Here is a 55,672-nt window from a genome sequence, read left to right as displayed (position 1 = left end):
CGGAGCGGCGTCTGTATTGAGAAGGTGCTGCTCATCGTCGTCGTCTTCCCGACATTGGGGATGAGAGCGAAGATGAAGTTGTACCACTTCTTCGAATCCTTCGAAGACGCGTTACCGAGCTGGGCTACAGAACCTACGGACCAACCGAAAGTCGTGTTTTTGCTTTCGGACCATGTAGCCTGGCAGTTGCCTGGAGAGTCGTCTGAGCACACATACTTTTTCCCCCTCCAGATCACGTCGTACCAGACGTCCCTGGCACTCTGCCGCGTCACGGACCTGGCTTGCTGGTCCCAGTCAGCAGCTTTTGGTGCGATTTCCACCAAGTCCGTATCCGAGTTTCGGAGACAGGCACGGTCCGCCGCATGAGCAGGGCCCGCCGCGAAAAGAACCATGACAGCAAGGAACGGAGTCGTCGCCATTGAGCGACTCCACAACTTCTTGCGCATTCTCGTCCTCTCCCCACGGAAAACCTGACGTATGGCAGATAGGTACAGCTCTGGCATAACAGGAGTCACGTGGGCGTGATGGTGGGGGGATTCATCGTCGACCGCATTCGATCCCGGAAAGGATCTATACATTCGAGGGATAACGCGTCCCGACGTAGCCAATATGGGCTCCATTACTCGTGCGGTCAAGACTCCCGACAGTGCAGCGGGATGGGGACATCATGAAGGGAGTGTGATAGGGGGCCACGTCCAGGACACAATCATGCTGAGCTACCGAAAGGCGCTGCCTTCATAAAGACGCATTGTCCACGCGCCACGCGCTTTTTACTCCAGATCACCACCGTCAGAATCCGTTTCTCAACCGATCTCGGAGAGCGAGGGAGTCGTTTTCCCCTCCGGCGCGGTCTCGGCCACGCGCAGGTGCCCGGTGGCGCCCGCAAAGAGGGGAATTTCTGAAGTGACGAAAGCGTACGAGATGGCGGCCATGCGTCGCGCAATCGCAATTTCGCCCCAGGGCGGTTTCAAAGTCTTGTCGATCAACGATCCGTGCTGGTCACGGCATCGTCACGATGAAGTGGCGGGCCGCCAACGCACGCAACGAAGCTCCGGTTGATGCTGGCGACCTACCAAGTCGCCTGTACCGACCGGAGCTTCGATGTGTCGTCGGTCTGCCACCGTGTGCCTGGTCAAGTCGCCCGCGCGTCAGCATCGCGCGATCGGCGACCTGCCGTCGAGACTGGCGGCCTTGCCCGATCCACGTGACCGGCGCGGCAGGCGTCACCCGTTCGTGAGCGTGTTGCTGGTGGCCTGCTCAGCGGTCATGTGCGGGGCCCGGTCCTTCACAGCGATCGGGCAGTGGGCGCCAAACGCTCCGCAGGACACCCTGGCCCGGCTCGGCGCGCGGACTGTGTCCGCCTTCACGGTGCGCATCGCCCCGAGCACCGCGACGATCCGCAGGTTGATCAACCGAGTGTGTCCGGGTGGCCTCGCCGGACTGCTGGGATGCGATCGGTCCGGCGCCGACACCCTGGCGGTGGACGGCAAGAGCGCCCGAGGCTCGCGCCACGACGACACCCCCGCCGCGCACCTGCTCGCCGCCATGACCGGTGACGGGCTGACCGTCACGCAGTTGCGGGTACCGGACGAGACGAATGAAATCACTTGCCACGCCGGCCTGTTGGCCCCGTTCGACCTGACCGGGGTGACCGTGACGGCCGAAGTTCTACGACCGTAGCGAGGGCCACGGACGCAAGGAGACCCGCGTGGTCCAGGTCCTGACCGTCGACGGCCTCGACTTCCCGCACGCCGCCCAGGTCGCCCGGGTCGTACGCCATCGCACCTGTCTGAAGACCGGCAGGCGCTGCCGCGAGACGGTCTACGTCATCACCGACCTGACCAGCCAGGAAGCCTCCCCGCAGCGACTGGCGAAGATCATTCGTTCGCAGTGGGTCATCGAAAACCGGCTGCACTTCGTCCATGACACCGCCTTCCGCAAGGACGCGTCCCAGGTGCGCACCCAGCACGGCCCGGAGAACATGGCCACCCTCCGCAGCTTCGCGATCAACCGCCTCCGCGCCGCCGGGCACCACACCATCGCCGCAGGACTCCGCGACCTGCCCTACGAGCCGTTCACTCGTCCGCTGGCTCTCCTCGGACTCCGCTGACCAGCACGGACACATGAACAGTCAGACTTTGAAACCGCCCTGGCCCAGGCACCCACGCTGGAGCAGGCCGTTCAGCGTCGAAGGCGGCCAGTCGCAGGCACGTGATGCAGGCCGGCACCCTTATCGAGACCGACCGCTGCGGCGTGCCCGCCACGTCACCTGGTGCAGCAGGTTACCGATGCGTAAAATGCGTTCGGGTTGTCGGGCACGCCAATTGGATAAACATTGACGGCGGATACCTGCCCGTTCGCGTCGCGGCACTGTTGCTGCAGGCCAGGGATGTCTTCCTTTGCCCGATCCTCCGTGTCCCATGCATACCCTTTTATGGTCCACGCAGAGTATGCCTGCGCCGATGTGGCCATTCCTAAAGCGTGGCGGCGCAGAAGACTGACACCGCTGCCACACGGCTCATCCTCTTCTTCCTCGTTGCTCTGTTCTTCGTCGTCACTGCGGTCATGCCGTATCTCCATCTTGTGGGGGGAGAAATCCGACGGCCCGTCATGTCTGGCGGAGGCTAATGGACGACAGGGCGTCACGCCCTGGGCGGGCACTGTCATTGCCTACATCAGTGATGCTTGTGCACAGGCCGTGGCCGACGTTACGGAACAAGGGATGGAAGCGGATCCGTCACCGTATCCGTCATGGAGCTGCCCATGCGGTCGGGCTGTCTGCGTCGAGGTCCCCGTGGAGTCTGACTCGACCCCAACGCCCGCAGTCCAGGGGCGTCTTCAGCGCCAGCGGGGCGCCGTCGCCGAGGAGGCGTGGACGCCGGTGCGGCGGTCGCGGTCCTCGGTCCACTGCTCTACCCGGACCCGCATGAGGTCTGCAAGCAGCAGAACACCGTCGAGCGGTGCATCAACCGCCAAGCAGTGGCGCGGCCTGGCCACACGAACCGACCAACTCGCCATCGCCCACCAGGCCGCACTCCACCTTGCGGCCATCCTCATCTGGACCCGACGCTGACCAAAGAGACAGAGCCTAGACCTACCTCTCACTCACCCCGCAGGTACGCTCCCGCGCGCGCCGCCGCCGCCGCGGCCTCGGCGGCCCGGTCCGCGGCGGCTTCGTCGAGGCTCTGGCCGGTGGTCAGCAGGCGGTAGTAGAGGGGTGCGGAGACGGCGCGGATCACCTCGTGGACGTCCGTGCCCTCAGGCACCTCCCCCCGGTCGATGGCCTGCTGTACGCAGGGTGCCCACTCCTCGACGCGGATGTCGTAGAAGCGGTGCAGGGCCTCGGCCGTCTTCGCCTCGGACAGGGCGGCCGCGATCACCGCTTTGAAGAGCGCCCCCTGCCGCGGGTCGGCCAACGTGCGCTGCACGAGCCGGGCGTTGGCCTTGAGATCGCCGAGCAGCGAGCCGGTCTCGGTCCGTGGCAGTGACTGCTCGGCCATGTCCAGCAGCAAGTCGGCCACCAGCCCGGTCACCGTTCCCCAACGGCGGTAGACGGTGGTCTTGCCCACCTCGGCACGGCTCGCGACGGCGGCGAGGTCCAGGTGGGCAAAGCCATGCTCCGCCAAGGCGTCCCCGGCCGCTTGCAGCACCGCCGCCCGCACGCGTGCCGTGCGCCCTCCGGGACGGACGGTTCCCGGATCCGCGCCCTCAAAAGCCATAACGGGACTCCAGTTTCGTTAATCGCTCACGCCTGCTACCTTGAAGGAGGCACTCTAACGGAACCTCAGTCCCATTAGATAGATCAGCCAGGCGAGAGAGGGAACAGCCATGGAATACAGACGGCTGGGCGCATCCGGCCTCAAGGTCCCCGCACTGAGCTTCGGCACCGGCACCTTCGGCGGCCAAGGCCCGCTGTTCGGGGCCTGGGGCAACACCGACGCACAAGAGGCACGCCGTCTCGTGGACATCTGCCTGGACGCCGGGATCACGATGTTCGACACGGCCGACGTCTACTCCGGCGGCGCCTCGGAGGAGGTCCTGGGCGAAGCGATCAAAGGCCGCAGGGACCAGGTGATCCTGTCCACCAAGACCAGCCTGCCGATGGGCGACGGACCGGGCGATGCGGGCTCCTCCCGTTCACGTCTGATCACCGCGTGCGAGGACGCCCTGCGCCGGCTCGGCACCGACCACATCGACCTGTTCCAGTTGCACGCCTTCGACGCCGGCACCCCGATCGAGGAAGTCCTGTCCGCACTCGACGATCTCGTACGAGCGGGAAAGGTCCGCTACCTCGGCGTCTCCAACTTCTCCGGGTGGCAGACGATGAAGTCCCTCTCGATCGCGGAGAGATACGGCCACCCGCGCTATGTCGCCCACCAGGTCTACTACTCCCTCCTCGGCCGCGACTACGAATGGGAGCTGATGCCCCTCGGGCTGGACCAGGGCCTCGGAGCCGTCGTCTGGAGCCCCCTCGGCTGGGGACGCCTCACCGGCAAAGTCCGCCGCGACCAGCCCCTACCGGCCAACAGCCGACTGCACGACACCGCGGACTACGGCCCGCCGGTCGAGGACGACCACCTCTACCGCGTGGTCGACGCCCTCGACGAGATCGCGCAGGAGACCGGCAGAACCATCCCGCAAATCGCCATCAACTGGCTCCTGCAACGCCCGACCGTCTCCTCCGTCATCATCGGCGCCCGCAACGAGGAGCAACTCCGCCAGAACCTGGGTGCCGTCGGCTGGACTCTTACGCCCGACCAGATGACGAAACTCGACGCGGCAAGTGGCAGGACAGCGCCGTATCCGTACTTTCCCTACCAACGCCAGGAGGGCTTCGCTCGTCTCAACCCACCAGTGGCTGAGGTCGCGCCTCTTCCTGCTGCATGACATCGGTGTCGTTGAGGACGATCTGCGCGTTGCGCCCGGCCGACATCCCGACCTCGCACCACAGCAACTTCCCGCCCCGCCCGAAGAGATCGCCCCCAAGCGGATAGCCGCCCCACGCGTCCGCGTAATGACATACGAGGAACAGCCCGCGCCCGCCGTCGGCCTCGGCCGGGACGGGGCACAGGGGCCTCGTCCGCTTGTCGAAGGGCGGAGGGATGTGCGGGTTGGTGTCCCAGACGCTCACCCGTAGCCGACTGCGGTCGAGCCCGCGCAGCCGGAGGGTCGCGGAGCCGTCCGAGTAGCGGTAGGCGTTGGTGACCAGTTCCGAGGCCAACAGCTCGGCGGTGTCTTGGAGTTGATCCATCCCGTGCCCGGCGAGTACGGCCCGCAGGGTCACCCGGGCGATGCGTGCGGCCCGTGGATCGTGGGGCAGTTGGAGGGCATACGCCCAAGTTGAGGTTGCTTCGCACTCCGGCGGGACTACGGTGACCATGAACGCCTCCTGTGGTGGGGGGAGTTGTTGGTTGAGTGGTTCGGGTCTCACCGTAGACTGCCATCCCTGAAGGTTTTGCACTAGTGCGCAAAAGCTTCAGGGATTTACTTCGTGTGGGTGACCGCCACGTCAGGTGTACGGAACGGAGCGAGGGAATGGCACCAAGGAACACGCCCACGGCACGCCGCCTCCGCATCGGCGTAGAGCTGCGTCGCCTGCGGGAACGCGCCGGCATGACCGCCGCCGAGGCCGCCCGGCACCTGGGCACCACCCAGGCACAGGTCAGCAACATCGAGGCCAACCGCTTCGGCGTCAGCGCGGAGCGCGTGCACACCCTCGCCCACATCTACGGCTGCACGGACCAACCCCTGGTCGACGCCCTCGCGGGCATGGCCGCGGACCGCACGCGCGGCTGGTGGGAGGAGTACCGGGACACTCTGCCGCCCCGGCTTCTGGATCTCGCGGAACTGGAGTACAACGCCACCGCCCTGCGCGTGACCCAGGTCATCAACATCCCGGGCCTGCTCCAGACTCCGGAGCACGCCCGCGCGCTGTTTCGCCAAGCAGTTCCCGCCCTGCGCCCGCACGAGATCGAGTACCGCATCTCCCACCGCATCAAGCGCCAGGCCGTCCTCTACCGCGAGCAGCCCCCGCCGTACACGGCGATCGTCCACGAGGCCGCCCTGCGCATGCAGTTCGGCGGCCGTGATGTGGCCAAGGCCCAGCTGAAGCATCTCGCCGAGGTCAGCGAGCAGGCCAACGTCACCCTCCGCGTGATCCCCTTCGACGGCACGTCGTTCCCCACCACAGGCCACGCCGTCGACTACTTCCACGGTCCGGTGACCGCTCTCGACACCGTCGAGGTCGACACCGCACACGGCAGCGAACTCGTCTACGCCGCAGGACAATTGGAGAAGTACCGGCTAGTCCTGGACCGGATGGAGACGGTCGCGCTGAAGCCGGCCGCCTCGCTCGACCTCATCCACCGCATCGCCCAAGACATCTGAGAGACGGACCGTGACCGAACCCAACTGGCAGAAGTCGACCTACAGCGAAGAAGGCTCCGCCTGCGTCTACCTCGCCACCACCCCCACAGGAACGATCCTCCTCCGCGAGAGCGACGAACCGGAAACGATCCTGACGACCGGCCCGCACCAACTGCGCGCCCTGATAGCCGGCCTCAGACCCCATCGCCGTCGCTCTTGGCATTGAAGCGCGCTTTCTTCTGACGATTCCCGCACGTGTTCATGTCACACCATTTGCGGGTGCGGCTTTGGCTCGTGTCGAAGAAGGCGGCTTGGCAGGTTGGTGATGCGCACAAGGCCAATTTTCCGTCTCGTTCGCCTGCGATGATGCTGATCGCGTCGGCGGCGACCACGCCGAGGGCATCCTCCACGCGGGAAGCCGAGCTGAGCCGCCATCGCCGCTTCCCCTCGGGCGTCAGGATCGCCGCGGCCCGCCCCTGAGTGCTGCGTTCATTGATGACTTGGACAGCAGACGCAGGGAGAGCGTCCTGGAGCGCGGCCGCTGTCGCGGCGACGTGAATCGACTCCCTCAGTTCCCGGGCGAGTTCGAGCTGGGCAGTGGTGCAGGAGTCCACGGCGAGGCCGTTCACTGCCAGCCAGTCGACGAGTCGGTGCGGCGTGGGAATGCGCTCCACAGCGTTGCCATGACGCTCCGACAGAGTCCCCGTGAAGCTGGTCGCCAGCACCTTACCGAGGCGGAAGTCAGGAAACCCAGTACGCATGGAACCACCTTAGCCGGTTGCAGCGTGACTACGAGGCTTGGTAGAACCGTCTTAGCCGGTTCGCGATGGGTCGTAGCCGGTTCCACGACGGCCAGGAGGTCTCATGCCCCGTCCAACCAGCGACGTGCAAGCATTCGAAGCCCACGCAACCGACGCCGACCTCGACGATCTGCGCGCGCGACTGGCCGCGGCGCGTCTACCGGAGACTGAGACGGTCTATCGCGCCGCGCCCGACCCTGGCCGATGGGAACAGGGTGTTCCTCTCGCCGACCTCGTCGATGTCGTGAACTACTGGCGCACCGGGTACGACTGGCGGTCATTCGAAGAGCGCCTGAACCGTATCGGCCAGTTCCGCACGACCATTGATGATCTGGGAATCCACTTCCTGCACCGCCGATCCGCGCGCGCGGATGCCACTCCTCTGATCCTGACGCACGGCTGGCCAGACAGCATTGCCCGGTTCATCGATGTAGTGGACGAGCTGGCTGATCCGAAAGAAGCGGACGCACCGGCGTTCCACGTCGTGGTCCCGTCGCTGCCGGGCTTTGGTTACAGCGACAAGCCGGCCACCACCGGGTGGGGAACCGAAAAGATCGCGGCCGCATGGGTGGAACTGATGGGAAGGCTCGGCTACAGCAAGTTCGCAGCCCACGGCGGCGACTGGGGAGGCAATATCACCACGGTTCTCGGCGGCAGGTTCCCGGCGCACGTTCTCGGCATCCACACAACGTTCGCGGAGGGACCGCCCGGGTTGACAACGGACGGGCTGACGGCGACCGAACGCAAGTGGACCGAGGAAACCCGCGATTTCTGGCGCCACCGCGCGGCGTACGCGAAGCAGCAGGCGACCCGGCCGCAGACCATCGGCTACTCGCTCGTCGACTCACCGGTCGGGCTTCTTGCCTGGATCCTTGACAAGTTCGCCGAGTGGTCAGACACCGAAGACAGCCCGTTCGAGACGATTTCCATAGACCGCGTTCTTGACGACGTCACCCTGTATTGGCTGACGCGGACCGGCGCTTCGGCAGCCCGCATCTACTACGAAAGCCACAACTCGCTGGACCCCGAACTTCGGGTCGACGTCCCGTCAGCACTCACCATGTATCCCCGCGACGTCGAGAAGTGTCCGCGCCCCTGGGCACAGCAGCGGTACCGACAGATCGTCCGATGGAGGACGCCCGAAACCGGGGGACATTTCCCGTCGCTGGAGGTTCCCGAGTATTTCGTCAAAGACCTGCAAGAGGGCCTCGCGGCAGTGCTGGCCGCTGATCGCTTCCAGACCGAGCTCATCTTGGTGCCGCCCGATGGCACGAGCCTGCGGGCCGTCACGCTCTGACCCCGACGAGTGACTCCGTCGCGCCCCGGCGGCCGGGTCCCTCGTTCCTCGTGGCGGTCCACCTAATCTGACGACATGTCAGATGACGAGTCGTACGAACTGCTCGGTTTCGACAACGTGCTGTTGCCCGTCGGAGACCTCGGGGAGGCCGTCGGGTTCTATGAGCGTGCCGGGTTCGCGGTGGGGTTCCGGTTCGACGAGGGCGGGGTCGCCTTGTTGAGGGTCGGGGGCGAGACGCCCGGGATTTTGTTGCGGGTGGAGGACGGGCTGGGGCATCGGCCGCCGCCGTGGCCCTCGCCGCGGGTGTGGCTGGAGGTGCCGGACGCACGGGCCGCCGGCCGGGAGCTGGCCGCCGCCGGCATCGCCCCGCTCGACGAGCCCCTGTCCATGGCCACCGGCTGGACCGTCGAGATCTCCGACCCCTGGGGGAACGTCATCGGGTTCACGGACTACCGCAAGCGGCCGGAGCTGGGGCGCAGAGCGTAGGGCGTAGGGCGCGTAGGGCGTGGGCGCACGACAGCGGGGCCCGCGCCACTCGTTAGGCTCCGTCCGTGCCTGCGAACAACGACGGCCCCGACAAGGGCGATAACCCCAGCAAGTCCGAGCAGACCCGCGCGCTGATCCTGGAGACGGCGATGCGGCTGTTCCAGGAGCGGGGTTACGACAAGACGACCATGCGGGCCATCGCCCAGGAGGCCGGGGTCTCCGTCGGCAACGCGTACTACTACTTCGAGGGCAAGGAACACCTGATCCAGGGCTTCTACGACCGGATCGCCGCCGAGCACCAGGTGGCGGTCCGGGAGGTCCTGGAGCGGGAGAGCGACCTGGAGGCGCGGCTCGCGGGGGTTCTGAAGTCGTGGCTGGACATCGCCGCGCCCTACCACGAGTTCGCGGTGCAGTTCTTCAAGAACGCCGCCGACCCGGACAGCCCGCTCAGCCCCTTCTCCTCCGAGTCGGAGCACGCGCGCGTGGAGGCGATCAGCGTCCACCGGGAGGTGCTGGCGGGGGCGACGAAGACCAAGGTTCCGGAGGAACTGCGGGACATCCTCCCGGAGTTGATGTGGCTCGCGCAGATGGGGCTCGTGCTGTATTGGATCTTCGACCGGACCGAGGGGCGCGAGCGGACCTATCGGCTGGCCGAGCGGGGAGCCCGGCTCACCGCTCGGGGGGTCGCTCTGGCTCGGTTCCGGGTGCTGCGGCCGCTGGTGCGGGAGGTGCATGAGTTGTTCACGGACTTTCTGCCGGGGATGACCAAGGTGCTGCCGGATCCGGGGGCGGGGGCGAAGGGGCGGGCGGAGTGATCCACGATCGGGTGAATGGGCTCGAACGGGACACCAAGCGTGCGGCCTGCCTACGATGATTCCCTCGACACCAGCCCACAGGAGGCACGTGATGTCCGCTGCATCCGTCGAGCAGCCCTTCGAGGACGAGCCGGTCACGCTCACCGCCATCGCCGACGAGATCATGGAGCGCCATCCGGGCTACCGCGTCGAGGTCATCGGAGGCAATCTCCTCGTGACCCCAGCCCCGGATGTCCCCCACGCTCGCGCCCTGACCAAGCTCATGCGCCCGTTCATCGCGGCAGGGCTGGACGACGGCGAAACTGAGGTACTCCAAGGCATCGGCCTCTGGCTGCCCACCGACACCGAGGACTACGCCATCCCCGACCTCGCCGTGGTGGACGCCGATGTCGACGACCACCTCATCGAGAACAACGCCTACGACCCGGTCTGCTTCCGGCTCGTCCTAGAGGTCACCTCCGGGAACTGGAAGAACGACCTGAAGACCAAGGTCGCCGCCTACTCCGAGGCGAAGGTCCCCGTCTACGTCGTCGTCGACCGCAAGCACCAGCGCCTCCACGTCCTCACCGAACCGGCCGGGGACGAGTACGCGAACCACCGCGTCCACGCCCCCGGCGAGGTCATCACACTGCCGGACTCGATCGGAGCCGCAGTCACTCTCGACGTCGGCCAGATCATCAAGGCCGGTCAGCCGAAGGCTAATTGACCGCGTCCACCTCCCCCTCAGCCAGCTCCACGTCACACACCAACGGCCCGTCCCCCACCACCACCTGCCGCGCCCGCGACCCGTACGACGAAGCCTCGGTCGCCAGCAGATACGCCCCCGGACTCGGCACCGACACGATGTACGAACCGTCGGCCAGCGACACCACCCGGTCCAGTTGGCGTCCGCCCTTCGACAGCAGGGTCACGTCAGCGCCCCCCACCGGCTCCCCCTCCGCCGTACGGACGAAGCCGTGGATCACCGACGCGGGGCCGCCCTCCGCGGCAGGCGCTTCCGAAGAAGCCGCCTCCTCCTTCGGCTCCACCGCCAGATGCGGCAGCCGCTTGTCCAGCCAGACCGGCAGCCACCAGTTGGACTTGCCGAGCAGGTGCATCGCGGCCGGCACCAGGGCCGTACGCAGGATGAAGGCGTCCAGGGCGACCGCTGCCGCGAGGCCCACGCCCGCCATCGCCGCGCCGTAGTCGCCGCTCAGGACGAACGCCAGGAAGACGCAGACCATGATCAGGGCCGCCGAGTTGATGACCCTGCTCGTCTCCGCCAAGCCGACCCGGACCGCTCGCGCGTTGTCCTTCGTGTGCACCCACTCCTCGTGCATCCGGCTGACCAGGAACACCTGGTAGTCCATGGAGAGGCCGAAGAGCAGGGACAGCATGATGATCGGCAGGAAGGCGGCGATCGGGCCCTCCTGGCCGAGGCCGAGCAGGTTCAGGCCCCAGCCCCACTGGAAGATCGCCACGAGGACACCGAAGGAGGCCGCCGCCGCGACCAGGTTCATCACGGCCGCCGTCAAAGGGACGACTACCGAGCGGAACGCGATCAGCAGCAGCACGAAGCCCAGGCCGATGATCGTCGCGATGAAGTACGGCAGCCGGTCCGCCGTCACCGACGCGAAGTCCTTCGACACGGCCGTCACGCCGCCGACGTGCGCCTTGACGCCCGCCTCCGGTATCACCTCGTCGCGCAGGGTGTCGATGAGGCGGTCCGTCTCCACGGCCTGCGGTGAGGTGGTCGGGATCACCTGGATCACCGTGACGCCGTTCGCGGGAGGCGCCGAGACGGCCTGGGCGACGCCCTCCGTCTCCTTGATCGTCGCGACCAGGTTGGCCCCCGCGTCGCCGTCCACGACCACCTGGAGCGGGCCGTTGAAACCGGGGCCGAAACCGTCGGCGAGCAGGTCGTACGCCTTCTTGGTGGTCGTCGACGCCTCGTCGTTGCCCTGGTCGACGGTGCCGAGGCGCAGGGAGAGCAACGGGAGGGCGAGGACGGCCATCACGACCACCGCCAGGAGCGCGATCGAGCGCGGGCGGCGCTCGACCGCCCCGGACCACCGAGCCGCGAGGCCGCTCGTGCGCTCCGGCTCGGGGCCGGTCGCGGCCAGCTTGCGGCGCTGGCGGCGGCTGAGCACCCGGTGGCCCAGGACGCCGAGCAGCGCGGGCAGCAGGGTGACGGCCGCGAGCACGCTGAGCACGACGGTGAGCGAGGTGCCGATGACCACGCCGTCCAGGAAGCGCAGGTTCGTCACCAGCATCCCGGCGAGCGCGATGCACACCGTGCCGCCCGCGAACAGCACGGCCCGGCCGGAGGTGTTGAGGGCGGTGGCCGCCGCCTCCTCCGGGTCCAGGCCGCGCAGGATGCCCTTGCGGTGCCGGGTGACGATGAACAGGGCGTAGTCGATGCCGACGCCCAGGCCGATCAACGTCGAGAGGAGGGAGGCGAGTTCGGGCACGTTCGTGACGTGGCTGATCAGCTGCGTCCCGAACATTCCGGTGCCCACGCCGAACAGCGCGATCAGGATCGGCAGCAGCATCGCCAGCAGCGAGCCGAAGGCCAGGTACAGCACGACGGCCGCCGCGAGGATGCCGACGAGCTCGGCGGTGCCGGTGGGCGGCTCCTGCACGCGCGTGATGGCCTGGCCGCCCAGCTCCACCTGGAGGCCGTCGCCGCCGGCGTCCCGCGCCGTGTCGACGACGTCCTGCACCAGGTCCTTCGGTACGGCGTTCGCCTGCTCGGCGAAGGTGACCTGGGCGTACGCGATCCGCCCGTCCTCACTGATCTGGGCCGCGCCCCGGGCCCCGTACGGGTCGGTGACCTCGCCGACCCCCTTCATCTGGCCGATCTCCCGCAGCGCGGGCTCGATCCGGGACCGTACGGAGGCGTCCCGCACGGAGCCCTCCTCGACCTTCCACACCACCGTGTCGGTGTCCCCCGCGCGCTCCGGGAAGGCCTTCTCCATCAGGTCGTACGCGCTCTTGGAGTCCGTGTTGGGCAGCGAGAAAACCTCCGCGTAGTTCGTGCCCGCGGACGTACTCGCCGCGCCCAGGCCGAACAGCGCCCCCACCCACAGCAACAGGACCACCAGCCGGTGCCGATAGCACCAGCGTGCCAGTGTCGCCACGCTCAATCCCCTCCAGTGTCCGGTCGGTCGGTCCCCCAGGTCCTGGGCAACAGGATTGCGGCGGCACGCGCGCGTGGACATGCGATGAGCATGACTCTCAAGGAACTCCAAAGCGCGAACCGGCCCCGTTGTCAGTGGGCCCGCCGATACTGGGGACATGACGGCCGAAACGGGGGACATGGTGACGGCTCCAGGCACCGTGCTGATCGTGGAGGACGAGGAGAGCATCGCCGACGTCCTCGCCATCGCTCTGCGCTACCACCGCTTCGAGGTGATGACGGCCGGTACGGTCCGCGAGGCGCTCGCGCTCATCGAGCGCACCCTCCCCCACCCTGGAACAGGCTCGCGCGGGGGCACCCCCATCGACGCGGTGCTGCTCGACGTCATGCTCCCGGACGGCGACGGCCGCGCCCTGGGCCGCCGACTGCGCGTGGAGCGCCCGGAGCTGGCGCTCGTCTTCCTCACCGCGCGCGACTCGCCCGCCGAGATCGTCGGCGCCCTCGGCTTCGGCGACGACTACATCACCAAGCCGTTCAACATCGACGAGGTCGTCGCCAGGATCACGGCGGTACTGCGCCGCACCCGCCCGGCCGACGTCCTCCCGCAGCGGCCACCCCTGCGGTACGGCGACCTGGAGCTGGACGAGGCTACGTACTCGGTGCACCGCGCGGGCAGCTCCGTCGAGCTCACCCCCACCGAGTACGCCCTGCTGCGCTTCCTGGTGCGCAACGGCGGCCGGATCGTGCCCAAGGAGCAACTCCTGCGCCATGTCTGGCAGTACGAGCACACCCCGCCCGAGTCGACCGTCGTCGAGACCTACATCAGCTATCTGCGGCGCAAGCTCGACACACTGGGACCGCCGGTGATCACCACGCGGCGGGGCGTGGGATACGGGCTGGCATGAGGATCCCCAAGGTCATGAGGATCCCCAAGGTCCCGAGGCTCCGCTGCAAGCACGGCGTCCATTCGCTGCGCGGCCAGCTGACGCTGGCGAACGTGGCGCTGCTCGCCCTCGGTATCGTCGCGGCGACCGCCGTGAGCGTGATGGGCATGCGGTACTACCTCCTCGACCAGATCGACACGGAGCTGGCCAAGACCCGTCAGTCGCTGGCCGATTCGCGGCTCGAGGTGCGGTCGATCGAGTCGCTGGGCGCGCTGGGCTTCGTCCGCGACCGGCTCACCCGGGAGCAGAACGGCGACCAGCCGCGGCCGGACTCGCTGTTCACCGTCGTCGACGCCCGGGGCGAGGCCTTCGGCATCCTCGGTCTCCTGCCGACCGACGCCCAGCGCGGCCTGGCGGACGCGGTCGACGACCCGAGCGCGCTCATCCAGGACCCCGAGCCGCACGACGTCACCGTGCACGGCACCTCGTACCGGGTGACCGGAACCCGGCTCGCCGACGGCACCCGGGTGCTGCTCGCCACCTCGACCGACGCCCTCCACCAGGGCGTCGACAAGGCCATCAGGCTCGACCTCGCCATCGGCGCGCTGCTGCTCGCGCTGCTGGCCTGTCTGACGATGTTCAGCGTCCGCCGCAGGATGCGGCCCCTGGAGGACATGGTGGAGACCTCCTCGGCGATAGCCGAGGGGGACCTGACCCGGCGCGTCCCCTCCAGTCACCATCCGACCCAGGAGGTCGAACAGCTCCGCCTCGCCCTCAACTCCATGCTCCACCAGGTGGAGTCGGCGTACCGCACGCGCGAGCGCAGCGCGACCCAGCTGCGCCGCTTCGTCGCCGACGCCTCGCACGAGCTGCGCACCCCGCTGTCCGCGATACGCGGCTACCTCCAGCTGTACGACAAGGGGATGCTGTCCGACCCGGACGCCCGCACACGGGCCTGGGGGCGGGTGATGGCCGAGGCCGACCGCATGGGGCGGCTCGTCGACGAGTTGCTCACCCTCGCCCGCCTCGACCAGCAGCCCGAACTGCGCTTCCGGAACGTCGACATGAGCCGCCTGGTGCGGGACGCGGCCGAGGACCTGCGCGTGCAGCAGCCGCAGCGGCCGGTGACGGTCGACGCCGACGGATCCCTGCTGGTGCACGCCGACGAGTCCGGGCTGCGCCAGGTGCTCGGCAACCTGGTGGGCAACGTGCGCACGCACACGCCCGCCGATGTGCCGGTGCGGCTCGGCCTGGAGCGCGCGAACGGGGTCGTCCGGCTGTGTGTGGCGGACAAGGGGCCGGGGCTCGGTCCGCAGGACGCGGCGCGCGTCTTCGACCGGTTCTTCCGGGCCGGCGGGGGTGCGGGCAGCGGGCTCGGCATGGCGATCGTGCAGGGGGTGGTGCGGGCGCACGGCGGCGAGGTGACGGTGCGGACGGCGCCGGGCGAGGGGCTGGCGGTGACGGTCGCTCTGCCGGCGGGGCCGCCTGTGTCGTCGTAAGGCCCGCGTCAGATCCAGGTGAGGCGCCAGAGCCGGAAGACTCCGGTGCCGTCCGACAGGTACTGGCCGCCGCCGATGTCCTCGTTGGTGACGACGTAATCCTTGGCCTGCCACAGCGGGATCACCGGCACGTCGACCGCGACGGCCTGCTGGAGTTCGCGGAAGTCGTCGGCGGCCTCGCTCCGGTCGGCGTACCGCTGGCTGTCCCGGATCAGACGGTCGACGGTCTTGCTGTGGTAGCCGGTGTTCATGGTGCCCTCGGAGCCGACGAGCGGGCCGCCGAAGGTGTCCGGGTCGGGATAGTCGGCCACCCAGCCGACCGCGTACGCGTCCAGCTTGCCGGTCGCCCAGCGCTGCTGGAAGTCGGTCCACTCGTAGCCCTTGACCGTGACCTTGAACAGACCGCTCGCCTCCAGCTCCCGCTTGATCTCCGCGGCCTCCTCGGCTCCGGCGCCGCGGCCGGTGGCGTAGCCGTAGGTGAAGCGGACCGGGAGCGTCACGCCGGCCTCGGTGAGCAGTTCCCTGGCCTTCTTGGGGTCCTGCTCCGGGTAGAGGTCGAAGAACGACGTCGTGTGGCCGGTGATGCCCGCCGGGATCAGCGAGTAGAGAGGGTCGACGGTGCCGTCGTAGACCGTGGCCGCCAGCCGCTCGCGGTCGATCAGCCAGGCCATGGCCTGCCGGACCCGGGCATCGTGCAGGGGCGAGCCGGCGCGGGTGTTGAGGTACAGGTTGCGGGTCTCCGAGCTGTCGGCCTCGGACACGCGCTGTTTCGGGTCGCTCTCGTTCAGCCCGGCGAGGACCCCGGGCGGCAGCTGACGGGTGGCGACGTCGATCCGCTTCGCCTTCCAGGCGGCCTCCAGCTTCTCGCCGTCGGCGTAGTAGCGCAGCTCGACGGGGCGTCCGGTGCCGCCGAGGGCGCCCTTGTAGTGCCCGTTGGGGGTGAGAGCGGCCTTCTTGCCCTTCGTATACGCCGTCAGCTCGTACGGTCCCGTGCCGGCGACGCCGGGGCCGGTGCGCAGGCCGTCCGGCGGGTACTTGGTGCGGTCGACGATGGAGCCGGCGCCGGTGGCCACCTTGAACGGGAAGGTGGCGTCGGCCGAGGACAGATGGAAGGTGACGCTCCGGCCGCTCGCGCTCACCGAACGGAGGGTGCCCAGCAGGGAGGCGGGGCCGACCTCGGAGTTGATCTTCGTGACCCGGTCGAAGGAGTACTTCACGTCCTCGCCGGTCACCGCGCGGCCACTCGGGAAGGTGAGGCCCGCACGCAGCCGGCAGCGATAGGTGCGCAGGTCACCGCGGGCGAACGCGCAGCTCTCGGCCGCGTCGGGCACGGGCGTGGCGCCGCCCGGCTCGAAGGTCAGCAGTGACTGGAAGACGTTGCTGAACAGCGCCCAGGAGCCGGCGTCGTAGGCGCCGGCCGGGTCGAGCGAGGTGACGGCGTCCGTGGTGCCGACGGTGATGGTCTTGCCCGCGCCGTTCTGCGGCAGCAGTTGCCAGCCGCCCACTCCGACGCCGGCCAGCACGAGCAGCGTCGCGAGAATCCGTATGCGAACCGAGCGCATCGGTTTGCCCTCCCCAGGCCCGGTTCAGGCCACAGCGCATATGCCACCCCCTGGTGGCGCGGCTCACCCAATCACAGCTGTTTCGCCTGGGGGAAGGGCATTCACCCGAGATGGGAAAGAACTTACCCAGCGACTGTTTCCACCGAGTTCCACACGACGTTCACGCCTGCTTCGACGCCAGTTCGATCACCGTGATGTCCGACTCCGCCCCGACCCGCGTCGGCGGGCCCCAGGCGCCCGCGCCCCGGCTGACGTACAACTGCGTGTCGCCGTAGCGCTCCAGGCCCGCCACCGTCGGATTCGCCGCCGCCGCGATGAAGTTGCCGGGCCAGAGCTGGCCGCCGTGGGTGTGGCCGGAGAGCTGGAGGTCGACGCCGTGCTCCACGGCGTCGTGGATCTGGACCGGCTGGTGGGCGAGGAGCACGCACGCGCGTGCCGTGTCCCGGTCGCTGAGGGCCTTGTCGAAGTCGGGGCCCTGGCCCTCGTCCTCGCCCGCGATGTCGTTGACGCCGGCGAGGTCGAAGTGGGCCAGTTCGGTGCGGGCGTTCTCCAGGGGGCGCAGGCCGAGCCGGCGGACCTCCTCGATCCACTGTTCGGCGCCGGAGAAGTACTCGTGGTTGCCGGTGACGAAGTAGCTTCCGTGCCGGGCCGTCAGTTGCGCGAGCGGGGCCGCCGCCGGGCCCAGGTCCTTCACGCTGCCGTCGACCAGGTCGCCGACGACCGCGATGAGGTCGGGCTGGGTGCCGTTGATCGTGTCGACGACCCGCTGGGCGAAGCCCCGGCCGAGCACCGGGCTCAGGTGCATGTCGCTGACCACCGCGATGCGGTAACCGTGCGCCGCGCGCGGCAGCTTGGCCAGCGGGACGGTGACCCGCTTGACCGTCGGGCCGTTCAGGACGCCGTAAGTGCCGTAGCCGACGGTCCCGAGGGCCGCGGCGGCCGCGGCACCGCCGATGACGCGGGAGACGAAGAGGCGGCGGGAGGGGGCGGGGGCGGGGAGAGGCCGGGGGGTGCCTGCGGGGTCCGGCGCGGCAGGGGTCTCGGGTGCGTCGAGTTCGCTGGGCGCGTCGGCGTTCCGCAGCAGGGACCCGTGGTTGTCAGGCGCATCGGCGGCCGGCGTCATGGCCCCCTGGAATGCGCCGTCCTCGGCCCCCGCGCCGGACGGCACGGGCTCCGGTCGTGGGACGGTGGCCGCCGCCGAGGGCGTCCGCCGCCTGTCCCGCTGTGCGAGGAAACGTCGCAGCAGCGGCCGTACGACCTCGCCCGCCGCCACGGCCAGCAGCAGGTAGATCGACAGGGCCATCCACAGGAAGCCCGGCCAGGCCAGGGTGCGCTGGAGCCAGAAGGGGGCGCCGGCGCGTTCGGTGGCGATAGCCGCGATCGCGAGCGCCCAGCCGCCGGCGATCACCACCGCGCCCGTGCGACGCGCGAGGCCCGGGCCGCTGGTGGTGTCGCGGAACAGGCGTCGCCACAGGTACCAGTTGGCCGCCACCAGGACGGCCAGGACGGCCACGGCGAGCAGCACGAAGAGGATGGCCACGGTGATGAAACCCCCGTTGTCGGTTATGACGTCCGCCGCAATGCGCGCAGACCGCGCAACCCGATGCCGCCGACGACCGTCCCCAATACGAACGAGACGACGGCGAGCGTCAGATGCACCCAGAAATACGCCGTCGGGTGACCGTCGTCGAACGCGAGCCCGCTGCTGTCCTTGATCAGGTTTTTGACGAAAGTGACCCAGATGACCCAGCTCCACACCCCGAAGGCGAGCAGGAACCAGGAGACGGGGCGGCTGAGCTTCATACGTTCAGTATCGCCGCCGGGTGTCTGGTTCTTTGTCCGGGGTGGGGGCAGTGGCGGGACTTCACGCACCGTGCCATGTACGTTCCTGACCGTGCCCGCTCCCAAGAAGACCGTCAGGCGATCCCTGCTGGTCACCTCCGCTGTCCTGTCGTCCGTCGCGCTGACCGCGCCCGTCTCCTACGCGGCCCCCCGCCCGACTCCGAGTACCTCGGGGAGTCCGTCGTCGAGCCCCTCGGCCACTCCCCCGGCGAGCATGTCGAGCGTGGGCGGGGCCCGTCTCGGCCAGGCCGGGACACAGGTCAACCTGGCGAGCGGGGTCCCGGTACTGCCCAAGGGCCTGAGCGCGCGCTCGTGGGTCGTCTCCGACGCCGAGTCCGGGGACGTGCTGGCCGCCCACAACGCGCACTGGCGGCTGCCCCCGGCGAGCACGCTGAAGATGCTGTTCGCGGACACGCTGCTGCCGAAGTTCGCGAAGACCGAGAAGCACACGGTCGTCCCCTCCGACCTGGCGAGCGTCGGTTCCGGCTCCAGCCTGGTCGGAATAAAGGAAGGCGAGACCTACAGCGTGCGCGACCTGTGGCTGGGGGTCTTCCTGCGCTCGGGCAACGACGCCGTGCACGTGCTGTCGGCGATGAACGAGGGCGTCGACCACACCGTCAAGGAGATGAACGAGCACGCCGAGGAGCTCCAGGCCCTCGACACACACGTGGTCAGCCCGGACGGCTACGACGCCCCCGGCCAGGTCTCCTCCGCCTACGACCTGACCCTGGTCGCCCGCTCCGGGCTGCAGAAGAAGGACTTCCGCGAGTACTGCTCGACGGTCAGCGCGAAGTTCCCGGGCAAGACGACGAAGAACAAGAAGGGCCGGACGACCCGCGAGACCTTCGAGATCCAGAACACCAACCGGCTGCTGAGCGGCGACTCCGACGTGCCCGTCTACCGGGGCATCGCGGGCATCAAGAACGGCAACACCACCAACGCGGGCGCCACCTTCACCGGCGTCGCCGAGCGGAACGGCAAGGTGCTGCTCGTCACCGTCATGAACCCGGAGAAGAACGAGCACAACGAGATCTACAAGGAGACCGCCAAGCTCTTCGACTGGGGCTTCAAGGCGGCCGGCAAGGTGGAACCGGTGGGTGAGCTGGTGCCGCCGAAGAGCGCCGCGCCGGCCGGCACCCAGCCGGGGGCCACCGGGGAGGCCGGGGGCGCGGAGAACGGCGGGAAGTCGAACGGCGGGGCGTCGAAGCCGGTGGCGAGCGCCACGGCCGAGGGCGACTCCGGCGGCATGGGGATCGCGCTCGCGATCACCGGCGGGCTGCTGGCGCTGCTCGGCGGCGCCGCGTTCCTGGTCAACCGCCGGTGGCCGTTGCCCGATCTGGTACGTCGTCGGACTCGTCCGTGACGTCGGTCTTGCCGGAGGGGCCGGTCTTGCCGGAAGGTTCGGTCTTGCCGGAGGGGCCGGTCTTGCCGGAGGGTCCGGACTCGTCGGAGGGGCCGGTCTTGCCGGAGGGCCCGGCCTCGTCGGAGAGCTCGGCCTCCTTGCTCTGCGTCGCCGTCCACGCGGCGCAGAACAGCACCAGCTTCGACGTGAAGTTGATCCACAGCAGCAGGGCGACGGGCACGCCGAACGCGCCGTACATGCTCTTCGCGGCCACGCCCTGCATATAGCCGCTGAGCAGCAGCTTCAGCAGTTCGAAGCCGATGGCGCCGGTCAGTGCGGCCACGATCAGGCGACGGCGTGCGGGCTCGACGCCGGGCAGCAGGGTGAGGACGTACAGGAGCAGCAGGAAGTCGGCGAGTACGGCGACCGTGATCGCGGCGATCCGCAGCAGGACCCTGCCCCAGCCGCCCTCGTCGATGCCGAGCTGCTCGGTGATCCAGCCGACCATCGCGGAGGCCACGGCGGACGCGGCGAGCGTGACGAGTACGGCGCCGCCCAGGCCGAGCAGGATCCCCATGTCCTTGGCCTTGCGCAGGACGGGGTTCTCCTCGTCGTCGGGCAGCTCCCACACCGCCCGCAGACACTCGCGCATCGAGCCGGCCCAGCCGATGCCGGTGAACAGCAGGACGGCGCCCGCGATGAGGCCGACGGCGCCGGCGTTCTGCACCAGGCCGTCGATGTTCAGCTGGTCGGAGATGCCGGGCACCTGCTCGGCGATCTTGTCCTCCAGCGTTTTCTGCTGACTGCCGCTGAGCGTGGCGGCGGCGATCGCGGCGGCCACGGTGAGCAGCGGGAAGAGCGCCACGAAGCTGGTGAACGTCATCGCGGCGGCCAGCCGTGTCCACTTCACCCGGTCCATACGCTCGTACGACCGCCACGCGTGCGTGGCCGTCAGGCGCGCCATGAGCGACCCGACTACGGGGAGCTTTTTCAGCCAGTCCATGATCCAACTCTTCCCTCGGTGTGGAAGACCCATGTGCGAGTACCCCAAAGCCGCAGGAACGGAGCCCTCGAGCGGCACACCGCCCTCCTCCAGGGCTCACACGCGGTTAATCACCCATTTCGGGGAGTTATGGATGTTCAGTAACTAGTCGCCCATATAGGGGCGATACGGTCGCCGACATGCCTGCCGACACCGTTTGCGTCACCGGCTGGGGCCGCACCGCTCCCACCGCCGCTCGTCTGATCCGCCCGCGGACGTACGAGGAGGCGGCGGCAGCCGTCCGGGGCTGCGGGGCCCGCGGAGGCATCCCGAGGGGCCTGGGGCGGGCGTACGGGGACGCGGCGCAGAACGCCGGCGGTGCGGTGCTCGACATGACGGGCCTCGACCGCGTCCACGTGATCGACGCGGCCGGCGGGATCGTGCTGTGCGACGCGGGCGTCTCCCTGCACCGGCTGACGCAGGTACTGCTGCCGCTCGGCTGGTTCGTGCCGGTGACGCCCGGCACGCGCTACGTCACCGTCGGCGGGGCGATCGGCGCGGACATCCACGGCAAGAACCACCGTGTGTCGGGCTCCTTCTCCCGCCACGTCCTGTCCCTCGAACTCCTCACCGCCGACGGCGAGATCCGCACGGTGAGCCGGGGCACGCCCCTGTTCGACGCGACGACCGGCGGCATGGGCCTGACCGGCGTGATCCTGACCGCGACGGTCCAGCTCCAGCCGGTCGAGACCTCCCTCATGTCGGTCGACACCGAACGCGCCAGGGACCTCGACGACCTGATGGCACGCCTGACCGCCACCGACCACCGCCACCGCTACTCGGTCGCGTGGATCGACCTCCTGGCGCGCGGCGCGGCGACGGGCCGCGCGGTGCTGACCCGCGGCGACCACGCGCCCCTCGAATCCCTGCCCTCACGCGCGCGCAGAGACCCTCTGGCGTTCCGCCCCTCCCGCCTCCCGGCCGCCCCCGCGCTCTTCCCGGAGGGCCTGCTCAGCCGTACGACCGTCGGTGTCTTCAACGAGCTCTGGTATCGCAGGGCCCCACGCGCGCGTACCGGCGAACTCCAGAGGATCCCCGCCTTCTTCCACCCCCTGGACGGGGTGCCCCACTGGAACCGGATCTACGGCCGCGGCGGGTTCGTGCAGTACGAGTTCGTCGTCGGATACGGCCAGGAGGACGCCGTACGCCGGATCGTGCGGCGCCTCTCGCAGCGCCGGTGCCCGTCCTTCCTGGCCGTGCTCAAGCGCTTCGGGGACGCCGACCCGGGCTGGCTGTCCTTCCCCGTGCCCGGCTGGACGCTGGCCCTGGACATCCCGGCGGGGCTGCCGGGCCTCGGCGCCCTCCTCGACGAACTGGACGAGGAGGTGGCCGCGGCCGACGGACGGGTCTGCCTCGCCAAGGACTCCCGGCTGCGCCCCGAACTGCTCACCGCGATGTACCCCCGGCTGGACGACTTCCGCGCACTGCGCGCGAGGTTGGACCCGCGCGGGGTGTTCACGTCGGACCTCTCGCGCCGTCTCACCCTCTAGGAGCTCCTGTCGTGAAGGACGCCTTCGGCCTCCCCCAGTCCCTGCTCGTCCTCGGTGGCACGTCACAGATCGCGCTGACCGCCGCCCGCCGCCTGATCGCCCGCCGCACCCGCACGGTGTGGCTGGCGGGCCGCCCCTCACCCGCCCTGGAGACGGCCGCCTCGCAACTGCGCACACTGGGCGCCGACGTACACACCGTCCCCTTCGACGCGCTCGACCCCGACGCCCACGAGACGGCGCTCGGCAAGGTCTTCGCCGAGGGCGACATCGACATGGTGCTGCTCGCCTTCGGCATCCTCGGCGACCAGGCGCACGACGAGCGCGACCCGGCCAGTGCGGTGCGGGTCGCGCAGACCAACTACACGGGCGCGGTGTCGGCGGGACTGCACGCCGCGCGCGCGTTGCAGTCCCAGGGCCACGGCTCGCTCGTGGTGCTCTCCTCCGTGGCCGGCGAGCGGGCCCGCCGCGCCGACTTCATCTACGGCTCCAGCAAGGCCGGCCTGGATGCCTTCGCGCAGGGCCTGGGCGACGCGCTGCACGGCACCGGCGTGCACGTCATGGTCGTACGCCCCGGGTTCGTACGGTCGAAGATGACCGCCGGCCTGCCTCAGGCGCCCATGGCGACGACCCCCGAAGCCGTCGCGGCGGCCGTCGAACTGGGGCTGCGGCGGCGCTCGGAGACGGTGTGGGTGCCGGGGGCGCTGCGGGTGGTGATGGCGGGATTGCGGCATCTGCCGCGGGGGGTGTTCCGGCGGCTGCCGGTCTGACCCGGGCGGGGCGGTGGTTCGTCGGATGAACCCGAACTTCTGGCTGGGACCTGCCCGTTGAAGTCCGTAGCGGATACTGCGTACATTTCTCGGGCTCTACCCAGGATCGGACGTAGGAGCACCGGACCGGACAGCAGCGACGGGGGTCGCGGACGCGATGGCGGACATAACGGAGTTCAGAGCGAGCGACGGCACGGTGCTGCGCGTCGAGGTGGACGAACCGCCCCCGCCGCATGGCGGTGAGGCGTACGAACCCGTGCGCAGGGCGCGCGAAGGCCGTAGGGCGAGCGCCGCGGACACGCTGCGCCAGGCCGTGGACCGCGTCCGCCCCGCGGCGCAGGACGTCCTGGACTCGCTGCGCGCGATGCCGCAGGCCCCCGACCGGGTGGCACTGGAGTTCGGGGTGAAACTGAGCGCGGACGCGGGCGTCGTCCTGGCCCGGGCCTCCTCCGAGGCGCACTTCAAGGTGCTGCTGGAGTGGGAGCGGCAGCCGGGCGGCACCGTCCGCGCGGACGACGAGCCGTCCCCGGACGCGGAGCCCGCCGGTGACGTCGGCTGACGCAGGGCATCCCGCACCCTCGGCGGACGCGGTGTTCGAGTGGGGTCTCGCACGGCTCCTCGACGAAGGCGGCGTCCCGCTGGGCGCCGGTTTCCTGATCACCGGTGACCTCGTGTGCACCTGCGCGCACGTGCTGGTCGACGATCCGGAGGCCCTCAAGACGCGGTCGGCCGTTCCGGACGAACCCGTCCTCGTGGACTTCCCGTTGCTCGCGGACGGTCGCTCCACGCCGGTGGCCGCCACCGTCGCCGAATGGCGCCCCGAGGACGACGTCGCCGTGCTGCGGCTGGCCCACCCGGTGCCCGGCACCGCGCCGCTCGCCCTGGCCTCTCCCGCCCAGCCGCTGTGGGGCCGCGAGGCCCGGGTGTACGGCTTCCCCGAGGACACCGACTCGGGCGTCAACGCCCACGGCACACTGCGCGGCGGGCAGGGCGCGGGCCGCATCCAGCTCGACACGGGCCGCGGCAGCGTGCCGATCCTGCCGGGCTTCAGCGGCAGTCCGGTGTGGGACGTCGAGGCCCGCACGGTGGTCGGCATGATCGCGACGCGCGGCGGGCGCTCCCTGGCGGGGACGGCGTATCTGATCCCGGCCCGTCGGCTGGCGCCCGGGGAACTGGAAATGATGCCCGGCGGCACCGGGCCGTTCAAGGGCCTGCTGCGCTTCGAGGAGGAGGACGCGCACCTCTTCCACGGCCGCGAGCAGGACGCGCGGGCCCTCGCCGAAGCGGTGCGGGAGCGCCCGCTGGCCCTGCTGACCGGGCAGTCGGGCACGGGCAAGTCATCGGTGCTGCGGGCCGGCCTGCTGCCCCGGCTGCGGGCGGCGGACGCGGTCGTCGTCGTGCGTACGCCGCGTGAGGCGGACCACCCGGCGGAGTTCCTGGGCGAGGCGCTGCTCGCGCTGTGGGACGCCGCGGACGGCGCTGCTCTCAGTACCGCCGTACGCGAGGCCTTGTCGGGCGACGGGCTCGCCCTGGCGCGACTGCGGGAGCGGCTGCGCGCGGCGGCCGGGGGCCGGCTGTGCGTCCTGGTGATCGACCAGTTCGAGGAGTACGCCGCCGCCGCGCCGCGCGCGGCCCGCCGGGTGGTGACGTGGCTGCGCGAACTCACCGGTGTCGCCGACCCCGTACCGGACCGGGGCCTGCGTGCCGTCCTGTCCGCCAGGAACGCCACGCTGGACGCTCTCGCCACCGCGCTTCCGGCCGCGCAGCTGACTCTGGCCCTGGTGCGCCTCGACCCGCTCACCGACGACGCCCTGGCCCGGGTGATCTCACAACCGCTGCGCTCCGTTCCCGGTGCCGGGCTGGAACCGGGCCTCACGGAGCTGCTACTGCGGGACGCACACGAGGCCCAGGACAGCCACGGGGAGGCCAACGCCCTGCCGCTGCTGGAGTTCACGCTGGCCGAGCTGTGGCGACGCCGCAGCGGAGGGACCCTCACCCACGCCGCCTACCGGGACCTGGGCGGACTGTCCGGTGCGGTGGCCCGGCATGCTCAGGACACACTCGACGAGGCGATCAAGGAGGGCCTCGCCGACGAGGAGGCGGCACGCCGCCTGTTCCAGCGGCTGGCCCGGCCCCACGGACTCGGCCGCTTCCTGCCGGACACGGTGCCTGCCGCCGAACTGGATCCGTCCCAACAGGCGCTGGCGCAGCGCATGGTGCGCGAGAAGCTGCTCGTGTGGACGCGCGCACAACCGGGTGGGTCGCGGGACGGGTCGCCCTCGCAACGGGACGAGGCGTCCGGTGAGTCGCGGAGTGCGGCACCGCGTGAGGCGTCCGGTGAGTCGCTGCGGATGGCGCACGAGGCGCTGCTGCGCGAGTGGGAGTGGCTGCGCACGTGTCTGCGGGAGGGCGAGGAGTTCCGCGCCTGGCAGGCGGAGGTGGAGGAGCACGCGCGCGCGTGGGACGCGTCCGGCCGCCGCCCCATCGTCTTCGCCCCCGAGAAGCTGCTGTCGGCGGCGGACCGCTGGCGGTCGGAACGGGCGCGGGACATCACGGACGTACAGCGGGGCTACCTGGCGGCGGGGCGGCGGCACGCGCGCAGGGGGGCGTACGTGCTGCGCGCGTTCGCCGCTACGGTCACCGTGCTGACACTGCTGGCGGGGTGGCTGGCCTGGGACGCGTCCCGCAGTCGGGACCAGGCCGAGGAGCAGTTGCGCGAGGTCGCGTCAGGACAGCTGGCGGACCTGGCGGAGCAACGGTCGAGCACCGACCTCGGGCTGTCGGTGCAGGCGGCCATGGGTGCCTGGGCCACCGCCCGCACCGAGAAGGCGGAAGGCGCGCTGTTCCGGCAGTACCTGCGGATGCGGGATGTGGAACAGGTGCACTCCGGGCTGTGGAAGGGGAACGTGCGGGGGATGACGTCCGCTCCGGGCAAGGACGTGGTGGCGGTGACGACCGCGCCTGCTGAGAGAGGCGGTCAGGAGGTGCGCATCGTGACGGGGGCGGCCTCCGGGCACCCTCGGGTCCAGCGTCTCGGCGACATTCCCAACCTCCAGTTCCAGGACGCGTTCAGCGACGACGGGCGGTGGTACGCGCTCGCCGCGGCGGACGGCTCGGTCCGGCGGTGGCAGGTCGGGGCCCAAGGAGGTGCTGAGCCCCGGGTGCTCCCGGGGGCCCGGCCCAAGGCAGACGAGTTCTACGATTCCTACCTCGACTTCTCCGACGACGGCTCCCGGCTCCTGCGCGTGTTCTCGTACGGCAAGCACAGCGGCAGGAACACCGCCATCCAGGTGGACGCACTGAACGTCTGGGACGTCTCCTCCGGTGAGGCGATCCCGACGGCGGGAGGGCTGGTCGACGGCCGGGAGGTCAACGGTGCCGCCTTCGCGGACGACGGCGAGCAGGTGGTGATCTCCTGGTATCGCCAGTCGACGTCCGGGAGTTTTGTCGCGGTCTTCGGCCTGGCCGACGGGGAGGTACGGCGGAGACTGGTCACGGACAGGAAGCACGTCGCCGAACTGACGGCCCGTGGAACCCTGGTGGACGTGGGCGGGCCGAATGGCAGCAGCAGTTTGATCACCCTGGACGGCACGGAGCTGGACCGCGGCGTTCCGAAGCACCTCTTCAACCCCGATGCCTCCGAGCTCTACCTCTTGGAATCCCGCCAGGCCGCATCCCGCAGCAGCGGCGCCCCGGACTACTCCACTGTCACCCTGAACGGCCTGCTGGACGACGACATCTGGACGGCGGTGGCGCCCACCGACGGCACCTCGCAGGACAACGTGAACATCGCGGTATGGGAGCCGCGCGAGGGTTCCAGGAAGCCGCGCGCGGTGGTGGCGGTCGGCGGCAGCCTGCTGCGCCTGCGGTTGACCGAGGGAGGCGCCCCGCCCGCTCCCGGCTCCAACCACGAACAGCGCGCGGCGCTGGCTCCGGACGGAAGCCGGTACGCCACCCTGGCGCACGGCTTGCTCTACATGAGCCGTCCGGGAGACCCCGCCCGCTCAGCGGCGCTGCCGGGCAAGCCCAAGGACAACGGCACCTGGGAGCTGACCTGGGTGCGCACGGAAAAGCGGGACGCGGTTGCCGCATGGGACTCGGAAGGCCTCGGCCTCTCCCTGTACGCGGCCGACGATTCCGTGCGCCGCCTCGACGTCGATCTCCCCGCCCAGGTGCCAGGGCTCGCGGCGGATTCCCGCATCGAGTCGGTGGCCCAGCTCGGCAACGGTGACCTGGCCGTTCTGCTGTCCTCGAACGAGGTCGTCCGCCTCGACCCGCGAACCGGGACGCGTGTCGCAGACCCCCTGCGCGTGGCAGCGGAGGGAACGCCAGGAGCTTCCAGCTGGCCCGGCCAGCTCGTCCCGCGCCCGGGGCATGCCGCCCAGGCCCTGATCGTCACCGGCTCCGGTCACCAGGAGGGGGAGCTCATGCTGTGGGACCTCGGCAAGCGAAGCCGTATGACGCGCTGGACCACGCCGGCGGGCGTGCAGGGGCTGAACAGCCCACAGCTCGCGCCGTCGACCGTGATGTTCAGCGCCGACGGACGCCTCGTGGCAGTCGCCCATGACGACAACAAGCTGCGGTTCTGGGACGTGGCGACCGGCCGCAAGGTGGGGGACACGGTGTCCCTCCCCGGCACGGATCTGGTCGCCTTCCTCGGCACCGACACGCTCATCACGCTGAACGCGGACTACGACCTCCGGCTGCACACCGCGCCGGGCGGTCGGGCGTTGGGTGAGGCCCCGTCCTCGCTGAGCAGCGAAGCGTTCGCGGCAGCCTGGACCGGCACCGACCTCCGCATCCTCACCGCCGGCCAGATGCAGACCCTCTCCACCGACCCCGACACCTGGTGGCGCAGCCTCTGCCGAAGTACCGACCGCCCCTACACCGAGGCCGAGCGCGAGGAACTTCCCCCCGGCGCACACACGGGCCGCCCCTGCTCCGCATCCTGACGCCCGGACCTCAGTGGGCCCTCAGACCTCAGTGGGCCCGAAGCGACCCTCGCTCCGCAGGCGCCGAAGGCTGCGGCGGCACCACCGCTGCCCCGAACGTGAACTCCCGCAGCTTGCGCCACACCCCGTCGGCACCCTGCTCGTACAGCGCGAAGCCGGCGCACGGCCACTCGGCCTCGTAGTCGGCGAGTTCCTCGAAGGCGCGGTCCATGGCCGCCTCGTCGATACGGTGCGCCACCGTGACGTGCGGGTGGTACGGGAACTGCAGTTCGCGCGCCACCGGGCCGGAGGAGTCCCGGACCTGCTTCTGCAACCAGGTGCAGGCCTCGGCGCCCTCGGCGACCTGGACGTATACGACGGGCGACACCGGCCGGAACGTACCCGTGCCGGACAGCCGCATCGGGAAGGGGCGCCCGGCCTCCGCGACCTCGACGAGATGCGCCTCGATCGCGGGCACCAGCGAGGCCTCGACCTCCGTGGGCGGCAGCAAGGTGACGTGCGTGGGAATGCCCTGAGCCGCGGCGTCGCCGAAGCCCGCGCGCCGCTCCTGGAGCAGGCTGCCGTAAGGCTCCGGGACCGCGATCGACACACCGATCGTTACGGTCCCCACGTCATCTCCTGTCGTCTTCACGGATCGGTCCTCAGCCGTCGGCTATCGACTGTACGGCCACGGCTGTGTTACGGGCAGGCGCATCCGTAGTGATGTGCAGCGCTCTGTCCAGTGGTACGGGCTGTGCGGTGGTGCGCCTCAGTGCTTGGCGGGCAGCAGTCCGACCCTGTCGTACGCCTGCGCCAGCGTCTCCGCGGCGACGGCGCGTGCCTTCTCCGCGCCCTTGGCCAGGATCGAGTCCAGCGTCTCCGGGTCGTCGAGGTACTGCTGGGTGCGCTCCCGGAACGGCGTCACGAACTCGACCATGATCTCGGCGAGGTCCGTCTTGAGCGCGCCGTAGCCCTTGCCCTCGTACTTCTGTTCCAGTTCCGCGACGGCCGCGCCGGTGAGGGTCGAGTAGATGCTGAGCAGGTTGCTGATGCCCGGCTTGTTCTCGACGTCGTAGCGGATGACGGTCTCGGTGTCGGTGACCGCGCTCTTGACCTTCTTGGCGGTGGCCTTGGGCTCGTCCAGCAGGTTGATGAGGCCCTTCGGCGTGGACGCCGACTTGCTCATCTTGATCGACGGGTCCTGAAGGTCGTAGATCTTCGCCGTCTCCTTGAGGATGTACGGCTTCGGGACCGTGAAGGTCGGGCCGAAGCGGCCGTTGAAGCGCTCGGCGAGGTCGCGGGTGAGCTCGATGTGCTGGCGCTGGTCCTCGCCGACCGGGACCTCGTTGGCCTGGTACAGCAGGATGTCCGCGACCTGGAGGATCGGGTACGTGAACAGGCCGACGGACGCGCGGTCGGCGCCCTGCCTGGCGGACTTGTCCTTGAACTGGGTCATGCGGGAGGCCTCGCCGAAGCCGGTGAGGCAGTTCATGACCCAGGCGAGCTGGGCGTGCTCGGGGACATGGCTCTGGACGAAGAGCGTGCAGCGCTCCGGGTCGAGACCGGCCGCGAGGAGCTGGGCGGCGGCCAGCCGGGTGTTGGCGCGCAGGTCCGCGGGGTCCTGCGGGAGCGTGATCGCGTGCAGGTCGACGACCATGTAGAACGCGTCGTGGGACTCCTGGAGGGCCACCCACTGGCGGACGGCGCCGAGGTAGTTGCCGAGGTGGAACGAGCCTGCGGTGGGCTGGATTCCGGAGAGCACGCGGGGTCGGTCAGTCGCCATGCTCATCATTCTCTCAGGTCTCGGGGGGCGGTCCGGAACGGGCCGGAAACACAGCCGCATCGTGGGCCGGATCGTCGATGAGCCGCGGTGATCGCTCCAAGCCGTGGCTGCTGTCGATCGTGGCCGATGAGACGCCGATGAGACGAGGAACACAGTGAGCCGGGAGCGCGGCGGCCCGGCCGGGAGCCGGACCGCCGCGGGAGGAGCAAGGGGGTCGTGGGACGCGTCAGCCGAGGTCGATCTCCGGGTACAGGGGGAAGCCGGCGACCAGGTCGGTGGCCCGGCGGGAGATCTCGTCCGCGACCTTCGGGTCGAGGACGTGCTGCGCCTTGGACGGGGCGCCCTTGCTGGTGGTGCCGGCCTCCGTGGTGGTGAGGACGCGGTCGATGAGGCCCGCGACCTCGTCCATCTCGGCGGTGCCCAGGCCGCGCGTGGTCAGGGCGGGGGTGCCGATCCGGATGCCGGAGGTGTACCAGGCGCCGTTGGGGTCGGACGGGACGGCGTTGCGGTTGGTCACGATGCCCGAGTCGAGCAGGGCGGCCTCGGCCTGGCGGCCGGTGAGGCCGTAGGAGGAGGCGACGTCGATCAGGTTGAGGTGGTTGTCCGTGCCGCCGGTCACGAGGGTCGCGCCCCGGCGCATCAGGCCGTCGGCCAGTGCCCGGGAGTTGTCGACGATGCGCTGGGCGTAGTCCTGGAAGGAGGGCCGGCGGGCCTCGGCGAGGGCGACGGCCTTGGCGGCCATGACGTGCGGGAGCGGGCCGCCGAGGACCATCGGGCAGCCGCGGTCGACCTGGTCCTTGAGGGAGTCGTCGCACAGGACCATCCCGCCGCGCGGGCCGCGCAGCGACTTGTGGGTGGTGGTGGTGACGATCTGGGCGTGCGGGACCGGGTCGAAGTCACCGGTCAGCACCTTGCCCGCCACCAGGCCGGCGAAGTGGGCCATGTCCACCATCAAGGTGGCCCCGACCTCGTCGGCGATCTCGCGCATGATGCGGAAGTTCACCAGACGGGGGTAGGCGGAGTAGCCGGCGACGATGATCAGCGGCTTGAACTCACGGGCCGACACCCGCAGCGCCTCGTAGTCGATCAGACCCGTGGTGGGGTCGGTGCCGTAGGAGCGCTGGTCGAACATCTTGCCGGAGATGTTCGGGCGGAAGCCGTGGGTGAGGTGGCCGCCCGCGTCCAGGGACATGCCGAGCATGCGCTGGTTGCCGAAGGCCTGGCGGAGTTCGGCCCAGTCGGCGTCGGAGAGCTCGTTGACCTGGCGGACGCCGGCCTTCTTCAGGGCGGGGACCTCGACACGGTCGGCGAGGACGGACCAGAAGGCGACGAGGTTGGCGTCGATCCCGGAGTGCGGCTGGACGTAGGCGTGGCGGGCGCCGAACAGTTCGCGCGCGTGCTCGGCGGCGAGGGACTCGACGGTGTCGACGTTGCGGCAGCCGGCGTAGAAGCGGCGGCCGATGGTGCCCTCGGCGTACTTGTCGCTGAACCAGTTGCCCATCGCCAGCAGGGTGGCCGGGGAGGCGTAGTTCTCGGAGGCGATCAGCTTGAGCATCTCGCGCTGGTCGGTGACCTCCTGGCCGATGGCATCGGCCACCCGCGGCTCGACGGCGCGGATCACGTCGAGGGCGGCACGGAAGGCGGTGGACTCGGTGGAGAGGGGTTCGGCTGGCATGGGGACCTCCGGACGTCGTGTTCAGCGTTCACGGTACGGCCCAGGCGCACGGCACTCGGTGCTGGACGACTCGGTCCAGTGGGCCGCTCCCCGATGGTCGGTCCCATCCCAGCGCGCCAGTCACGGCCCGCCGGTCAGCCTACCGGCCACGCCGGATCGCCCAGGTCCCGCGTCCACCATCCGAGCGACGATAGGAAGGAGACCACCGCCAGCTCAGGGAGATCCCGTGAACGCCATGGAGGGGCTCGTCGCCGCGGCCGAAGCCCATAGTGCGCACACCTACCACCCGCTGCCGGTGGTGATCGCCACCGCGGACGGCGCCTGGATGACGGATGTGGAGGGGCGCCGGTATCTGGACCTGCTGGCCGGTTACTCGGCGCTCAACTTCGGGCACCGCAACCGGCGGCTCGTCGAGGCGGCGCAGGCGCAGTTGGAACGGGTGACGCTGACGTCCCGGGCGTTCCATCACGACCGGTTCGCCGCGTTCTGCGAGGAACTGGCCGAGCTGTGCGGCATGGAGACGGTGCTGCCGATGAACACCGGCGCGGAGGCGGTGGAGACGGCGGTCAAGACGGCCCGGAAGTGGGGGTACCGGGTCAAGGGCGTGCCCGCGGAGATGGCGAAGATCGTGGTCGCGGGCAACAACTTCCACGGGCGTACGACGACGGTCATCAGCTTCTCCACGGACCCGGAGGCGCGGGCGGACTTCGGGCCGTACACACCGGGCTTCGAGATCGTGCCGTACGGGGATCTGACGGCGATGCGCGCGGCGCTGACCGAGAACACGGTCGCGGTGCTGCTCGAACCGATCCAGGGCGAGGCGGGGGTACTGGTGCCGCCGGCCGGCTATCTGCCGGCGGTGCGTGAGCTGACGCGCGAGCGGAACGTGCTGTTCGTGGCGGACGAGATCCAGTCGGGGCTTGGACGTACGGGGCGGACGTTCGCGTGCGAGCACGAGGGTGTGGTGCCGGACGTGTACGTGCTCGGGAAGGCGCTCGGGGGCGGGATCGTGCCGGTGTCGGCGGTGGTGTCGAGCGCCGAGGTGCTGGGGGTGTTCCGGCCCGGCGAGCACGGGTCGACGTTCGGGGGGAATCCGCTGGCCTGCGCGGTGGCTCTGGAGGTGATCGCGATACTGCGGTCGGGCGAGTACCAGGCGCGGGCCACGGAGCTGGGCGGGCATCTGCACCGGGAGCTTGCGGCGTTGGCCGGGACGGGGAGGGTGACGGCGGTGCGCGGGCGCGGGCTATGGGCGGGCGTCGACATCCATCCGCGGTACGGCACGGGGCGGGAGGTCTCAGAGAAACTGATGGACCGGGGTGTGCTGGTGAAGGACACGCGTGGGGCGACGGTGCGGATCGCGCCGCCGCTCGTCATCGGAAAGGAGGACCTGGACTGGGGACTCGCCCAGCTGCGTGCCGTACTGGGGCTGTAGGGAGCTCAGAGGATCACGTGTGGCAGGAAGCGGGCGTACTCGTCCGTGATCAGGCCGGAGGACTCGCGGATGCCCAGGCCCGCCGACTCGTCCTCCACAACCCAGGCGCCGAGGACCACGCGGTTGCCGTCGAAGTCGGGCAGGGGCGCCAACTCCTGGTAGCAGCAGGCCGCTTCGCGGACTACGGCGGCGGAACCGGGCTCGTGGACCGTCACGCCCGCGCCCTCCCGGCCCAGCAGGGGCTTGGCGACGTAACCGGTCGTCGTCGTCAGCTCGCGCGGGCCGTCGAGGTAGGCGGGGAGGAGGTTCGGGTGGCCGGGGTGGAGCTCCCAGAGGACGGCGAGCAGCGCCTTGTTGCTGAGCAGCATCTTCCAGGCGGGCTCGATCCACATCGTGCTGCCCGTGCCGCCGCCGTTGTCGAGGGTGTCGAGGACGTGGCCGGCGAAGCGGTCCGTGGTGAGCCACTCCCAGGGATAGAGCTTGAAGCAACCGCGGATGAAGCGGAGCCGGTTGTCGACGAAGCGGCCGGACAGCGGGTCCCAGCCGATCTCCTCCATGGAGATCCAGTCGGTGTCCAGGCCGGCCTGCTCGGCGGTCTCCTTGAGGTAGGCGACGGTCATGAGGTCCTCGCCGAGTTCGTCGGCCGAGGAGTGCGCGAAGTACAGGGGGCTGCCGGGCGGGAGGAGGGCGGCCTGTTTCTTCCAGGCGGCGACCAGGCGTTCGTGGAGGGAGTTCCACTGGTCGGCGCCGGGGAAGCGCTCCTCCATCCAGAACCACTGGGGCGAGGCGGCCTCGACCAGGGAGGTGGGTGTGTCGGCGTTGTACTCCAGGAGCTTCGCCGGGCCGGTGCCGTCGTAGCGGAGGTCGAAACGGCCGTAGACGGAGGGGAGTTCGGCGCGGCGGCGCCAGGCCTCGGTGACCGCCTGGGCCACGCGGGGGTCGGTGATGCCGAGGTCGGCGAAGCGGCCCTCGGCGACGATGTGTTCGGCCGCCGTCAGGCACATGTGGTGCAGTTCCTCGACGACCTGCTCCAGCGCCTCGACCTCGGGGAGCGTGAAGGCGTAGTAGGCGCTCTCGTCCCAGTAGGGGCGCAGGGAGTCGTCGGGGTAGCGGGTGAGCGGGTAGATGAGCCCCTGTTCCTCGACGGTCTGCTGCCAGGCGGGGCGGGGGTCGATGGGGTGGCGTTCCACGGCTTTTCCTACGGGGTCTTCGGTTGGGGTCTTCCTGTGGGGCTGGTGTTCAGCCGCCGGAACTGCCCTTGCCGCTGCCGCCGTCGCCGCTGTCGCCGCTGCCGAAGCCTCCGCGGTCGACACCGCTGCCGCCGCTGCTGCTCGAACTGCCGGACTTCTTGCCGGGCTTGGTGAAGGAGCCGCCCTTGACCCAGCCGCTCTTCTTCTTGCCGCCGTAGTAGTAGGCGCCGTCGACGGTGGTGGCGGACTTGCAGTTCTTGTCGCCGACGATCTCGTAGCCCTTGGAGAGGTTGTAGCTGTCGCGGTCGACGCAGCGCTTGTCGGGGTCCGAGGAGCAGGCGGTCAGGGCCGCGGCGAGCAGTCCTACGCCGCCGAGTGCGACCGTGCCTGAGCGAAGTTGCCGGCGTGCGTCCGCCATGTTCGTGTCTCCCCGTTGATCAAGCTGTTGGTGCGTCTGCTGGTGCCGTGTCCGGCGGTCAGCTTAGAGATCGGTAAGAGTGCACGCGCGGGCGGGCCGCCCCTCACCACCTCACCTAGAGTCCCTTTGTGCTCTTTGGAATGGTGTGCGCCCTTGGTGCCGCGGTCTGCTTCGGTACGGCGACGGTGTTGCAGGCGATGGCGGCGCGGGCGGCGGACACGGGCGACCGGGGCGGGGAGGTGGCGCTGCTCCTACGGGCGGTCCGGCAGTGGCGGTATCTGGCCGGGCTGGCGCTGGACGGGCTGGGGTTCGTGTTCCAGGTCGCCGCGCTGCGGTCGATCCCGATCTACGCGGTCGGCGCGGCGCTGGCCTCGAGCCTGGCGGTGACGGCGGTGGTCGCGGCGCGGCTGTTGCGGGTGCCGCTGAGCGGGAGTGAGTGGGGCGCGGTGGGAGTGGTGTGCGCCGGGCTCGCGATGCTGGGGGTCGCGTCCGGGACGGAAGGGGACCGGGGCGGATCGGCCGCGCTGGAGTTCGCGGTGCTCGGGGTGGCGGTGGCCGTGCTGCTGCTGGGGCTGGCCGGCGGGCGGCTGCCCGAGCGGGGGCGGGCGCTGGTGCTGGGGCTGGGGGCCGGGTTCGGGTTCGGGGTGGTGGAGGTCTCGGTGCGGCTGATCGACTCGCTCGCGCCTTCGGATCTCGTGCGGAACCCCGCCGTGTATGCGCTGCTGGTGGGGGGCGGGGCGGCGTTTCTGGCGCTGACCTCGGCGTTGCAGCGGGGGTCGGTGACTGCGGCCACCGCGGCGATGGTGATCGGGGAGACGGTCGGGCCGGCGGTGGTGGGGGTGGTGTGGCTGGGGGATCGTACGCGGGAGGGGGTGGGGTGGGTGGCGGTCGTGGGGTTTGTGGTGGCGGTTGGTGGGGCGTTGGTGTTGGCGCGGTTCGGGGAAGCGCCGGTTGAGGAGGTGTGAGGGGGTGGCGTGGGTGCGGTGGGCGTGGTTTTCGCCTCCGCCGCCCCTGACTCGGCCAAGGAGATCCCGCGAGCCGCGATGAGTTCTGCGGCAGGGCCCCGGCGTTCAGGTTGGATGTCCAGGTTCGTGATCATGTGAGTCCGTAGCGTGCGAGGACGCGGTGCCGGTCGGCGTGGGCGCGTCGGGCGGCGGCGATGTTGGCCCGGCCGGCGAGCTTGAGGGCGGAACGGATCAGGTCGCGCAGGACGGCCAGGACGGCATGGGTGCGGCGGACCTGGCTGGTGTCCTCGCCGGAGGTGCAGCTGGTGGGCGAGCTTCTTCTGGTTCCCCGTGATCGTGAACAGGTAGTGGGCGCCGCGCTGTTCGACCAGGTAGGTGGCGTGGTGCCGTTGTGCGTGCAGGGCATCCACGGTGACGATCGCGCTAGTCAAGTCGTCGGTGTCGTCGATCTGGCCGAGGAGCGGGGCGAACTCCCTCCCTGCGCAGACGACTTCAAGGCGGCTCGACTGGAAGCCGGGGGGGCGGTCAGGTGATGACGAGCCGCTGTTTTCCGTCGATGAGTTCCCGGACGGCGTCGAGGTGCCCGGCGTGGGTCGCGGTCTCTGTGATGACGTGCAGGACGACTGCGCGGAGGTTGTCGTAGCGCCAGCCGTCGAAGAAGTCCGGCCACCAGGGCGTGGGCGCGTTCAGGTCGGCGCCGGCGAGGACCGCGTCGGATCGCTCGCTCTCTTTGCGGTACAAGGCGAAAATCTCCTGTGCCGACTTCTCCGGTGCAGGCTTCCAGGCGTCGTCCTCGGAGCCCAGGATCTCATCGATGGCGACCCGCTCGCCCGCCGCGACGGCGCGGAACCAGAACTTCTCGTCGTCCAGGGCGAGATGGTGCACAAGGCCCAGGCAGGTCCAGCCGGACGGTAGCACCGGGCGCCGAAGCGCTTCGTCATCGAGACCCTCGAGGATGCCCAGGACGTGCTTGCGCTTGTCGTTCAGGAAGCCCAGCAGCGTCATCATCTCGGTGTTGGACATTACTTGGCGATCTCCCAGACGTGGCCCGACGGGTCGGCGAAGGAGGCGGTCCGGATGCCCCAGCACCGGTCCTGGGGGCCGTTGAGGAGCTTCACCCCGCGTTCCGCGAGTTTCTCGCGCACCGCGTCCACATCCTCCACCTCGATCGTGATCTGAAAGCGCGCTCCGGCCTCGGGCTCCGCGACCTTCGAGAGCTCGACCAGCTCACTGGCCTGGGAGGACTTCAACAGGTTCAACGTGACGGGTCCGATGCCCTTGAACCAGGGCTCCATGGCTACACCTCTCCCTTGAACAAGATTTCGAAAGATGCGGACGCCCACACCGTATACGGCAGCGGTGACAATCAGGGTCGCCGCGGAGACGGCTCCTCTCCTGCCTACTGGGCCGTGACTCCCGCCAAGGGCAACGCCTACCGCGAGCACGACGCACAGGGCGCAGCAGCGCCCGAGCAAGGCCAGTAACAAGCTGCCCTCACGGCAGCACCCTGCACAACGCCTCCAACGCCCCCGCCCACGCATGGTCCGGCGGTGTCCCGTAGCCGACGACCAACGCGTCCAGTGGCTCGGTGACGGCCGCCTCGTGGCGGAAGAAGGACAGGCCGTACAGGGCCAGGCCCTGCCAGGCGGCTGCCTGGACCACCGACTGTTCGGTGCCGGGCGGGAGGCGCAGGACTGCGTGCAGGCCGGCCGCGATGCCGGTGATGTGGACGGCCGGGGCCTGTGCGGCGAGGGCCTCGACCAGGGTGTCTCTGCGGCGGCGGTAGCGGAGGCGGGAGGCGCGTACGTGGCGGTCGTAGGCGCCGGACGTGAGGAACTCCGCCAGGGTCAACTGGTCCAGCACACCGCACGTTTCGACGCCGCCCTTCGCCGAGGTCACCTCCTCCACGAGGCTGGGTGGCAGCACCATCCAGGCCAGGCGGAGGCCGGGGGCGAGGGACTTGCTCGCTGTGCCCAGGTAGACGACGTGGTCGGGGTCCAGGCCCTGGAGCGCGCCGACGGGTTGGCGGTCGTAGCGGAACTCGCCGTCGTAGTCGTCCTCCAGGACCAGTCCGCCGGTGCGTCGCGCCCAGTCCACGACGACCGCCCGTCGGTCGCGGTGCAGGGGGACGCCCATCGGGAACTGGTGGGCGGGGGTGAGCAGGACGGCACCGGCGTCCGTCAGCCCTTCGGGGTTCGTGCCGAGTGCGTCGAAAGGGAGCGGTGCGGTGCCGAGGCCGGTCGTCGTCAACTGCTTCTCATACACGTCCAGGCCGTACGACTCGACGGCGACCGTCCGTACTCCGCGTGCCCGCAGGACCGTGCCGAGCATCTGGAGGCCGTGCGCGAACCCGGCTACGACGAGGATCCGCTCGGGGTCGGTGCGCACGCCTCGGGCGCGGGCGAGGTAGCCGGCGAGCGCGGTGCGCAGTTCGGCCCGGCCGCGGGGGTCGCCGTAGCCGAGGGCCTCGTTGGGGGCGGAGGTGATGGCGCGGCGGGCGGCCTTGAGCCACTCGGTGCGCGGGAAGGATGCCAGGTCGGGGGTGCCGGGGCGGAGGTCGTAGGCGGGGCGGTGGCTCTGTGGGCGCAGGGTCGAACTGGGCACCGGCGGGACCACCCTGCGCTCCGCCGCCCGCGTGCCCGAGCCCTGGCGGGCGGTCAACCAGCCCTCGGCGACCAGGTCGGCGTAGGCGTCGGCGACCGTGTTGCGGGCAATGCCCAGGTCGGCGGCGAGGGCGCGGGAGGACGGCAGGCGCGTCCCCGGCGCCAGGCGGCCGGTGCGGACGGCCTCGCGCAGGGCGTCGGTCAGGCCCCTGCGCAGGCCCGGACCGGTCGGTTCTAGGTGGAGGTCGACGCCCAGAGTGGCCCAGGGTTTCGGCATGGAAATGGACCATACCCGTGGGCAGCTTGGCTCATAGGGTCGAGGGCATGACGACGACGAACCACGACACGACGACCGGAGAGTACGCACCCGAAGCGCCGGCCCGGATGCGGTGGGCCAAGCTCGCGCCCGAGGTCTACAAGGTGATGGTCCGCCTCGACGCGGCCGCCAAGCAGGGGCTCGACCCCAAGCTGGTGGAGCTGGTGCGGCTGCGCGCCTCCTCGCTCAACCACTGCGCGTTCTGCCTCGACATGCACACCAAGGACGCCCTGGCGGCGGGCGAGAGCGTCCAGCGGATCGTGCAACTCCCCGCCTGGGAGGAGTCGAAGCACTTCTACACGGAGAAGGAACTCGCGGCGATCGAGCTGACCGAAGCCGTCACGGTCCTCACGGACGGGTTCGTGCCGGACGAGGTGTACGAGAAGGCCGCCAAGCACTTCGACGAGGCCGAACTGGCCCAGCTCATCGCCACGATCGCGGTGATCAACGCGTGGAACCGGTTCGGTGTGGCCACGCGCGCGGTGCCGGGGCACTACAAGGCCGGTGACTTCGGGTGACGGCTCGTACGAAGCTGCTCGACCGCGAGGTCGGCCAGGCCCTCTCCGCGCTCAGCGCCACCGCGAAGAAGGGGCTCGGCGACCCGGCGCTCGCCGAGCTCGTCGTGATCCGGGCCTCGCAGGTCAATCACTGCGCCTACTGCCTGGACATGCACCTCGCCATCGCCCGCAAGCACGGGGTGAGCGAGCAGCAGCTCGATCTGCTGGCCGCCTGGGAGGAGGCCGGGGAGGATGTCTACGACGAGCGACAGCGGGCCGCCCTCGCGCTGACCGAGGCGGTGACCGTCCTGACGGACGGATTCGTGCCCGACGAGGTGTACGAGCACGCCGCCAAGCACTTCGACGACACGCGGCTCGCCCACCTCATCGCGCTGATCACCGCCATCAACAACTGGAACCGGGTGATGGTCAGTCGCCGGATCCCGCCGGGGGGTCACACGCCATGAGCAAGGTCGACACCTTCCGCGCCCTGCACCACGGCCGGCCCCCGGAGGACCCCCTCGTCCTCCCCGGCCCCTGGGACGCCGCCAGCGCCCGCGTCTTCGTCGAGGCCGGGTTCCCGGCGCTCGCGACGCCCAGCGCGGGGGTTGCCGCCTCCCTCGGGTACGAGGACGGGGCGACACCGGCGGACGAGATGTTCGCGGCGGTCGCGCGGATCGTACGGGCCGTGGAGGTGCCGGTGTCCGCGGACGTCGAGGGCGGGTACGGGCTGGCGCCGAAGGAGCTGGTGGAGCGGCTGCTGGAGACGGGCGCCGTGGGCTGCAACCTCGAGGACTCCGACGGGGGCGTTCTCAAGGACCCGCGGGAGCACGCCGACTGGCTGGCCGAGGTGCGGCACGCAGCCGGGGACTCGCTCTTCGTGAACGCCCGCGTCGACACCTTCCTCCGCGGCCAAAACGATCCCGAACGGGCCATCCAGCGCGCCGCGTTGTACGTCTCCGCGGGCGCCGACTGCGTCTATCCGATCGGCGCCCCGGCCGACGTACTGCCGCTGCTGCGGTCCGGGATCCAGGGACCGATCAACGTATTCGCCGAGCCGCCGGTCCGCGACCGAGAGGGCGACTGCGAGGACCCCGCGCCCGCCGAACTCCGTGAGCTCGGCGAACTCGGGGCCACTCGCATCACCTTCGGGCCGGGCCTGCAACGCCGAGCCACCGCCGCGCTGCGAGAGATCGCCGCACAGCTCAAGTAGGCATGGACATCAGGACAGCCACGTCTTCCACGTGGACTCGTGGCTGTCCACCCACTTCTTCGCCGCCTCCTCGGGTGTCAGCTTCTGGTCGGCGATCAGCAGGGAGACCTCGTCCTGGTCCTCGGTCGTCCACTTGAACTTCTTCAGGAAGGCCGCCGCTTCACCACCGGACCGGGCGAAGTCCGTGTTGAGGTACTTCTGCAGCGGGGTGTGCGGGTAGGCGCAGGCGACCTTCGCGGGGTCGGCGTCGCAGCCCTCCTTGTAGGCGGGCAGCTTCACCTCGGTCATCGGGACCTTCTTGAAGAGCCACTGCGGGGTGTACCAGTAGGTGAGGAAGGGCTTCTTCTCCTTGGCGAACTGCTTCATCTGCGTGATCTGGGCGGCCTCGGAACCGGCGAAGACGACCTGGTAGTCGAGCTTCAGGTTCTTCACCAGCGCCTGGTCGTTGGTGACGTAGGAGGGCGAGCCGTCCATCAACTGGCCCTTGCCGCCGCTCTCCGCCGTACGCAGCTGGGAGGCGTACTTGTTGAGGTTCTTCCAGTCGGTGACGTCCGGGTGCTCCTTGGCGAAGTACGTCGGGACGAACCAGCCGATGTGCCCGGTCACGCCGAGGTCGCCGCCCGGCGAGATGGTCTTCTTGTCCTTGACGTACCGCTGCTCCTGGTCGGGGTGGCCCCAGTCCTCCAGGATCGCGTCGACCCGGCCCTGGCTGAGCGCGTCCCAGGCGGGGACCTCGTCGATCTGGACGGTGTCGACGCGGTAGCCGAGCTTGTGTTCCAGGAGGTACTGGGCGACGGCGACATTCGCCTGTGCGCCGACCCAGGACTGGACCGACAAGGTCACGGTCTTGGCGCCCTGCGCGTTGGCGAACGGCGAGGCCTGCTTGGTCATGTCGGCGGCGCCGCAGCCGGTCAGCAGCACGAGCGGCACCACCGCGCCCACTACGGCCGTCGTACGACGTCGCATACGAAGTCGAAGACGAAGTCGCATGTCACGCTCCTTTCTTCGCGCGGCGTTCGGTGGGCTGCGTCACCCGGTCGAGCATCAGGCCGAGGCAGACGATCGCCGCGCCGGCCACCAGACCGGTCGCGAGGTCGCCCTGGGCGAGGCCGAAGACGACCTGGTAGCCGAGCGCGCCGCCGCCGACCAGAGCGCCGATGACGACGACGGCGAGGACCAGCACCACTCCCTGGTTCACTGCGAGCAGCAACGCGGGCCGGGCGAGCGGGAGTTGGACCTGCCTCAGCTGCTGGCCACTGGTCGCGCCGAGCGAGCGGGACGCCTCCATGGCGGCCGGGTCGACCTGGCGCAGGCCCTGGGCGGTGATGCGGACGACGGCGGGCAGCGCGTAGACGACGGCTGCCGCCACGGCGGGGGCCCGGCCCACGCCGAACAGCGCGACGACCGGGATCAGGTACACGAACTGCGGCATCGTCTGGAAGACGTCCAGGACGGGGCGCAGCAACCGTTCCAAGCGGTCGCTGCGGGCAGCCGCGATACCGATCGCGATGCCCAGGACCAGGGTGACGGCGACCCCCGCCAGGACCTGGGACAGCGTGTCCAGCGAGGGCTTCCACACGCCGAGCACGCCGATCCCGGCCATGGCGAGGACCGCGGTGAGCGCGGTCTGCCAGGTGCCGATCAGCCAGGCGAGGGCGGCGACGATCAGGAGGACCGACCACCAGGGCAGCCCTTGCAGGCCGTCCCGGACCGGGTCGAGGACCCAGGTGGTGAAGTGGCCCGCCCATTCGGCGGTGCCGCCCACGACGGGGACGCCGGAGTAGAGGTGCGCGGTCATCCAGTCGACGGCCCGGTTGACCGGTTCGGCGATGTCCAGCGTCCAGGAGTCGGGCCAGTCGAGGCGGCCCGCCAGCCGGCCGGCCAGCGCGACGGCCACGGTGGCGACGAGCGCGTACGCCCATCCCGCGCGCGCCGATGCCCATCCGGTTCCCCCGGAGTGGTCGGTGCCGTCGCCCGCCGCGCCGGTCACCCGGTCCAGGACGACGGCGAGGAGCACGATCGGGATGCCGGCCGAGAGGGCCACGCCGACGTCGACCGAACCCAGCGCCTGGTAGACGCGGTCGCCGAGACCGCCGGCGCCGATCACCGACGCGATGATCGCCATGGACAGCGCCATCATGATCGTCTGGTTGAGGCCGAGGAGGAGTTCCTTGCGGGCCAGCGGGATACGGGCGGTCACCAGGCGCTGGCGTGCGGTGGAGCCCAGGGACTCGACCGCCTCCAGGACCTCCTTGTCGGCGCCGCGCAGGCCGAGCGAGGTGAGCCGGGCCATGGGCGGGGCGGCGTAGACGACGGTGGCGAGGACGGCCGCGGGGACGCCGTTGCCGAAGACGAGCACGACGGGGAGCAGGTAGGCGTAGGCCGGGAGCACCTGCATGGTGTCCAGGACCGGACGCAGTATTCGCTCCATGCGGTCGGACAGGCCCGACGCCAGGCCCAGCACGGCGCCCACGAGGACGGACGCGAGGACCGCGACCACCATCAGCGCGAGCGTCTGCATGGTCGGCACCCACATGCCGAGCAGCCCGCAGGCCAGGAACGCCGCCGCCGTGCCGAGCGCCAGCCGGACCCCGGCCACCCGCCAGGCGACGACCGCGCCGAAGACGGTGACACCGGCCCAGCCCACGGCGAGCAGCACCAGATAGACGGCGCGTACGGACAGGATGACCGCGTTGCTGATGTAGCCGAAGAAGTAGAGGAACAGCGGGTGGCTGTCGCGGTTGTCGATGATCCAGTCGCTGGCCTTGGTCAGCGGCTCGGTGAGGTCGACGGTGAGCGCGTTCGGCCAACTGCCGCTGGCCCAGCGGGCGTTGGCGAGCGGGACGAGGATCGCGGCGACGACGGCCAGCAGCAGGAGCTTGTGGACGGCCCGGTGTTTCAGGATGCCGGGGAGGGCGATCCGGGGGGCGGTCGCGGTGACCGTTGCCATCAGACCGCCTCCTTGCGGGAGCCCGCCTCCTCGCGGAGCTCCGTTCCGGCTACGACGTCCAGGAGCCGTTCCTGGTCGACGACGCCCAGACACCGGCCGTCCTCCACGACACAGGCGGGCTTGTGGCTGCGGGCGACGACCTTGATGGCCTCGGCGACCACCGCGTCGGCGGCGAGCGCGTCGGCGTGGTCCGCTTCGCCGCAGTCCCCGGCGCGCATGGCCGTACGGACCGTCATGACCTGCTCGCGCGGTACGTCCCGCACGAACTCGCGGACGTAGTCGTCGGCCGGGGAGCCCACGATCTCCTCCGGGGTGCCCAGCTGGACCACGCGGCCGTCGCGCATCAGCGCGATGCGGTCGCCCAGCTTGAGGGCCTCGCTGAGGTCGTGGGTGATGAAGACCATCGTGCGGCCCTCCTCGTGGTGCAGCCGGACGACCTCCTCCTGCATGTCGCGCCGGATCAGCGGGTCGAGCGCGCTGAACGGCTCGTCGAACAACAGGACTTCGGGGTCGACGGCGAGCGCGCGGGCCAGGCCGACGCGCTGCCGCTGGCCGCCGGAGAGCTGGCCGGGCCTGCGCTGCTCCATGCCCTCCAGGCCGACCTTCTTGACCACCTGGGCGGCTCGCTCGCGGCGCTCGGACTTGCCCATGCCCTGGATTTCCAGTCCGTAGGCCACGTTGTCGAGGACCGTGCGGTGCGGGAGCAGGCCGAAGTGCTGGAAGACCATCGCGGCCCGGCGGCGGCGCAGTTCGCGCAGCCGGGACCGGTCCATGGCGCGTACGTCCTCGCCGTCGATGACGATCGTGCCCGCGGTCGGCTCGATCAGCCGGGTCAGACAGCGCACCAGCGTGGACTTGCCGGAGCCGGACAGACCCATGACGACGAAGACCTCGCCCTTGCGGACGTCGAAGGTGACGTCCTGGACGGCGGCGGTGCAGCCGGTGCGGGCGCGCAGCTCGGCGGGCGAGAGGGCGGCCAGCTCGGGGTCGGCGGGGACGCGGTCGGCCTTCGGGCCGAAGACCTTCCACAGGCCCTCGACGGAGAACACGGGGGTACTCATCACGCACCAGCTCCGATCAGATCAGCGGCTTTCTCGCCGACCATCAGCACCCCGATCATCGGGTTCACGGCCGGCATGGTCGGGAAGACGGAGGCGTCGGCGATCCGGATGCCGTCCAGGCCGCGGATCTTCAACTCGGGGTCCACCACGGCCAGTTGGTCGTCGGGGGATCCCATACGGCAGGTGCCCGCAGGGTGATACACGGTGTGCGCGACCTTGCGGGCGTACTCGCTCAGCTCCTCGTCACCCGTGATCTGCGGCCCCGGGGCCACCTCGCGCTTGAGCCAGCCCGCGAGCGGCTCGGCCTTGGCGACCTCGCGGGCGATGCGGATGCCGTCGACGAGGGTGCGGCCGTCGTGGTCGTCCTCGTCGGTGAAGTAGCGGAAGTCGAGGGCCGGCTTGACCGACGGGTCGGCGCTGGTCAGATACAGCCGGCCGCGGCTCTTCGGCTTGGGGATGTTCGGGGTCATCGAGACGCCGTACGGGGGGCGTTCGTAGCCCAGTCGCTCCGGGTTGTCCGTGAAGGGGATCTGGTAGAAGTGGAACATCAGGTCGGGGCCCGCGTGTTCGGGGTCGCGGCGCACGAACAGGCCCGCGTCGGAGTCCATCGCGGAGTTCTCGGGGATGGGTCCGTTCGTCTCCCAGACGATCACCGACTCCGGGTGGTCGAGGAGGTTCTCGCCGACGCCGGGCAGGTCGAGCACGACCGGGATGCCGAGCTCGGCGAGATCCGCCTTCGGGCCGATGCCGGAGTGCAGCAGCAGCCGGGGCGAGTCGACGGCGCCCGCGCACAGCAGCACCTCGTTGCGGGCCCGTACGACGAACTCCTCGCCGTCCTTGGTGCGGACGTGCACGCCCTGAGCGCGCGTGCCGTTCAGCTCCAGCTTGTACGCCCAGGTCTCCAGCAGGATCGTCAGGTTGGCGCGCTCGTCCATCACCGGGTGCAGATACGCCACCGACGCCGAGGAGCGCTTGTTGTTCTCCGGGTGGTAGGCGAGGTCGAAGAAGCCGACGCCGTCGTTGAACGGCTTCTTGTTGAAGCCCTCGATGCGGGGGACTTCGAGCGCCTTCTGGGCCGCGTCGACGAAGTCGCGCGCGATGGCGTTGCGGTCCTTCTCGTCGACGGCGACGATGTTGTTCTTCAGCCGCGCGAAGTACGCCTCCATCGGCACCGCGCCCCAGCCCTTGGCGCCGGCCGCCTCCCACTCGTCCCAGTCGGACGGCAGCGGCTTGAAGGCGATCAGGGTGTTGTGCGACGAGCAGCCGCCGAGCACGCGGGCGCGGCTGTGCCGGATGTGCGAGTTGCCGCGCGGCTGCTCGGTGGTCGGGTAGTCGTAGTCCAGCTCGCCGCCGAGCAGACCCATCCAGCGGCGCAGGGTCAGCACGTCGTCCCGGCCGACGTCGCTGGGGCCGCCCTCGATGACGGCGACCGTGACGTCGGCGTTCTCGGTGAGGCGGGAGGCGATGACGGAGCCGGCGGTGCCGCCGCCTATGACGACGTAGTCGTATTCATGGAGGTGTTCAGGTTCATGGATGTGTTCAGACATGGGGGGGGTCACTCCAAAGGCCAAGGGCCAGGGGCCAGAGCCAGGGGCTTGCGAGGGAGGGCGGGGATCGACCAGCGGATCAGCCGGCGAACCAGCGGACGGGCTTCGGCGCGAGGTTCTGGTAGACGTGCTTGGTCTCGCGGTACTCGGCGAGCCCGGCGGGGCCGAGTTCGCGGCCCACTCCGCTCTTGCCGAAGCCGCCCCACTCCGCCTGGGGGAGGTAGGGGTGGAAGTCGTTGATCCAGATCGTGCCGTGCCGCAGCCGGCCCGCGACCCTGCGGGCCCGCCCTGCGTCGGCGGTCCAGACGGCGCCCGCGAGACCGTACTCGGTGTCGTTGGCGAGGGCGACCGCCTCGTCCTCCGTGCGGAAGGTCTCGACGGTGAGGACCGGCCCGAAGACCTCCTCCCGTACGACCTTCATCTCGCGGTGGCAGTGGTCGAGGACGGTCGGCTCGTAGAAGTAGCCGGTGGCGGGGCGCTCGGGCGACGGCGCCGGGCGCTTGCCGCCGGAGCGCAGCACCGCGCCCTCGGCGAGCGCCGAGTCGACGTACGCCTCGACCTTGGCGCGCTGCTGCTCGGAGACGAGGGGTCCGCACTCGACGCCGTCCTCGGTGCCGCGGCCGAGGCGGATACGGTCGGCCCGGCGGGCGAGTTCGGCGACGAAACGGTCCCGGACGCGCTCCTCGACGATGAGGCGGGCGCCCGCCGAGCAGACCTGGCCGCTGTGGATGAAGGCCGCGTTGAGGGCCTGGTCGACGGCGGTGTCGAAGGCCTCCTCGGTGGCGCAGGCGTCGGCGAAGACGACGTTGGGGTTCTTGCCGCCGAGTTCGAGGGCGACCTTCTTGACGCTCGGGGCGGCGGCCTGGGCCACCTTGGTCCCGCTGATCAGGCCGCCGGTGAAGGAGACGAGGTCGACATCGGGGTGCTCGGCGAGCCGCGCGCCGACGGAGTGGCCGGGGCCGGTGACGATGTTCGCCACACCGGCGGGCAGCCCGGCCTCGGCCAGCAGGTCGATGATCGCGACGGTGGTGAGCGGGGTGATCTCGCTCGGCTTGACGACGAACGTGTCGCCGGCCGCGAGCGCCGGGGCGATCTTCCAACTGGCCTGGAGGAGCGGGTAGTTCCAGGGGGTGATCAGCGCGCACACGCCGAGCGGCTCGTGGACGACGACGCTGTGGATGTCGGGCGAGCCCGCGTCGACGACCCGGCCCGGGGCCTCGCCGGCCACGAGGTCGGCGAAGTAGCGGAAGGCGTCGGCGACACAGTCGATGTCGACGCGGCCCTCCTCCACGGTCTTGCCCGCGTCCCGGCTCTCCAGCAGGCCGAGCTCTTCGCGGTCGCGCACGAGAAGATCGGCGACGCGGCGCAGCAGCGCGGCGCGCTCGACGACGGGCGTGCGCGGCCAGTCACCGTGGTCGAAGGCCTGCCGGGCGGCCGCGACCGCCAGGTCGGTGTCCTTCTCGTCGCCCTCCGCGACCAGGGCGAACGGCAGGGCGTCCGCGGGGTCGAGGATCTCGCGCGTGGCGCCGGAGACGGCTTCACGCCATTCCCCGTCCACGTGGATGGTCTTCCGCGCCGGGAGGTCCAGTGTGTCCGCCATGATGGGTTTTGCCTTCCATTCCTGTTCAGTGCCCCTGTGTCACACGGATGTCACTCAGCGGGACCGGGATCGCCTGCCCCGGGGCCGGGATTGCATGCGCAATCCGTGGCCGAAAGTGCCCGGCGTCACTGAATATTCCGGCAAAAGGGGCGGAACGGAACGGTCAGTCCACCGCCGCGGCGTCACCCGCCTCACAGGCCCCGAGGGACGGGCAGAACCAGTCCAGCGCCGTGGTGAGGAGTCGCAGTTCGTCCTTGCGGCCGTCCGCGTCGGAGCCGTAGGCGGCGATGGCGTAGATCTGGCCGTCCGACGCCACGAACCGCTCGTCGTAGACGTGCCAGGTGCCGACGTCGGGCTCGCCCTTGAGGCTGTCGGCGAGGTACTCCAGCCGGGAGCCCGTGTAGTCGGCGTTGTCGAGGTTCTCCAGGGACAGTTTCTTGAAACCGGCCGGCTTGAACGTCTGGTCGGACAGGAACAGGTCGAACGACGCGGCCGGCGAGCCCTCCGCCACCTGGTACACCTGCAACCGGCGTTCGCTGTCCGGGCTGCGGTAGTTCACGACGGGGATGCCGTACTGGGATTTCACCGTGGCGCGCGACCATCCCTCGGGGATCGCGATCCGGAAGCCTGCGGGGTCTTTGTACGACTTGTAGCCCGCGGGTAGCTCGGGCGCGGAGGCGGAGGGCGACGCCGTCTCCCCGGTGGGCGTCGGGGAGGGGGACGGGTCGCTCTGCTGCGACACCCCGGCCGTCGGGGAGACCGGGGGCGAGCTCTCCGTGGCCGCCTTGTCCTTGTCGTCCCCGGAACCGATCACCAGGGTCAGCACCAGGCTCACGGCTACGCCGACGGCGGCGGCCCCGATCACCACGGACCACACGAGCCGACGGCTCATACCCCGGCCGGGGACAGGCGCGGCGGGCTCGTCGACGGGGGGCCAGGAGGCGCTCGGCCACTCCGCGGGGGACCAGGCGGCACCGCCTCCGGCCGGCTGCCCCGCGGGGGGCCAACCGCCGACGCCGCCGGCTCCGGAAGGGGACGCGCCCGGTTCAGGAACCACGGGCGGCCCCGCCTCCGGGCTCCCGGACGGCACATCCACAGCCGCCGGGCCGCCGGTCGACGGAGCGAAGGCCGACGGACCGGCGCCCGAGGGGTCAGCGCCGGACGAACCGGCGCCCGACGCGCCACCGTCCGGCGAACCCGCCCCCGACTGCTCGCTCCCCGGCACCCTCTCCCCCGCCGCCGACTCCCCCGGCGTCCACCCCGGCGCGAACGCCGGACGGGCCGGTGGTGGTGGGGTCACCGGGGCCGGCGCCGGCCGCGTGCCGTCGTCGTCCTCCCAGCGCTGGGTCTCCTCGTTCCAGTACCGCGCTCCCCCGCTCATGCCGCCCCTCTCACATCCCCAGCAGTCCGGCTACGGCCCCGGCCGACGCGATCAGGCCCACCAGGGCCTGGGAGTCGGCGAGCAGCTGCCGCAGCCGGTCGACGCGCGACGGGCCCGCCTGTCCGGTGCGGGTGATCTCCTCCTCCGTCTCGGCGAGCGCCTCGTCCAGCGCGGCCGTCTCCTCGCTCGCCCGCACCCGGGTGAGGTCGGCGCGCAGCTCGCGCACCGCCTTCAGCAGCTCCTCGGCAGCCTGGTCGCGCTGCACGGCCGTGCCGTGGTGGCTCTCGGCGTGCGCGTGGCTGCCGATGGCGAAGGTGTTGTGCGAGACGTCGCCGTGGAAGTTGACGTTCGGCTCATCCGTTGCCATCGGTGTCGGGTCCCTTCTGCGACGCGGCGCCGCCGGTCGTGTCGGTGGTCGTGTTGGTGGTCGTGGAGGCGGCGGAGGCGTGGCTGCCGACGGCGAAGGTGCTGTCCTCGACGTTGCCCTCGACGTTCACGCCGCCGCCGCTGATGTTCACGATCTTCTGGACGAACTCGCCGGTGTGGTAACCGGATTCGTCCAGCGCGGCCTTCACCCCGTGCGCGACCCGGTCCTGCACGCTCTTGAGGTAGCGGGAGACGTCCATCTCCTGGAACAGGGACCCGGCCGGCGCCGAGCCCAGCTCCCGCACCGACAGGGCCGGGCCGTCGGGCAGCGCGCCCGCGTAGCCGCCGGTCAGCAGCCGCCACCCGTACATCGCGCCCTTTGCCAGGGCGATCAGGGAGCGGGCCGCGGAGCCGGGCACCCGGGCGACGGCCCAGGCGGCCTTGCCGAACAGGTTGTTGTTGCGGAAGCCGTGGGCCATGCGGTCGGCGTTCTTGAAGTCCTCGCGCACCGGCAGCAGCACATGCGGGGCGATCTCCAGCATGAGCATGCGGCCCTGGGTGTGGATGCGCACGAAGACGGTGACGACCAGCTCCTCCTCCCAGCCGCCGACGCGGATGCGCAGGAAGTGCCGGCGCTTCTCGGCGCCCTCCTCGACCGCGCGCGCCCGGTGCTCCTCGAAGGCCTGCGGGGTGTACGGCGCCTCCTCGCGCCGCCGCAGTCCCTCGGCGGGCAGGAACACGCACTCGTCGATCTCCAGCCAGCGCAGCCGGTCGCGCACGGTGTGACCGGCGAACTCGGCGGGCAGCCGCAGCTGTTCGAGCCGTGGGCGGATCTTCTCCAGGACCGTACGGTTGCTGAGCGGCTGCTGTTCCTTCTTCATGCCGTCGGGGCGGAGTTCGACGGCGAGGACCCAGGTCTCGTAGTCCTCGCCGGCCCCGCAGAACGGCCGCGCCTCGTGGTACATGATCAGCGGCGCGTGCTGCTCGACCCGGATGCGGCCCTTGAGCCGCTGAAAGCGCTCCCCGTCGACCTGCTCGGCGGGGTCGCCGGCGGCGTCCTGAAAGCGCTGCGGGGACAGTTCGGCGGCCAGCGCCCGGGCGAACATGCTCCGCTGCCCGGCCACGGACAGCGCGATGAGCGCGAACAGGCCGAGCGCGAGCCAGGCCTGCCAGGGATCGAAGAGGCCGCCGATGTCGTCGAAGTCCGGGAAGGCCAGGTCGGACGGGCTGGAGCTGCCGCCGTACGGGTCGTAGCCCGAGGAGCCCGGGGAGCCGTACGAGCCGGAGGAGTCGTACGAGCTGTCCTCCGAGCCGCCGAACGCGGTCATGAGGGTGGTGATCAGGAACATCGCGAAGAGGATGCGGCCCCACCAGCGGATCAGGAAGGCGGGCAGCCGTCGGTAGACCGGCGGGTCGGCGTCCTGGCCGCGGATCCAGGCGGCGACGGCGAGCAGCAGGCTGGGCAGGAGGAAACCGGCGAGCAGACCGCCGGTCAGCGCGACCCCGACCAGCCACAGGCCGATGATCAGCCCGGACCACAGCAGTTCCTGGCGCCGGGCCCGCAGGGCGTGCGCGAGGACGCGGGCCGCGTCGAAGCCGAGGGAGGGCGCGACGATCCGCTGCTCGTTGAGATGCAGCTGCTCGATGACCTTGTCCCGGTAACCGGCGTCCAGGTAGGCGCCCGCGCACAGCAGCCGGGACGCCTCGCTGGCGTGCGGCGCCGTGGGCGGCGTAGGTGGTGGTGCGGCCGGCGGCACGCCGGCATCTGTCTGCTGCGGTTGCCGAGGCACGTATGCGGTGCTCACGCCACTCCCCCGATGCGTGGAAAGACCTCTGTGAAACGTTCAGTTGGCAAACCATCACCATAGAGTGACGGGAGGGGCGGCGGAAGTGGAATGTCGGCGACTCGTGGACGCATCACTGTTCTTTGACTAAAGTCAAAGAACTATGGAGCCAGTGTCGACGGAGCACGTGGCGGCATTCCGCCGGTTCAACCGCTACTTCACGCGCCGGATCGGGGCGCTCGACGACCACTACCTCGGCCAGGACCGCCCGCTCGGCGAGGCCCGCCTGCTGTTCGAGATCGGTGACGGGATCTCGCTGCGCGAGCTCAGGAGCCGGCTCGGGCTTGACGCGGGCTATCTGAGCCGGATGGCGAAGGCCCTGGAGGCCCAGGGCCTGGTCCGGATGAGCGTGCATCCCGGTGACAACCGGCTGCGCAGGGTGGAGCTGACGCCCGCCGGACGCGCCGAGGTCAAGGAGCAGAACCGGCGCGCGGGCGCCCTCACCGCCGGCCTGCTCGAAGGCCTCGCCCCGCGCCAGCGCGCCGAGCTGACCGGTGCGCTGGCCACCGCGGAGCGCCTGCTGCGGCTGGCCGGCATCACCGTCGAGCTCGTCGACGGCGCCGCCCCGGACGCCCGGGCCTGCCTGGACGCGTACGCCACCGACATCGACGCCCGCTTCCCGGAGGGCTTCGACAGGTCCGATCTCGTACGGCCCCAGGAGGTGTCAGGCACCTCCGGCGCCTTCTTCGTGGCGTACGAGGAGCGCCGCCCGGTCGGCTGCGGGGCGCTGCGCCGGCTGGAGCCCGGCGTCGGCGAGATCCGGCACGTGTGGGTGCACCCGGACGCCCGTCGCCTGGGCCTGGCCCGACGCCTGCTCGGCACGCTGGAGCGGGAGGCCGCCGCGCGCGGCTTCACCGTCGTACGACTGGACACACACGCCGCGCTCACGGAGGCGCGGGCGATGTACCGGGCGTGCGGGTACCGGGAGATCCCGGCGTACGCGGAACACGTCTACGGCGATCACTGGTTCGAGAAGCGGCTGTCGGCCTAGGCCTGACCTGGACGGGCCCCGGTCCGGTCGTATCCGGAACGGGGCCCGTGCGGGGTCCTGAAGGTGGTGCCGAGCCGGTCGGCTCAGCCGGCGGCTGTCAGCCGGCTGTCAGATGAGGCCGAGGCCGCGGACCGCCTCGCGCTCCTCCGTGAGCTCCTGGACGGAGGCGTCGATCCGGGCGCGGGAGAACTCGTTGATGTCCAGGCCCTGGACGATCTCGTACTTGCCGTCCTTGGTGGTGACGGGGAAGGAGGAGATCAGGCCCTCCGCGACGCCGTAGGAGCCGTCCGACGGGATGCCCATGGAGGCCCAGTCGCCGTCCGCCGTGCCGTTGACCCAGGTGTACACGTGGTCGATGGCGGCGTTGGCGGCGGAGGCGGCGGAGGAGGCGCCACGGGCCTCGATGATCGCCGCGCCGCGCTTGGCGACGGTCGGGATGAAGTCCTCGGCGAGCCACTTCTCGTCGCTGACGACCTCGGCGGCGTTCTTGCCGGCGACCGTCGCGTGGAAGATGTCCGGGTACTGGGTGGCGGAGTGGTTGCCCCAGATGGTCAGGCGCTTGATGTCGGCGACCGTGGAGCCCGTCTTCTTCGCGAGCTGGGTCAGCGCGCGGTTGTGGTCCAGGCGGGTCATCGCGGTGAAGCGCTCGGCCGGTACGTCCGGGGCGGCGGCCTGGGCGATCAGGGCGTTGGTGTTGGCCGGGTTGCCGACGACGAGGACCTTGATGTCGTCCGCGGCGTGGTCGTTGATGGCCTTGCCCTGCGGCTTGAAGATGCCGCCGTTGGCCTCCAGGAGGTCACCGCGCTCCATGCCCTTGGTGCGCGGGCGGGCGCCCACGAGGAGGGCGACGTTGGTGCCGGCGAAGGCGACGTTCGGGTCGTCCGTGATGTCGATGCCCTGAAGGAGCGGGAAGGCGCAGTCGTCCAGCTCCATCGCGGTGCCCTCGGCGGCCTTCAGCGCGGGGGTGATCTCGAGCAGACGCAGCTTGACCGGCACGTCCGCGCCGAGCAGCTGGCCGGAGGCGATGCGGAAGAGCAGGGCGTAACCGATCTGGCCGGCCGCGCCGGTGACGGTGACGTTCACGGGGGTGCGGGTCATGGCGTTCTCCGTATGACAGCTGGCGGTGGGGCGTCGCTGCCCCGGGCGTTTGATCGATCTCTTGGCGTCAAGAGAGATCAGCGATCAGGCTATCGCGCATCCGGGATCCCGGATGTCCGGGGCCGTGTGGCCCAGCCCACAGAAGCGGCGGCCGCCCGTCCGGGAGAGGGGGGACGAAGACGGCCGCCGGATGGGGGTACCGGTATTCCGGACTCCCGTGGGGGTAACGTTCGCGTGCCCGCGATTCAGACGGCCATGCGCGCGCTTCCCCGAATTGTTTTCTCGCTACTTCCTGTTACCCGTTACTTCCTGTACTTCCTGTTACCCGTTACTCCCGTTACCCGGTGCACCCCTCCTGGCCCGAGGCCAACGTCGCGCACGCCTTCGCCTCGCCGGCGTCCTTCACGGCCACCATCGGCGTGTACGCGATCGTGTCGCCGGCCACGGTGATGTCCCCGCTCTGCGCGGCCTTGCCCACGGCCACCCGCACCTCGTCCCCCTGCGCGGCCTGGGTGATGCGCCCCCACGCCGCGCCGCAGGTCTCGCTGTAGCGGACCTCGACGACGGTCGTGCCGACGGTCGCGGTCTTGGCCGTGGTCACCAGATCGCCGCTACAGCCCATGCTCTCCGCGTCCTTGCCGGTGCAGGAGGCACCGCTGCACTTCACTCCGGCCGGCAGGTTGGGGTTGACGGTGGCGGACGGCGAGGGCGACTGGGCGGCCTCCTTCTTGCCGTCCCCGTCGCCGTTCGTGAGGAAGTACGCGCCGGCCATCACGACCACCACCCCCACGACGCCCGCGAGGAACATCGTCAGCCGGCGCTTGCCGCCCGCCCCGCCGGCCGAGTCACCGCCGGGCCGGGGCCCTTGCGGGGGTTCGCCGTACGTCGGTGCGGGCGAGGGCGTCGGTGACGGTGGCGGTGACGGTGAGGCCTCGGCGGCGCGTCCGACGGCCGGGGACGGACCCTGATAGCCCGCTATGCCCCACGAGTTCCCGCCCGAGGGGCCGGATCCGAATCCGGCCGGAGAACCAGCCGTCGAGCCCTTCTTGGTCCCGTTCGAAGGCCGGGACTCGCGGACGCTCCCCGCCGAGTCCTGGACCTCCGGTGCCGTCGGCTGCGGCGGCACCGTCGGAACCACCCCGGCCGGTCCGGCGATGCCGGGCCTGACCGTGGTGCTGCCGCTCTTGCGGGCCGTCTTGCCGGCGGCCCCCGCGGGCGGCGTGCCGAACTCGCCGAGCGCGGCGCGCGCCTGGGAGATCCGGATGGCCTCCATGGTCATGTCGTGGCGCATCTCCGAGCGGCTCCAGGCGCGCTCGGCGAGCTCCCACATCGTGGTCAGATGAATGGGATTGGTGCCGGTGACCTCCGCCAGGGCGACGATCGCGCCCTTGGGTGCCAGGAGCCGGCCGTTGAGATACCGCTCCCAGGACGTCTTGCTGTAGCCCGTGCGGTCGGCCACCGACGCGATGCTCAGGCCGCTGCGGTCCACGAGTCGCCGCAGCTGGCTCGCGAATTCCCTGACCTGCGGATCGAGTTCGTCCGGCAAAGCCCTCCAACGAGGCATTGCATCCCCTCTTCCCCCCGGTTGTGCTGGTAGTTCCCCGCTGCTGTACCCCGTGCGTGGTGCCCTCTGCCGAGTCCCCGTTGTGGCTACCCACAGGGATGCGTTCAGTCAGGATCTCAGTTCCCAGGGTGGGGGCGCACGGGAGCATGGTGGCCGCGGGCGTGCACGGTTGCACGCCCACCGGGCCAAGGTCCAGTCCCCCAGTCCCCCCTACCGGCAGGTGGGCCACGCTAGCTCCGATATCGAGCAACTTCGTGTCAAATCCGCGAAGTTGCCAATACATCAACACAGGGAGCACACACCGGAAATATCGCCCGTCACGGGAGCCACCGACTCACCCAGGAGCCACGGCGCCACTGACGGGCCGCCGTGCCGCTCCTGGGCTGCTGCTGTGCTGCTGTGCGCGCTAACTGCTGACCGTGAAGTGCAGCGTGTCCTTCAGGAACGGGATCACCAGCAAGGGATCCGGCTGCACCATCAGCGCCAGCAGGGCGATGGCGAGGCCCAGCACGCCGTACGTGACGATGTCGGTGAAGCGGGAGCGCACCGCGAGCATGCCGACGTCCGGCAGGAGCCAGCGCAGGACGCCGCCGGCCAGCAGCGCGAGGCCGACCAGCAGGATGCCGACCCGGAACAGGTCGAGGGCGGTCAGCAGCAGGCCGAGGCCGACCAGGGCCAGTACGGCGAGCACCGGCCACTGCCGGGCGGGCGCCGGGGCGTCGCGGGGCGCGGCCCGGCCACCGCCCTCCGGGCGCGCGGTGTCCCTCGTGAACAGCGGGAAGCGGCGAGTCGTGCGGCGCGCCTTCCCCTCGGCGTCGGGCGCGCTGACGGGGTCCCGCACCTCGATGTCCTCGCCGGACTCCCCGAACCCGCCGGAGCGGCCGGACCTCCCGCTCGCGATGTCCTCGCCGGACCCGCCAGACCCGCCGGAGCGGCC

General features: G+C 70.4%; 52 protein-coding genes and 3 pseudogenes (1 of these 55 cut by a window edge). 24 read left to right on the top strand and 31 right to left on the bottom strand.

From position 1 onward, the window contains the following. Positions 1 to 419, bottom strand: the 5' portion of a protein-coding gene (locus AB0I77_RS29260) for a hypothetical protein (RefSeq protein WP_363285709.1). It extends 226 nt beyond the left edge of the window; only the first 419 of its 645 coding nucleotides appear in the window; the start codon lies at positions 417 to 419; the stop codon falls past the left edge of the window. Between the two features lie 384 nt (positions 420 to 803). Continuing rightward, the gene (locus AB0I77_RS29255; protein WP_363285708.1) at positions 804 to 986 is read right to left on the bottom strand and encodes a hypothetical protein; all 183 of its coding nucleotides are present in this window, start codon (positions 984 to 986) and stop codon (positions 804 to 806) included. Between the two features lie 205 nt (positions 987 to 1,191). Here AB0I77_RS29255 and AB0I77_RS29250 point away from each other — a divergent pair, with 205 nt between their 5' ends. Both AB0I77_RS29250 and AB0I77_RS29245 read left to right on the top strand, forming a co-directional pair. After that, positions 1,192 to 1,680, top strand: a complete 489-nt coding sequence (locus AB0I77_RS29250) for a transposase family protein (RefSeq protein WP_363285707.1) — start codon at positions 1,192 to 1,194, stop codon at positions 1,678 to 1,680. Between the two features lie 28 nt (positions 1,681 to 1,708). Beyond that, positions 1,709 to 2,110, top strand: coding sequence for a transposase (locus AB0I77_RS29245; RefSeq protein ID WP_363285706.1), 402 nt, complete (start codon positions 1,709 to 1,711; stop codon positions 2,108 to 2,110). A 155-nt stretch (positions 2,111 to 2,265) separates the two neighbouring features. Here AB0I77_RS29245 and AB0I77_RS29240 read toward each other — a convergent pair whose 3' ends face one another. Beyond that, positions 2,266 to 2,667 (bottom strand): hypothetical protein, encoded by a 402-nt coding sequence (locus AB0I77_RS29240; RefSeq protein ID WP_363285705.1) that lies wholly within the window; start codon positions 2,665 to 2,667, stop codon positions 2,266 to 2,268. Between the two features lie 270 nt (positions 2,668 to 2,937). Here AB0I77_RS29240 and AB0I77_RS29235 point away from each other — a divergent pair. Continuing rightward, positions 2,938 to 3,073, top strand: a pseudogene (locus tag AB0I77_RS29235) (IS5/IS1182 family transposase); the annotation flags it as partial. Positions 3,074 to 3,101: 28 nt separating this feature from the next. On the opposite strand, the gene AB0I77_RS29230 reads toward AB0I77_RS29235, so the two are convergent. Further along, positions 3,102 to 3,719 (bottom strand): TetR/AcrR family transcriptional regulator, encoded by a 618-nt coding sequence (locus AB0I77_RS29230; protein WP_363285704.1) that lies wholly within the window; start codon positions 3,717 to 3,719, stop codon positions 3,102 to 3,104. A gap of 109 nt (positions 3,720 to 3,828) precedes the next feature. On the opposite strand from AB0I77_RS29230, the gene AB0I77_RS29225 reads away from it, so the two are divergent. Next, a complete protein-coding gene (locus tag AB0I77_RS29225; RefSeq protein WP_363285703.1) occupies positions 3,829 to 4,887 on the top strand; it encodes an aldo/keto reductase in 1,059 nt (352 codons plus the stop codon). Here the strand turns inward: AB0I77_RS29225 and AB0I77_RS29220 are convergent. Continuing rightward, entirely contained in the window at positions 4,844 to 5,380 is a 537-nt protein-coding gene (locus AB0I77_RS29220) for an ATP-binding protein (RefSeq protein ID WP_363285702.1), read from the bottom strand. The genes AB0I77_RS29225 and AB0I77_RS29220 overlap by 44 nt on opposite strands. A 155-nt stretch (positions 5,381 to 5,535) precedes the next feature. On the opposite strand from AB0I77_RS29220, the gene AB0I77_RS29215 reads away from it, so the two are divergent. Then, positions 5,536 to 6,387 carry a helix-turn-helix transcriptional regulator gene (locus tag AB0I77_RS29215; protein ID WP_363285701.1) on the top strand — a complete coding sequence of 284 codons (852 nt, stop codon included), beginning with the start codon at positions 5,536 to 5,538 and terminating at the stop codon, positions 6,385 to 6,387. Positions 6,388 to 6,397: 10 nt separating this feature from the next. Next, entirely contained in the window at positions 6,398 to 6,592 is a 195-nt protein-coding gene (locus tag AB0I77_RS29210; protein ID WP_363285700.1) for a DUF397 domain-containing protein, read from the top strand. On the opposite strand, the gene AB0I77_RS29205 is transcribed toward AB0I77_RS29210, so the two are convergent. Further along, positions 6,561 to 7,127 carry a CGNR zinc finger domain-containing protein gene (locus tag AB0I77_RS29205; RefSeq protein WP_363285699.1) on the bottom strand — a complete coding sequence of 189 codons (567 nt, stop codon included), beginning with the start codon at positions 7,125 to 7,127 and terminating at the stop codon, positions 6,561 to 6,563. The genes AB0I77_RS29210 and AB0I77_RS29205 overlap by 32 nt on opposite strands. A gap of 103 nt (positions 7,128 to 7,230) precedes the next feature. Here AB0I77_RS29205 and AB0I77_RS29200 point away from each other — a divergent pair. From AB0I77_RS29200 to AB0I77_RS29185, 4 genes and pseudogenes are all read left to right on the top strand, one after another. Then, positions 7,231 to 8,400: pseudogene (locus AB0I77_RS29200) on the top strand (epoxide hydrolase family protein); the annotation flags it as partial. Between the two features lie 138 nt (positions 8,401 to 8,538). Beyond that, positions 8,539 to 8,949, top strand: a complete 411-nt coding sequence (locus tag AB0I77_RS29195) for a VOC family protein (RefSeq protein ID WP_363285698.1) — start codon at positions 8,539 to 8,541, stop codon at positions 8,947 to 8,949. A 65-nt stretch (positions 8,950 to 9,014) separates the two neighbouring features. Next, the gene (locus AB0I77_RS29190) at positions 9,015 to 9,764 is read left to right on the top strand and encodes a TetR family transcriptional regulator (protein WP_363285697.1); all 750 of its coding nucleotides are present in this window, start codon (positions 9,015 to 9,017) and stop codon (positions 9,762 to 9,764) included. 91 nt (positions 9,765 to 9,855) lie between these two features. Further along, complete coding sequence (locus AB0I77_RS29185) at positions 9,856 to 10,470, top strand: Uma2 family endonuclease (protein WP_363285696.1); 615 nt, start codon at positions 9,856 to 9,858, stop codon at positions 10,468 to 10,470. Here AB0I77_RS29185 and AB0I77_RS29180 read toward each other — a convergent pair. After that, positions 10,463 to 12,874, bottom strand: a complete 2,412-nt coding sequence (locus AB0I77_RS29180; protein WP_363285743.1) for an MMPL family transporter — start codon at positions 12,872 to 12,874, stop codon at positions 10,463 to 10,465. The genes AB0I77_RS29185 and AB0I77_RS29180 overlap by 8 nt on opposite strands. A 187-nt stretch (positions 12,875 to 13,061) precedes the next feature. Between AB0I77_RS29180 and AB0I77_RS29175 the strand changes: the two genes are divergently transcribed. Together AB0I77_RS29175 and AB0I77_RS29170 are read left to right on the top strand one after the other, a co-directional pair. Next, positions 13,062 to 13,787 (top strand): response regulator transcription factor, encoded by a 726-nt coding sequence (locus AB0I77_RS29175; protein ID WP_363285742.1) that lies wholly within the window; start codon positions 13,062 to 13,064, stop codon positions 13,785 to 13,787. A 14-nt stretch (positions 13,788 to 13,801) separates the two neighbouring features. Continuing rightward, the gene (locus tag AB0I77_RS29170) at positions 13,802 to 15,265 is read left to right on the top strand and encodes a HAMP domain-containing sensor histidine kinase (protein ID WP_363285695.1); all 1,464 of its coding nucleotides are present in this window, start codon (positions 13,802 to 13,804) and stop codon (positions 15,263 to 15,265) included. Positions 15,266 to 15,273: 8 nt separating this feature from the next. Here the strand turns inward: AB0I77_RS29170 and AB0I77_RS29165 are convergent, their stop codons facing one another. The 3 genes from AB0I77_RS29165 to AB0I77_RS29155 all read right to left on the bottom strand — a co-directional run bounded on the left by AB0I77_RS29165 (position 15,274) and on the right by AB0I77_RS29155 (position 18,630). Further along, the gene (locus AB0I77_RS29165) at positions 15,274 to 16,827 is read right to left on the bottom strand and encodes an ABC transporter substrate-binding protein (protein ID WP_363285694.1); all 1,554 of its coding nucleotides are present in this window, start codon (positions 16,825 to 16,827) and stop codon (positions 15,274 to 15,276) included. Between the two features lie 160 nt (positions 16,828 to 16,987). Then, entirely contained in the window at positions 16,988 to 18,367 is a 1,380-nt protein-coding gene (locus tag AB0I77_RS29160) for a metallophosphoesterase (RefSeq protein WP_363285693.1), read from the bottom strand. 23 nt (positions 18,368 to 18,390) lie between these two features. Beyond that, positions 18,391 to 18,630: a hypothetical protein gene (locus AB0I77_RS29155; protein WP_363285692.1), complete on the bottom strand. Its 240-nt coding sequence runs from the start codon at positions 18,628 to 18,630 to the stop codon at positions 18,391 to 18,393. Positions 18,631 to 18,721: 91 nt separating this feature from the next. On the opposite strand from AB0I77_RS29155, the gene AB0I77_RS29150 reads away from it, so the two are divergent. Then, complete coding sequence (locus tag AB0I77_RS29150; RefSeq protein ID WP_363285691.1) at positions 18,722 to 20,032, top strand: D-alanyl-D-alanine carboxypeptidase; 1,311 nt, start codon at positions 18,722 to 18,724, stop codon at positions 20,030 to 20,032. Here the strand turns inward: AB0I77_RS29150 and AB0I77_RS29145 are convergent. Continuing rightward, complete coding sequence (locus tag AB0I77_RS29145) at positions 19,980 to 21,014, bottom strand: YhjD/YihY/BrkB family envelope integrity protein (RefSeq protein WP_363285690.1); 1,035 nt, start codon at positions 21,012 to 21,014, stop codon at positions 19,980 to 19,982. The two genes, AB0I77_RS29150 and AB0I77_RS29145, sit on opposite strands and share 53 nt — an antisense overlap. A 179-nt stretch (positions 21,015 to 21,193) precedes the next feature. Between AB0I77_RS29145 and AB0I77_RS29140 the strand changes: the two genes are divergently transcribed. From AB0I77_RS29140 to AB0I77_RS29125, 4 genes are all read left to right on the top strand, one after another. Next, complete coding sequence (locus AB0I77_RS29140; protein WP_363285689.1) at positions 21,194 to 22,543, top strand: FAD-binding oxidoreductase; 1,350 nt, start codon at positions 21,194 to 21,196, stop codon at positions 22,541 to 22,543. An 11-nt stretch (positions 22,544 to 22,554) separates the two neighbouring features. Then, positions 22,555 to 23,310 (top strand): decaprenylphospho-beta-D-erythro-pentofuranosid-2-ulose 2-reductase, encoded by a 756-nt coding sequence (locus tag AB0I77_RS29135; RefSeq protein WP_363285688.1) that lies wholly within the window; start codon positions 22,555 to 22,557, stop codon positions 23,308 to 23,310. 157 nt (positions 23,311 to 23,467) lie between these two features. Continuing rightward, positions 23,468 to 23,869, top strand: a complete 402-nt coding sequence (locus AB0I77_RS29130) for a CU044_2847 family protein (protein ID WP_363285687.1) — start codon at positions 23,468 to 23,470, stop codon at positions 23,867 to 23,869. Continuing rightward, a complete protein-coding gene (locus AB0I77_RS29125) occupies positions 23,856 to 28,262 on the top strand; it encodes a trypsin-like peptidase domain-containing protein (protein WP_363285686.1) in 4,407 nt (1,468 codons plus the stop codon). The genes AB0I77_RS29130 and AB0I77_RS29125 overlap by 14 nt, the downstream gene beginning before the upstream one ends. 28 nt (positions 28,263 to 28,290) lie before the next feature. On the opposite strand, the gene AB0I77_RS29120 is transcribed toward AB0I77_RS29125, so the two are convergent. The 3 genes from AB0I77_RS29120 to AB0I77_RS29110 form a co-directional block, all read right to left on the bottom strand. Further along, the gene (locus AB0I77_RS29120) at positions 28,291 to 28,872 is read right to left on the bottom strand and encodes a 2'-5' RNA ligase family protein (RefSeq protein WP_363285685.1); all 582 of its coding nucleotides are present in this window, start codon (positions 28,870 to 28,872) and stop codon (positions 28,291 to 28,293) included. A gap of 138 nt (positions 28,873 to 29,010) precedes the next feature. Then, positions 29,011 to 30,024 carry a tryptophan--tRNA ligase gene (gene trpS, locus AB0I77_RS29115; RefSeq protein WP_363285684.1) on the bottom strand — a complete coding sequence of 338 codons (1,014 nt, stop codon included), beginning with the start codon at positions 30,022 to 30,024 and terminating at the stop codon, positions 29,011 to 29,013. A 226-nt stretch (positions 30,025 to 30,250) separates the two neighbouring features. Further along, positions 30,251 to 31,699 (bottom strand): glycine hydroxymethyltransferase, encoded by a 1,449-nt coding sequence (locus tag AB0I77_RS29110; protein WP_363285683.1) that lies wholly within the window; start codon positions 31,697 to 31,699, stop codon positions 30,251 to 30,253. 235 nt (positions 31,700 to 31,934) lie between these two features. Here AB0I77_RS29110 and rocD point away from each other — a divergent pair, with 235 nt between their 5' ends. After that, positions 31,935 to 33,131 carry an ornithine--oxo-acid transaminase gene (gene rocD / locus AB0I77_RS29105; protein WP_363285741.1) on the top strand — a complete coding sequence of 399 codons (1,197 nt, stop codon included), beginning with the start codon at positions 31,935 to 31,937 and terminating at the stop codon, positions 33,129 to 33,131. Between the two features lie 5 nt (positions 33,132 to 33,136). On the opposite strand, the gene AB0I77_RS29100 is transcribed toward rocD, so the two are convergent. Together AB0I77_RS29100 and AB0I77_RS29095 are read right to left on the bottom strand one after the other, a co-directional pair. Then, positions 33,137 to 34,321, bottom strand: coding sequence for a glutathionylspermidine synthase family protein (locus AB0I77_RS29100; protein WP_363285682.1), 1,185 nt, complete (start codon positions 34,319 to 34,321; stop codon positions 33,137 to 33,139). Positions 34,322 to 34,370: 49 nt separating this feature from the next. Then, entirely contained in the window at positions 34,371 to 34,739 is a 369-nt protein-coding gene (locus tag AB0I77_RS29095) for a hypothetical protein (protein ID WP_363285681.1), read from the bottom strand. Between the two features lie 140 nt (positions 34,740 to 34,879). Here AB0I77_RS29095 and AB0I77_RS29090 point away from each other — a divergent pair, with 140 nt between their 5' ends. Then, positions 34,880 to 35,704 carry a DMT family transporter gene (locus AB0I77_RS29090; protein ID WP_363285740.1) on the top strand — a complete coding sequence of 275 codons (825 nt, stop codon included), beginning with the start codon at positions 34,880 to 34,882 and terminating at the stop codon, positions 35,702 to 35,704. Between the two features lie 130 nt (positions 35,705 to 35,834). Here the strand turns inward: AB0I77_RS29090 and AB0I77_RS29085 are convergent. From AB0I77_RS29085 to AB0I77_RS29075, 3 genes and pseudogenes are all read right to left on the bottom strand, one after another. Then, positions 35,835 to 36,177 (bottom strand): annotated as a pseudogene (locus tag AB0I77_RS29085) (hypothetical protein); the annotation flags it as partial. A 52-nt stretch (positions 36,178 to 36,229) separates the two neighbouring features. Continuing rightward, positions 36,230 to 36,727, bottom strand: coding sequence for a DinB family protein (locus AB0I77_RS29080; RefSeq protein ID WP_363285680.1), 498 nt, complete (start codon positions 36,725 to 36,727; stop codon positions 36,230 to 36,232). Further along, on the bottom strand, positions 36,727 to 36,999 hold the full coding sequence (locus AB0I77_RS29075) for a VOC family protein (RefSeq protein ID WP_363285679.1): 273 nt from the start codon (positions 36,997 to 36,999) through the stop codon (positions 36,727 to 36,729). Before AB0I77_RS29075 ends, AB0I77_RS29080 begins: the two co-directional genes overlap by 1 nt. A 15-nt stretch (positions 37,000 to 37,014) precedes the next feature. On the opposite strand from AB0I77_RS29075, the gene AB0I77_RS29070 reads away from it, so the two are divergent. Further along, entirely contained in the window at positions 37,015 to 37,188 is a 174-nt protein-coding gene (locus tag AB0I77_RS29070; RefSeq protein WP_363285678.1) for a hypothetical protein, read from the top strand. Between the two features lie 10 nt (positions 37,189 to 37,198). Here the strand turns inward: AB0I77_RS29070 and AB0I77_RS29065 are convergent, their stop codons facing one another. Continuing rightward, positions 37,199 to 38,584: a PLP-dependent aminotransferase family protein gene (locus AB0I77_RS29065; protein WP_363285677.1), complete on the bottom strand. Its 1,386-nt coding sequence runs from the start codon at positions 38,582 to 38,584 to the stop codon at positions 37,199 to 37,201. 47 nt (positions 38,585 to 38,631) lie between these two features. Between AB0I77_RS29065 and AB0I77_RS29060 the strand changes: the two genes are divergently transcribed. From AB0I77_RS29060 to AB0I77_RS29050, 3 genes are read left to right on the top strand one after another with little or no spacing between them, the layout of a single operon-like run. Then, positions 38,632 to 39,141, top strand: coding sequence for a carboxymuconolactone decarboxylase family protein (locus tag AB0I77_RS29060; RefSeq protein ID WP_363285676.1), 510 nt, complete (start codon positions 38,632 to 38,634; stop codon positions 39,139 to 39,141). Further along, positions 39,138 to 39,587 carry a carboxymuconolactone decarboxylase family protein gene (locus tag AB0I77_RS29055; RefSeq protein WP_363285675.1) on the top strand — a complete coding sequence of 150 codons (450 nt, stop codon included), beginning with the start codon at positions 39,138 to 39,140 and terminating at the stop codon, positions 39,585 to 39,587. Before AB0I77_RS29060 ends, AB0I77_RS29055 begins: the two co-directional genes overlap by 4 nt. Continuing rightward, positions 39,584 to 40,333: an isocitrate lyase/phosphoenolpyruvate mutase family protein gene (locus AB0I77_RS29050; protein ID WP_363285674.1), complete on the top strand. Its 750-nt coding sequence runs from the start codon at positions 39,584 to 39,586 to the stop codon at positions 40,331 to 40,333. Before AB0I77_RS29055 ends, AB0I77_RS29050 begins: the two co-directional genes overlap by 4 nt. A 9-nt stretch (positions 40,334 to 40,342) precedes the next feature. On the opposite strand, the gene AB0I77_RS29045 is transcribed toward AB0I77_RS29050, so the two are convergent. From AB0I77_RS29045 to AB0I77_RS29010, 8 genes are all read right to left on the bottom strand, one after another. Then, the gene (locus AB0I77_RS29045; protein WP_363285739.1) at positions 40,343 to 41,299 is read right to left on the bottom strand and encodes an ABC transporter substrate-binding protein; all 957 of its coding nucleotides are present in this window, start codon (positions 41,297 to 41,299) and stop codon (positions 40,343 to 40,345) included. 25 nt (positions 41,300 to 41,324) lie between these two features. Then, complete coding sequence (locus AB0I77_RS29040; RefSeq protein ID WP_363285673.1) at positions 41,325 to 43,283, bottom strand: ABC transporter permease subunit; 1,959 nt, start codon at positions 43,281 to 43,283, stop codon at positions 41,325 to 41,327. Then, positions 43,283 to 44,344, bottom strand: coding sequence for a glycine betaine/L-proline ABC transporter ATP-binding protein (locus tag AB0I77_RS29035; protein WP_363285672.1), 1,062 nt, complete (start codon positions 44,342 to 44,344; stop codon positions 43,283 to 43,285). The genes AB0I77_RS29040 and AB0I77_RS29035 overlap by 1 nt, the downstream gene beginning before the upstream one ends. Further along, on the bottom strand, positions 44,344 to 45,891 hold the full coding sequence (locus AB0I77_RS29030) for a GMC oxidoreductase (RefSeq protein ID WP_363285671.1): 1,548 nt from the start codon (positions 45,889 to 45,891) through the stop codon (positions 44,344 to 44,346). The genes AB0I77_RS29035 and AB0I77_RS29030 overlap by 1 nt, the downstream gene beginning before the upstream one ends. Positions 45,892 to 45,970: 79 nt before the next feature. Continuing rightward, positions 45,971 to 47,491: an aldehyde dehydrogenase family protein gene (locus AB0I77_RS29025; protein WP_363285670.1), complete on the bottom strand. Its 1,521-nt coding sequence runs from the start codon at positions 47,489 to 47,491 to the stop codon at positions 45,971 to 45,973. Positions 47,492 to 47,654: 163 nt separating this feature from the next. Next, positions 47,655 to 48,872, bottom strand: coding sequence for a hypothetical protein (locus tag AB0I77_RS29020; protein WP_363285669.1), 1,218 nt, complete (start codon positions 48,870 to 48,872; stop codon positions 47,655 to 47,657). Positions 48,873 to 48,882: 10 nt separating this feature from the next. Next, complete coding sequence (locus AB0I77_RS29015) at positions 48,883 to 49,239, bottom strand: hypothetical protein (protein ID WP_363285668.1); 357 nt, start codon at positions 49,237 to 49,239, stop codon at positions 48,883 to 48,885. Further along, positions 49,226 to 51,043, bottom strand: a complete 1,818-nt coding sequence (locus tag AB0I77_RS29010; RefSeq protein ID WP_363285667.1) for a hypothetical protein — start codon at positions 51,041 to 51,043, stop codon at positions 49,226 to 49,228. The genes AB0I77_RS29015 and AB0I77_RS29010 overlap by 14 nt, the downstream gene beginning before the upstream one ends. Positions 51,044 to 51,185: 142 nt before the next feature. On the opposite strand from AB0I77_RS29010, the gene AB0I77_RS29005 reads away from it, so the two are divergent. Then, positions 51,186 to 52,073: a bifunctional helix-turn-helix transcriptional regulator/GNAT family N-acetyltransferase gene (locus AB0I77_RS29005; protein WP_363285666.1), complete on the top strand. Its 888-nt coding sequence runs from the start codon at positions 51,186 to 51,188 to the stop codon at positions 52,071 to 52,073. Between the two features lie 108 nt (positions 52,074 to 52,181). On the opposite strand, the gene AB0I77_RS29000 is transcribed toward AB0I77_RS29005, so the two are convergent. The 3 genes from AB0I77_RS29000 to AB0I77_RS28990 all read right to left on the bottom strand — a co-directional run bounded on the left by AB0I77_RS29000 (position 52,182) and on the right by AB0I77_RS28990 (position 55,636). Continuing rightward, complete coding sequence (locus AB0I77_RS29000) at positions 52,182 to 53,171, bottom strand: malate dehydrogenase (protein ID WP_363285665.1); 990 nt, start codon at positions 53,169 to 53,171, stop codon at positions 52,182 to 52,184. Between the two features lie 337 nt (positions 53,172 to 53,508). After that, positions 53,509 to 54,735, bottom strand: a complete 1,227-nt coding sequence (locus AB0I77_RS28995) for a DUF2690 domain-containing protein (protein ID WP_363285664.1) — start codon at positions 54,733 to 54,735, stop codon at positions 53,509 to 53,511. Between the two features lie 406 nt (positions 54,736 to 55,141). Next, positions 55,142 to 55,636 (bottom strand): DUF3017 domain-containing protein, encoded by a 495-nt coding sequence (locus tag AB0I77_RS28990; RefSeq protein WP_363285738.1) that lies wholly within the window; start codon positions 55,634 to 55,636, stop codon positions 55,142 to 55,144. Between the last annotated feature and the right edge of the window lie 36 nt (positions 55,637 to 55,672).

Source organism: Streptomyces sp. NPDC050619 (assembly GCF_040654815.1).
Lineage (GTDB): Bacteria > Actinomycetota > Actinomycetes > Streptomycetales > Streptomycetaceae > Streptomyces.
The sequence above is the reverse complement of the archived record's forward strand: the minus strand, read 5'-3'. Positions and strand labels throughout refer to the sequence as shown.

Bases quoted from the DNA above. Each gene is read 5' to 3' on its own strand.
- AB0I77_RS29240 (WP_363285705.1), bottom strand. From the start codon at position 2,667: ATGACAGTGCCCGCCCAGGGCGTGACGCCCTGTCGTCCATTAGCCTCC.
- AB0I77_RS29230 (WP_363285704.1), bottom strand. From the start codon at position 3,719: ATGGCTTTTGAGGGCGCGGATCCGGGAACCGTCCGTCCCGGAGGGCGC.
- AB0I77_RS29225 (WP_363285703.1), top strand. From the start codon at position 3,829: ATGGAATACAGACGGCTGGGCGCATCCGGCCTCAAGGTCCCCGCACTG.
- AB0I77_RS29220 (WP_363285702.1), bottom strand. From the start codon at position 5,380: ATGGTCACCGTAGTCCCGCCGGAGTGCGAAGCAACCTCAACTTGGGCG.
- AB0I77_RS29215 (WP_363285701.1), top strand. From the start codon at position 5,536: ATGGCACCAAGGAACACGCCCACGGCACGCCGCCTCCGCATCGGCGTA.
- AB0I77_RS29205 (WP_363285699.1), bottom strand. From the start codon at position 7,127: ATGCGTACTGGGTTTCCTGACTTCCGCCTCGGTAAGGTGCTGGCGACC.
- AB0I77_RS29195 (WP_363285698.1), top strand. From the start codon at position 8,539: ATGTCAGATGACGAGTCGTACGAACTGCTCGGTTTCGACAACGTGCTG.
- AB0I77_RS29185 (WP_363285696.1), top strand. From the start codon at position 9,856: ATGTCCGCTGCATCCGTCGAGCAGCCCTTCGAGGACGAGCCGGTCACG.
- AB0I77_RS29175 (WP_363285742.1), top strand. From the start codon at position 13,062: ATGGTGACGGCTCCAGGCACCGTGCTGATCGTGGAGGACGAGGAGAGC.
- AB0I77_RS29170 (WP_363285695.1), top strand. From the start codon at position 13,802: ATGAGGATCCCCAAGGTCCCGAGGCTCCGCTGCAAGCACGGCGTCCAT.
- AB0I77_RS29165 (WP_363285694.1), bottom strand. From the start codon at position 16,827: ATGCGCTCGGTTCGCATACGGATTCTCGCGACGCTGCTCGTGCTGGCC.
- AB0I77_RS29155 (WP_363285692.1), bottom strand. From the start codon at position 18,630: ATGAAGCTCAGCCGCCCCGTCTCCTGGTTCCTGCTCGCCTTCGGGGTG.
- AB0I77_RS29145 (WP_363285690.1), bottom strand. From the start codon at position 21,014: ATGGACTGGCTGAAAAAGCTCCCCGTAGTCGGGTCGCTCATGGCGCGC.
- AB0I77_RS29140 (WP_363285689.1), top strand. From the start codon at position 21,194: ATGCCTGCCGACACCGTTTGCGTCACCGGCTGGGGCCGCACCGCTCCC.
- AB0I77_RS29130 (WP_363285687.1), top strand. From the start codon at position 23,468: ATGGCGGACATAACGGAGTTCAGAGCGAGCGACGGCACGGTGCTGCGC.
- trpS (WP_363285684.1), bottom strand. From the start codon at position 30,024: ATGGCGACTGACCGACCCCGCGTGCTCTCCGGAATCCAGCCCACCGCA.
- AB0I77_RS29110 (WP_363285683.1), bottom strand. From the start codon at position 31,699: ATGCCAGCCGAACCCCTCTCCACCGAGTCCACCGCCTTCCGTGCCGCC.
- rocD (WP_363285741.1), top strand. From the start codon at position 31,935: ATGGAGGGGCTCGTCGCCGCGGCCGAAGCCCATAGTGCGCACACCTAC.
- AB0I77_RS29095 (WP_363285681.1), bottom strand. From the start codon at position 34,739: ATGGCGGACGCACGCCGGCAACTTCGCTCAGGCACGGTCGCACTCGGC.
- AB0I77_RS29090 (WP_363285740.1), top strand. From the start codon at position 34,880: ATGGTGTGCGCCCTTGGTGCCGCGGTCTGCTTCGGTACGGCGACGGTG.
- AB0I77_RS29080 (WP_363285680.1), bottom strand. From the start codon at position 36,727: ATGTCCAACACCGAGATGATGACGCTGCTGGGCTTCCTGAACGACAAG.
- AB0I77_RS29075 (WP_363285679.1), bottom strand. From the start codon at position 36,999: ATGGAGCCCTGGTTCAAGGGCATCGGACCCGTCACGTTGAACCTGTTG.
- AB0I77_RS29065 (WP_363285677.1), bottom strand. From the start codon at position 38,584: ATGCCGAAACCCTGGGCCACTCTGGGCGTCGACCTCCACCTAGAACCG.
- AB0I77_RS29060 (WP_363285676.1), top strand. From the start codon at position 38,632: ATGACGACGACGAACCACGACACGACGACCGGAGAGTACGCACCCGAA.
- AB0I77_RS29050 (WP_363285674.1), top strand. From the start codon at position 39,584: ATGAGCAAGGTCGACACCTTCCGCGCCCTGCACCACGGCCGGCCCCCG.
- AB0I77_RS29045 (WP_363285739.1), bottom strand. From the start codon at position 41,299: ATGCGACGTCGTACGACGGCCGTAGTGGGCGCGGTGGTGCCGCTCGTG.
- AB0I77_RS29040 (WP_363285673.1), bottom strand. From the start codon at position 43,283: ATGGCAACGGTCACCGCGACCGCCCCCCGGATCGCCCTCCCCGGCATC.
- AB0I77_RS29035 (WP_363285672.1), bottom strand. From the start codon at position 44,344: ATGAGTACCCCCGTGTTCTCCGTCGAGGGCCTGTGGAAGGTCTTCGGC.
- AB0I77_RS29030 (WP_363285671.1), bottom strand. From the start codon at position 45,891: ATGTCTGAACACATCCATGAACCTGAACACCTCCATGAATACGACTAC.
- AB0I77_RS29025 (WP_363285670.1), bottom strand. From the start codon at position 47,491: ATGGCGGACACACTGGACCTCCCGGCGCGGAAGACCATCCACGTGGAC.
- AB0I77_RS29020 (WP_363285669.1), bottom strand. From the start codon at position 48,872: ATGAGCGGGGGAGCGCGGTACTGGAACGAGGAGACCCAGCGCTGGGAG.
- AB0I77_RS29015 (WP_363285668.1), bottom strand. From the start codon at position 49,239: ATGGCAACGGATGAGCCGAACGTCAACTTCCACGGCGACGTCTCGCAC.
- AB0I77_RS29005 (WP_363285666.1), top strand. From the start codon at position 51,186: ATGGAGCCAGTGTCGACGGAGCACGTGGCGGCATTCCGCCGGTTCAAC.
- AB0I77_RS29000 (WP_363285665.1), bottom strand. From the start codon at position 53,171: ATGACCCGCACCCCCGTGAACGTCACCGTCACCGGCGCGGCCGGCCAG.
- AB0I77_RS28995 (WP_363285664.1), bottom strand. From the start codon at position 54,735: ATGCCTCGTTGGAGGGCTTTGCCGGACGAACTCGATCCGCAGGTCAGG.